51 protein-coding genes and 2 pseudogenes (1 of these 53 cut by a window edge) are annotated in these 55,997 nt (G+C 63.5%); 23 read left to right on the forward strand and 30 right to left on the reverse strand.

Annotation, left to right across the window (positions count from 1 at the left end; all coding sequences use genetic code 11):
• Positions 1–138: 138 nt before the first annotated feature.
• Positions 139–543 carry an HPF/RaiA family ribosome-associated protein gene (locus tag AC0SZ7_RS22390; RefSeq protein WP_475506412.1) on the reverse strand — a complete coding sequence of 135 codons (405 nt, stop codon included), beginning with the start codon at positions 541–543 and terminating at the stop codon, positions 139–141.
• A gap of 253 nt (positions 544–796) precedes the next feature.
• On the opposite strand from AC0SZ7_RS22390, the gene AC0SZ7_RS22395 reads away from it, so the two are divergent.
• Genes AC0SZ7_RS22395 through AC0SZ7_RS22405 form a run of 3 tightly spaced genes read left to right on the forward strand, consistent with a single transcriptional unit; the run spans position 797 to position 2,978 of the window.
• Positions 797–1,102 (forward strand): DUF3649 domain-containing protein, encoded by a 306-nt coding sequence (locus AC0SZ7_RS22395; RefSeq protein ID WP_475506413.1) that lies wholly within the window; start codon positions 797–799, stop codon positions 1,100–1,102.
• Positions 1,099–2,652: a PepSY-associated TM helix domain-containing protein gene (locus AC0SZ7_RS22400; RefSeq protein WP_475506414.1), complete on the forward strand. Its 1,554-nt coding sequence runs from the start codon at positions 1,099–1,101 to the stop codon at positions 2,650–2,652. The genes AC0SZ7_RS22395 and AC0SZ7_RS22400 overlap by 4 nt, the downstream gene beginning before the upstream one ends.
• Positions 2,652–2,978, forward strand: coding sequence for a DUF3325 domain-containing protein (locus AC0SZ7_RS22405; protein ID WP_475506523.1), 327 nt, complete (start codon positions 2,652–2,654; stop codon positions 2,976–2,978). The genes AC0SZ7_RS22400 and AC0SZ7_RS22405 overlap by 1 nt, the downstream gene beginning before the upstream one ends.
• On the opposite strand, the gene AC0SZ7_RS22410 is transcribed toward AC0SZ7_RS22405, so the two are convergent.
• A complete protein-coding gene (locus AC0SZ7_RS22410) occupies positions 2,975–3,850 on the reverse strand; it encodes a helix-turn-helix transcriptional regulator (RefSeq protein ID WP_475506415.1) in 876 nt (291 codons plus the stop codon). The two genes, AC0SZ7_RS22405 and AC0SZ7_RS22410, sit on opposite strands and share 4 nt — an antisense overlap.
• Positions 3,851–3,980: 130 nt before the next feature.
• On the opposite strand from AC0SZ7_RS22410, the gene AC0SZ7_RS22415 reads away from it, so the two are divergent.
• Positions 3,981–4,883, forward strand: coding sequence for a DMT family transporter (locus AC0SZ7_RS22415; RefSeq protein ID WP_475506416.1), 903 nt, complete (start codon positions 3,981–3,983; stop codon positions 4,881–4,883).
• Here the strand turns inward: AC0SZ7_RS22415 and AC0SZ7_RS22420 are convergent, their stop codons facing one another.
• Both AC0SZ7_RS22420 and AC0SZ7_RS22425 read right to left on the reverse strand, forming a co-directional pair.
• Positions 4,884–5,858, reverse strand: a complete 975-nt coding sequence (locus AC0SZ7_RS22420; RefSeq protein WP_475506417.1) for a 2-hydroxyacid dehydrogenase — start codon at positions 5,856–5,858, stop codon at positions 4,884–4,886.
• Between the two features lie 145 nt (positions 5,859–6,003).
• Positions 6,004–6,951 (reverse strand): LysR family transcriptional regulator, encoded by a 948-nt coding sequence (locus AC0SZ7_RS22425; RefSeq protein ID WP_475506418.1) that lies wholly within the window; start codon positions 6,949–6,951, stop codon positions 6,004–6,006.
• A gap of 187 nt (positions 6,952–7,138) precedes the next feature.
• Between AC0SZ7_RS22425 and AC0SZ7_RS22430 the strand changes: the two genes are divergently transcribed.
• The 5 genes from AC0SZ7_RS22430 to AC0SZ7_RS22450 all read left to right on the forward strand — a co-directional run bounded on the left by AC0SZ7_RS22430 (position 7,139) and on the right by AC0SZ7_RS22450 (position 12,494).
• On the forward strand, positions 7,139–8,650 hold the full coding sequence (locus AC0SZ7_RS22430) for an efflux transporter outer membrane subunit (protein WP_475506419.1): 1,512 nt from the start codon (positions 7,139–7,141) through the stop codon (positions 8,648–8,650).
• A gap of 10 nt (positions 8,651–8,660) precedes the next feature.
• Positions 8,661–10,841 carry an FUSC family protein gene (locus AC0SZ7_RS22435; protein WP_475506420.1) on the forward strand — a complete coding sequence of 727 codons (2,181 nt, stop codon included), beginning with the start codon at positions 8,661–8,663 and terminating at the stop codon, positions 10,839–10,841.
• Positions 10,842–10,844: 3 nt separating this feature from the next.
• Positions 10,845–11,045, forward strand: a complete 201-nt coding sequence (locus tag AC0SZ7_RS22440) for a DUF1656 domain-containing protein (RefSeq protein ID WP_475506421.1) — start codon at positions 10,845–10,847, stop codon at positions 11,043–11,045.
• Positions 11,046–11,055: 10 nt separating this feature from the next.
• Complete coding sequence (locus AC0SZ7_RS22445; protein ID WP_475506422.1) at positions 11,056–11,925, forward strand: efflux RND transporter periplasmic adaptor subunit; 870 nt, start codon at positions 11,056–11,058, stop codon at positions 11,923–11,925.
• A 320-nt stretch (positions 11,926–12,245) separates the two neighbouring features.
• A complete protein-coding gene (locus tag AC0SZ7_RS22450; RefSeq protein WP_416422599.1) occupies positions 12,246–12,494 on the forward strand; it encodes a hypothetical protein in 249 nt (82 codons plus the stop codon).
• Between the two features lie 277 nt (positions 12,495–12,771).
• Here AC0SZ7_RS22450 and AC0SZ7_RS22455 read toward each other — a convergent pair whose 3' ends face one another.
• From AC0SZ7_RS22455 to yaaA, 17 genes are all read right to left on the reverse strand, one after another.
• Positions 12,772–13,113, reverse strand: a complete 342-nt coding sequence (locus tag AC0SZ7_RS22455; RefSeq protein WP_475506423.1) for a type II toxin-antitoxin system HicB family antitoxin — start codon at positions 13,111–13,113, stop codon at positions 12,772–12,774.
• Between the two features lie 163 nt (positions 13,114–13,276).
• Positions 13,277–14,089: an SDR family oxidoreductase gene (locus AC0SZ7_RS22460; protein WP_475506424.1), complete on the reverse strand. Its 813-nt coding sequence runs from the start codon at positions 14,087–14,089 to the stop codon at positions 13,277–13,279.
• Positions 13,975–14,472: a TlpA family protein disulfide reductase gene (locus tag AC0SZ7_RS22465; RefSeq protein WP_475506425.1), complete on the reverse strand. Its 498-nt coding sequence runs from the start codon at positions 14,470–14,472 to the stop codon at positions 13,975–13,977. Before AC0SZ7_RS22465 ends, AC0SZ7_RS22460 begins: the two co-directional genes overlap by 115 nt.
• 100 nt (positions 14,473–14,572) lie before the next feature.
• The gene (locus AC0SZ7_RS22470; RefSeq protein WP_475506426.1) at positions 14,573–15,037 is read right to left on the reverse strand and encodes a multidrug transporter; all 465 of its coding nucleotides are present in this window, start codon (positions 15,035–15,037) and stop codon (positions 14,573–14,575) included.
• Between the two features lie 116 nt (positions 15,038–15,153).
• Positions 15,154–16,605 (reverse strand): mannose-1-phosphate guanylyltransferase/mannose-6-phosphate isomerase, encoded by a 1,452-nt coding sequence (locus tag AC0SZ7_RS22475; RefSeq protein ID WP_475506427.1) that lies wholly within the window; start codon positions 16,603–16,605, stop codon positions 15,154–15,156.
• Between the two features lie 107 nt (positions 16,606–16,712).
• Complete coding sequence (locus AC0SZ7_RS22480; protein WP_475506428.1) at positions 16,713–17,363, reverse strand: alginate O-acetyltransferase AlgF; 651 nt, start codon at positions 17,361–17,363, stop codon at positions 16,713–16,715.
• Positions 17,364–17,405: 42 nt separating this feature from the next.
• The gene (locus tag AC0SZ7_RS22485) at positions 17,406–18,554 is read right to left on the reverse strand and encodes an alginate O-acetyltransferase (RefSeq protein WP_475506429.1); all 1,149 of its coding nucleotides are present in this window, start codon (positions 18,552–18,554) and stop codon (positions 17,406–17,408) included.
• Between the two features lie 11 nt (positions 18,555–18,565).
• Positions 18,566–20,116, reverse strand: coding sequence for an MBOAT family O-acyltransferase (locus AC0SZ7_RS22490; RefSeq protein WP_475506430.1), 1,551 nt, complete (start codon positions 20,114–20,116; stop codon positions 18,566–18,568).
• Between the two features lie 198 nt (positions 20,117–20,314).
• Positions 20,315–21,442: a mannuronate-specific alginate lyase gene (locus AC0SZ7_RS22495; protein WP_475506431.1), complete on the reverse strand. Its 1,128-nt coding sequence runs from the start codon at positions 21,440–21,442 to the stop codon at positions 20,315–20,317.
• A gap of 8 nt (positions 21,443–21,450) precedes the next feature.
• A complete protein-coding gene (locus tag AC0SZ7_RS22500) occupies positions 21,451–22,902 on the reverse strand; it encodes an alginate O-acetyltransferase (RefSeq protein WP_475506432.1) in 1,452 nt (483 codons plus the stop codon).
• An 11-nt stretch (positions 22,903–22,913) separates the two neighbouring features.
• On the reverse strand, positions 22,914–24,506 hold the full coding sequence (algG, locus tag AC0SZ7_RS22505) for a mannuronan 5-epimerase AlgG (protein WP_475506433.1): 1,593 nt from the start codon (positions 24,504–24,506) through the stop codon (positions 22,914–22,916).
• Positions 24,507–24,532: 26 nt separating this feature from the next.
• Positions 24,533–26,011 (reverse strand): alginate export family protein, encoded by a 1,479-nt coding sequence (locus AC0SZ7_RS22510; protein WP_475506434.1) that lies wholly within the window; start codon positions 26,009–26,011, stop codon positions 24,533–24,535.
• Positions 26,008–27,426, reverse strand: coding sequence for an alginate biosynthesis TPR repeat lipoprotein AlgK (algK, locus tag AC0SZ7_RS22515; protein ID WP_475506435.1), 1,419 nt, complete (start codon positions 27,424–27,426; stop codon positions 26,008–26,010). The genes AC0SZ7_RS22510 and algK overlap by 4 nt, the downstream gene beginning before the upstream one ends.
• A 21-nt stretch (positions 27,427–27,447) precedes the next feature.
• The gene (locus tag AC0SZ7_RS22520; protein WP_475506436.1) at positions 27,448–28,614 is read right to left on the reverse strand and encodes a PilZ domain-containing protein; all 1,167 of its coding nucleotides are present in this window, start codon (positions 28,612–28,614) and stop codon (positions 27,448–27,450) included.
• A gap of 35 nt (positions 28,615–28,649) precedes the next feature.
• On the reverse strand, positions 28,650–30,131 hold the full coding sequence (gene alg8, locus AC0SZ7_RS22525; protein ID WP_475506437.1) for a mannuronan synthase: 1,482 nt from the start codon (positions 30,129–30,131) through the stop codon (positions 28,650–28,652).
• Positions 30,132–30,208: 77 nt separating this feature from the next.
• Complete coding sequence (locus tag AC0SZ7_RS22530) at positions 30,209–31,525, reverse strand: nucleotide sugar dehydrogenase (protein WP_475506438.1); 1,317 nt, start codon at positions 31,523–31,525, stop codon at positions 30,209–30,211.
• An 829-nt stretch (positions 31,526–32,354) separates the two neighbouring features.
• The gene (yaaA, locus tag AC0SZ7_RS22535) at positions 32,355–33,134 is read right to left on the reverse strand and encodes a peroxide stress protein YaaA (RefSeq protein ID WP_475506439.1); all 780 of its coding nucleotides are present in this window, start codon (positions 33,132–33,134) and stop codon (positions 32,355–32,357) included.
• 170 nt (positions 33,135–33,304) lie between these two features.
• Here yaaA and AC0SZ7_RS22540 point away from each other — a divergent pair, with 170 nt between their 5' ends.
• Together AC0SZ7_RS22540 and AC0SZ7_RS22545 are read left to right on the forward strand one after the other, a co-directional pair.
• Positions 33,305–34,429 (forward strand): polysaccharide deacetylase family protein, encoded by a 1,125-nt coding sequence (locus tag AC0SZ7_RS22540; protein WP_475506440.1) that lies wholly within the window; start codon positions 33,305–33,307, stop codon positions 34,427–34,429.
• Between the two features lie 360 nt (positions 34,430–34,789).
• Positions 34,790–36,184: a PhoH family protein gene (locus tag AC0SZ7_RS22545; RefSeq protein WP_475506441.1), complete on the forward strand. Its 1,395-nt coding sequence runs from the start codon at positions 34,790–34,792 to the stop codon at positions 36,182–36,184.
• Positions 36,185–36,237: 53 nt separating this feature from the next.
• Here AC0SZ7_RS22545 and AC0SZ7_RS22550 read toward each other — a convergent pair whose 3' ends face one another.
• On the reverse strand, positions 36,238–37,410 hold the full coding sequence (locus AC0SZ7_RS22550) for a hypothetical protein (RefSeq protein WP_475506442.1): 1,173 nt from the start codon (positions 37,408–37,410) through the stop codon (positions 36,238–36,240).
• Between the two features lie 164 nt (positions 37,411–37,574).
• Here AC0SZ7_RS22550 and moaC point away from each other — a divergent pair, with 164 nt between their 5' ends.
• From moaC to moaE, 3 genes are read left to right on the forward strand one after another with little or no spacing between them, the layout of a single operon-like run.
• Entirely contained in the window at positions 37,575–38,048 is a 474-nt protein-coding gene (gene moaC / locus AC0SZ7_RS22555) for a cyclic pyranopterin monophosphate synthase MoaC (RefSeq protein WP_475506443.1), read from the forward strand.
• Complete coding sequence (locus AC0SZ7_RS22560; protein ID WP_475506444.1) at positions 38,045–38,290, forward strand: MoaD/ThiS family protein; 246 nt, start codon at positions 38,045–38,047, stop codon at positions 38,288–38,290. Before moaC ends, AC0SZ7_RS22560 begins: the two co-directional genes overlap by 4 nt.
• Before the next feature lie 2 nt (positions 38,291–38,292).
• A complete protein-coding gene (gene moaE, locus AC0SZ7_RS22565; protein WP_475506445.1) occupies positions 38,293–38,742 on the forward strand; it encodes a molybdopterin synthase catalytic subunit MoaE in 450 nt (149 codons plus the stop codon).
• 70 nt (positions 38,743–38,812) lie between these two features.
• Here moaE and rhlB read toward each other — a convergent pair whose 3' ends face one another.
• Both rhlB and AC0SZ7_RS22575 read right to left on the reverse strand, forming a co-directional pair.
• Positions 38,813–40,276: an ATP-dependent RNA helicase RhlB gene (gene rhlB / locus AC0SZ7_RS22570; RefSeq protein WP_475506446.1), complete on the reverse strand. Its 1,464-nt coding sequence runs from the start codon at positions 40,274–40,276 to the stop codon at positions 38,813–38,815.
• Between the two features lie 86 nt (positions 40,277–40,362).
• Positions 40,363–41,019 (reverse strand): alpha/beta hydrolase, encoded by a 657-nt coding sequence (locus tag AC0SZ7_RS22575; RefSeq protein ID WP_475506447.1) that lies wholly within the window; start codon positions 41,017–41,019, stop codon positions 40,363–40,365.
• A 474-nt stretch (positions 41,020–41,493) separates the two neighbouring features.
• On the opposite strand from AC0SZ7_RS22575, the gene AC0SZ7_RS22580 reads away from it, so the two are divergent.
• The 8 genes from AC0SZ7_RS22580 (at position 41,494) to AC0SZ7_RS22615 (ending at position 48,898) form a co-directional block, all read left to right on the forward strand.
• Positions 41,494–42,522 (forward strand): amino acid ABC transporter substrate-binding protein, encoded by a 1,029-nt coding sequence (locus AC0SZ7_RS22580; RefSeq protein WP_475506448.1) that lies wholly within the window; start codon positions 41,494–41,496, stop codon positions 42,520–42,522.
• Positions 42,523–42,591: 69 nt separating this feature from the next.
• Positions 42,592–43,770 carry an amino acid ABC transporter permease gene (locus tag AC0SZ7_RS22585; protein WP_475506449.1) on the forward strand — a complete coding sequence of 393 codons (1,179 nt, stop codon included), beginning with the start codon at positions 42,592–42,594 and terminating at the stop codon, positions 43,768–43,770.
• 10 nt (positions 43,771–43,780) lie between these two features.
• Positions 43,781–44,878: an amino acid ABC transporter permease gene (locus AC0SZ7_RS22590; protein WP_475506450.1), complete on the forward strand. Its 1,098-nt coding sequence runs from the start codon at positions 43,781–43,783 to the stop codon at positions 44,876–44,878.
• A gap of 10 nt (positions 44,879–44,888) precedes the next feature.
• Positions 44,889–45,653, forward strand: a complete 765-nt coding sequence (locus AC0SZ7_RS22595; RefSeq protein WP_158157103.1) for an amino acid ABC transporter ATP-binding protein — start codon at positions 44,889–44,891, stop codon at positions 45,651–45,653.
• A 188-nt stretch (positions 45,654–45,841) separates the two neighbouring features.
• On the forward strand, positions 45,842–47,068 hold the full coding sequence (locus AC0SZ7_RS22600; RefSeq protein WP_475506451.1) for a CynX/NimT family MFS transporter: 1,227 nt from the start codon (positions 45,842–45,844) through the stop codon (positions 47,066–47,068).
• A 38-nt stretch (positions 47,069–47,106) separates the two neighbouring features.
• A complete protein-coding gene (locus tag AC0SZ7_RS22605; RefSeq protein WP_475506452.1) occupies positions 47,107–47,577 on the forward strand; it encodes a nuclear transport factor 2 family protein in 471 nt (156 codons plus the stop codon).
• A 12-nt stretch (positions 47,578–47,589) separates the two neighbouring features.
• Entirely contained in the window at positions 47,590–47,895 is a 306-nt protein-coding gene (locus AC0SZ7_RS22610; RefSeq protein ID WP_475506453.1) for a GIY-YIG nuclease family protein, read from the forward strand.
• A gap of 64 nt (positions 47,896–47,959) precedes the next feature.
• Positions 47,960–48,898: a glutathione S-transferase family protein gene (locus AC0SZ7_RS22615; protein WP_475506454.1), complete on the forward strand. Its 939-nt coding sequence runs from the start codon at positions 47,960–47,962 to the stop codon at positions 48,896–48,898.
• A gap of 62 nt (positions 48,899–48,960) precedes the next feature.
• Here AC0SZ7_RS22615 and AC0SZ7_RS22620 read toward each other — a convergent pair whose 3' ends face one another.
• Together AC0SZ7_RS22620 and yejK are read right to left on the reverse strand one after the other, a co-directional pair.
• Entirely contained in the window at positions 48,961–49,317 is a 357-nt protein-coding gene (locus AC0SZ7_RS22620) for a glutaredoxin family protein (RefSeq protein WP_475506455.1), read from the reverse strand.
• A gap of 4 nt (positions 49,318–49,321) precedes the next feature.
• A complete protein-coding gene (yejK, locus tag AC0SZ7_RS22625; RefSeq protein WP_473005469.1) occupies positions 49,322–50,329 on the reverse strand; it encodes a nucleoid-associated protein YejK in 1,008 nt (335 codons plus the stop codon).
• 410 nt (positions 50,330–50,739) lie between these two features.
• Here yejK and AC0SZ7_RS22630 point away from each other — a divergent pair, with 410 nt between their 5' ends.
• Positions 50,740–51,021, forward strand: coding sequence for an HU family DNA-binding protein (locus AC0SZ7_RS22630; RefSeq protein ID WP_416422635.1), 282 nt, complete (start codon positions 50,740–50,742; stop codon positions 51,019–51,021).
• Positions 51,022–51,159: 138 nt separating this feature from the next.
• Here AC0SZ7_RS22630 and rlmF read toward each other — a convergent pair whose 3' ends face one another.
• The 4 genes and pseudogenes from rlmF to AC0SZ7_RS22650 all read right to left on the reverse strand — a co-directional run.
• Complete coding sequence (gene rlmF / locus AC0SZ7_RS22635; protein ID WP_475506524.1) at positions 51,160–52,098, reverse strand: 23S rRNA (adenine(1618)-N(6))-methyltransferase RlmF; 939 nt, start codon at positions 52,096–52,098, stop codon at positions 51,160–51,162.
• Between the two features lie 91 nt (positions 52,099–52,189).
• Positions 52,190–55,033: pseudogene (locus AC0SZ7_RS22640) on the reverse strand (valine--tRNA ligase); the annotation flags it as partial.
• A 185-nt stretch (positions 55,034–55,218) separates the two neighbouring features.
• Positions 55,219–55,608, reverse strand: coding sequence for a DNA polymerase III subunit chi (locus tag AC0SZ7_RS22645; RefSeq protein ID WP_473005472.1), 390 nt, complete (start codon positions 55,606–55,608; stop codon positions 55,219–55,221).
• A gap of 7 nt (positions 55,609–55,615) precedes the next feature.
• Positions 55,616–55,997, reverse strand: a pseudogene (locus AC0SZ7_RS22650) (DNA polymerase III subunit chi) (it continues 46 nt past the right edge of the window).

A 55,997-nucleotide genomic window follows, 5' to 3' on the forward strand; every position in this document is an offset into this window, starting at 1 on the left:
TCGGCAGGGTGTGGGTGCTGGCATGCCAGCGAGCTGTTCAGGCGCCGGAAAACTCGCTGGCAAGCCAGCTCCCACAGGGTTGCAGGCACAAAAAAGGCGAGCCATGGTGGGCTCGCCTTTCTTCGTTACAGGTTGTGTCTAGCTGTTGAGTACCTGTTCGTTTTCCAGGAATTCTTCCTGTAACAGGGCATCGGTTTCACTGCCTGCACCATTCTGGCTATTCACCGCGCGTTTGCTGCGCAGCTTGCCGAACAGGTGTTCCAGGGCGTGGGAAAGTTTGGTGGCGGCGCCATCCACTGCCTGATCCAGCGTGGCGGCCTTGTGGGTCACGGAAATCGGTTGGTGGCCTTTTGGCCGCGCTTCCATCTGGCAGCGCTTGTCGTGCGGGCCGGGCTTGTCGCCGTTTTCATCGGCCAGGTGAACCTCGATGCGGGTGAGGTCTTCTTCGTAGCGGTCGAGCGTGCTTTCTACGGTACTGCGTACCCACTCCTCCAGTCGGATGCTGCTTTGAATATGGTTGTCGCTATTGACTTGGATTTGCATAGTTCATCCCTTATTCAGCTAGCTCGCAAGAGATGCGCCGAGGGTGGAAATCAGCGCCTCTTGATTACAAGGTCGGGCACTTGGCCGAACAATTCAACCCCCTGATGAAGATAAATATTCAGTAACGCCATTTCCATTGACCTGTAGCAGCTGCGGAAGCCTGCGTCACGGCGAGCGGATTTCTTTGCGCATGAGAATATTTATCATTAATATCGGAGTTTGACCTTTTTGTTACCTTGAGCCCGCCACTGCCATGAAAAGCCCCTCTGCCGGCCTGCCGGTTGCCTACCGCCTGGGCGTCTGCTCGCGCATTGTCGCAGCGGCGCTTGGTGGCTACGTGCTGGCCTCGCTGGCGGGCATCAGCCTGGCGGCGCTGATGCCGCTGGCGCGGGCCGAAGCCATGGTCAGCGGCATGATGCTGTCGTTCCTGGTGTATGTGGTGGCGGTGCTCTGGTGCTTTGCCTGCCGTACTGCCGCGCGGGCCTGGCTGGGCCTGCTGGTGCCAAGCCTGGTGCTGTTGGCGATCAATGGACTGTCGTACTGGATGCAGCACACATGAAAGAAGGTTTTCGCCAGGCCATGGCCTGGCTGCACACCTGGGCGGGCCTGGTGTTCGGCTGGCTGCTGTTCGCCATTTTCCTCACCGGCACATTGTCGTATTTCAAGGACGAGATCAGCCACTGGACCCACCCCGAAATCGCCGCCTACCCGCTGGACGCTGCAGCCAGCCTGGGCCATGCCCAGGCCTACCTGCAAGCCAATGCGCCGCAGGCGTCGGTGTGGTACATCACCGTGCCCGATGCCCGCCAGCCGGACATCGGCCTGATGTACCCGGACGCCACAGGCAAATTCCAGCAAGTGAGCCTCGATGCCCACAGCGGCCAGGCGGTCACCGCCCGCGAGTCAATGGGCGGCGAGTTCTTCTACCGTTTCCATTTCCAGCTGCAACTGCCGTACCCCTGGGGGCGCTGGCTGGCCAGCCTGTGCGCGCTGGTGATGCTGGCCACGCTGGTCAGCGGCATCATCACCCACAAGAAAATCTTCAAGGAGTTCTTCACTTTCCGCCCGCGCAAGGGCCAGCGTTCCTGGCTGGACGGGCACAACGCCGTGGGCGTGCTGGTGCTGCCGTTTCACCTGATGATCACCTACAGCAGCCTGGTGATTTTCATGACCATGCTGTTGCCGGCCAATATCCTGGCCCAGTACGGCTCGCAGACCGGTTCGGTGTTCGCCGAGCTGATGCCCACTTCGAACGTGCCGGCCGCTGCCAATCAACCCGCCGCGCTGGTGCCGTTGGCCGATCTGTATACGCGGTTTCGCCAGCACGCGCCCGGCAGTCAACTGGGCCTGGTGGAGGTTGACCACCCAGGCGACGCCAACGCCTCGGTGATATTCGGCCGCCATGGCGCTGACCGCATCGTCCATCAGATCGGCCAGGGCCTGGTGTTCGACGGCGTCAGCGGCACGCTGCGGTCCGACAGCCAGGTCAGCAGCCTGCCGCTGGTGATCGCTGGCGGCCTGTATGGCCTGCACATGGGCCACTTTGCCGGTGCAGGCCTGCGGTGGCTGTACTTCCTCGCCGGCATCGGCGGCACGGCCATGATCGGTACAGGGCTGGTGATGTGGCTGGGCAAGCGCCAGCTCAAGCACGCCAAAAGTGCGCGCCAGCCGTTTCACCTGCGGCTGGTGGCGGTGCTCAACATCATGAGCATGGCCGGCCTGCTGCTGGCCGTGGCCGGCTTTTTCTGGGCCAACCGCTTGCTGCCGGTGGACCTGGCGGGCCGCAGCGACCTGGAAGTGCGGTTGTTCTTCTGGGTCTGGGGCCTGTCGGCGTTGCACGCGGCGCTGCGCCCGGCACGCCAGGCATGGCTGGAGCAGCTGGGGCTGGGGGCGCTGCTGTTTGCCGGGGTGCCGCTGCTGAACGCGCTGACCACCGCCCACGGCTTGAATCACTCCCTGGCCGGCGGCGACTGGGCCATGGCCGGGGTCGACCTCGGCGCGCTGGGCTGGGGCCTGCTGATGGCCTGGGCGGTGCGCAAGCTATGGCGCCAGGCGCCGGTGAAAAGCGCGCGCAAGGTGGTACTCAAGGCCGAGGGCGAACCGTCATGATGCCGATGATCGCGCTGCTGTGTTATTCGGGCTTCACCAGCCTGTGCCTGGCCATGGACCGCCATTACCGCGACCTCACGGGCCGTGCGCTGCAAGCGCGGGTAGGGCTGGTGCTGCGCCTTGGCGGGGCGCTGCTGTTGGCCAGCGCCCTGGCGGCGGCAGTGCACGCCGATGGCGGCTGGAGCATGGGCCTGGTGCACTGGTGCGCAGGGCTGATGGGCAGCGCGATGCTGTTGGTGTTCCTGTTGCCATACCGTCCGCGCCTGGCCCTGGGCCTGGCTGCCGCCGGCGTGCCGTTGGCGCCGTTGCTGGGCATCGCCCTTTAACCCAGGAAGGCCGCCCGGTAGCTGACGGGGGAGGCGTTCAATGCCTGCCTGAAGCGATTGCTGAAATGGCTGGCGCTGGCGAATCCGCACGCCAGGGCAATATCACCCACCGCCAGCCGGCTGCCGCGCAACAACGCGCACGCCCGCGCCATGCGCCGCGCCAGCACGTACTGGTGCGGCGGCAGGCCGAAACTGGCGCGGAACATGCGCGCGAAATGGTATTCGGACAGGTTGCACAGGCCGGCCAGCTCGCCCAGGGTCAGCGGTTGGTCCAGCGCGCCGTCCACATGCGCCACCAACCGTCGCCGGTGGTGGCCGGCCAGACCGCCGTTTACCCGCACCCCGTCACGCAAACCGGCCTGGTTCAACAGCGTGTGGCTGAGCAGCTCATGGGCCAGGCTGGTGCCCAGCAGGCGCTCTGCCGGCTCCTGCCAGTCCAGCGCAATCAATTGGCGAAAACGCACGACCTGGTAGGGATCGTCGAGAAATGTCAGCTCGCGCAGCTGCATCTCCCGCGGCTCGCGGTCCAGCAGCGTCACGCAGCCCAGGGCGAACTGCTGCTCGGTGAAATACAGGTGCGCCAGGCGCAACTCGCCATTCACCACCCACGCCGAATCCTGCCCCGCGGGCAGCGTGCACAGCTTGTCCGGCGCACCCTTGCGCCCCGGTGCATCGGTGCGGAACGTGCCCGTGCCGCCAGCCACGTAGCAGGACAGCGTGTGATGGCTGGGCGCCTGGTAATGCTGCGAATCGTGGCGGTTGTTCCACAACGCCGCCACCAGCCCGTCGCCCAGCGCCGCGCTTTGCTCCAGGCGCGCGTGGGGGGAGCGGTGCAGGCATTGGAACACCTGGATGTGCGGGTTGGCGGTCATGGGGAATCCTCTGCGGGCATGGTACTCGCAGCGCAGGCGCGTGGCAGGGTGCGGGCGATGAAAAGCGCAAGAATTGGCAAGTGCCTGGTGCCGCCCGCTGGGACACTGGGCTGCCACAAGGAGCGCTGTCATGAACCTGTTTCTCTACCTGCTCACCGTCCTCATCTGGGGCACCACCTGGCTCGCCCTCAAGCTGCAACTGGGCGTGGTGGCCATCCCGGTGTCCATCGTCTACCGCTTTGCCCTGGCGGCGCTGGTGCTGTTCGCCATCCTGCTGCTCAGCCGGCGGCTGCAACCCATGAACCGTCGCGGCCACCTGATCTGCCTGGCCCAGGGGCTGTGCCTGTTCTGCATCAACTTCATGTGCTTCCTGACCGCCAGCCAGTGGGTGCCCAGCGGCCTGGTGGCGGTGTTGTTCTCCACGGCCACGCTGTGGAATGCGCTCAATGCCCGGGTATTCTTCGGCCAGCGTATCGCCACCAACGTGCTGGGCGGTGGCGCCTTGGGGTTGGCGGGGCTGGGGTTGCTGTTCTGGCCAGAGCTTGCCGGGCATTCGGCCAGCCGCGAAACCCTGATTGGCTTGGGGCTCGCCTTGCTTGGCACGCTGTGTTTTTCGGCGGGCAACATGCTGTCCAGCCTGCAGCAGAAAGGCGGCCTGAGGCCGCTGACCACCAACGCCTGGGGCATGCTCTATGGCTCGGTGATGCTGGCGGGCTATTGCCTGGTGCGCGGCGTGCCGTTCAGCGTCGACTGGAGCGTGCAATACATCGGCTCGCTGCTGTACCTGGTGATACCCGGCTCGGTGATCGGCTTTACTGCCTACCTCACCCTGGTGGGGCGCATGGGGCCGGAACGGGCGGCGTACTGCACGGTGCTGTTCCCGCTAGTGGCGTTGAACGTGTCGGCGTTTGCCGAAGGGTATCAATGGACGGCGCCGGCCCTGGCGGGGCTGGTGCTGGTGATGGCGGGGAATGTGCTGGTGTTTCGCAAGCCGAAGCCACCGGCCGTGTTGGCCGGCGGCAAATGGGCCTGATCAGCCCTTGAACACCTGCGGGTTCACCAGGTCCTGCGGGCGCTGGCCTTTCAGCGCTGCGGTCAGGTTATCCATGGCACGGTTGGCCATGGCTTCGCGGGTTTCCGAGGTGGCCGAGCCGATGTGCGGCAGGGTCACGGCGTTCTTCAGTTGGAACAGCGGCGATTCGCCCAGCGGTTCCTTCTCGTACACGTCCAGGCCGGCGCCACGGATGGTGCCTTTCTGCAACGCTTCGATCAGCGCCGGTTCGTCGACGATCGGCCCACGGGCGATGTTCACCAGAATGGCGGATGGCTTCATCAGCGCCAATTCGCGGTGGCTGATCAGGTGCTTGGTTTTCTCGCTCAGCGGTACCACCAGGCAGACGAAGTCGGCTTCGGCCAGCAGCTGGTCGAGGCTGCGGAACTGCGCGCCCAGCTCTTGTTCGAGGGCGGTCTTGCGGCTGTTGCCGCTGTACAGGATGGGCATGTTGAAGCCCAGGCGGCCGCGGCGGGCGATGGCTGCGCCAATGTTGCCCATGCCGACGATGCCCAGGGTCTTGCCGTACACATCAGTGCCGAACAGGTTGGGGCCAACGGTGGCTTTCCATTCGCCGGCCTTGGTCCAGGCATCCAGTTCGGCGACGCGGCGGGCGCTGCTCATGATCAGCGAGAAGCCCAGGTCGGCGGTGCTTTCGGTGAGCACGTCGGGGGTGTTGGTAAGCATGATGCCGCGTTCGTTGAAGTAGGCGACGTCGTAGTTGTCGTAGCCCACTGAAACGCTCGACACCACTTCCAGCTTGCTGGCGCTGGCCAGCTGCTTGGCGCCCAACGGGCGGCCGGCGCCGATCAGGCCATGGGCGTGGGGCAGGGCTTCGTCGAACTGTGCGGCGATGTCACCCTGCTTGGGGTTGGGCACTATCACGTCGAAATCTTGCTGCAGGCGCTCGACCATGGGCGGGGTGATGCGGCTGAAGGCAAGTACGGTCTTTTTCATTGGGCTTGTTCTCGACAGTCGGGTGAAGAATGTGAGCACGCTAACATTCCCGCCCTTGTCGACACAAACCTTGTGGGAGCTGGCTTGCCAGCGAGCTTTTGCGTTTTGAAAAGCTCGCTGGCAAGCCAGCTCCCACAGGTTTCGCTCAAATCGCCATATTCAACTCATGGGGCGTCAGGTGTGGCTCATGCGCCGCCAGAATGTCCGGCAACGAGCCGCGCAGGTACTCCACCCAGGTCTTGATCTTCGCATCCAGGTACTGGCGCGACGGGTAGATGGCGTACAGGTTCAGCTCCTGCAACCGGTAGTCGGGCAACATCCGCACCAGGGTGCCGTTGCGCAGGCCGTCGATAGCCGCGTAGATGGGCAGCACGCCCACGCCCATGCCGCTGATGATCGCGCTTTTCATCGCGTCGGCGGAATTGACCTGGAACGGTGCATTGCTGATGTTGACCATCTCCTGGCCTTCGGGGCCGTCGAACAGCCATTTCTCCAGCTGCACCACCGGGCTGATCAGCCGCAGGCAGGCGTGGGACATCAGGTCGCTGGGCTTGCGCGCGGCGCCGTGGGCCTTCACGTACTCGGGCGAGGCGCAGACGATGCTGTAGGTGATGCCCAGGCGCTGGGACACGAAGCCCGAGTCGGGCAGCTCGCTGGCCAGCACGATGGACACGTCGTAGCCCTCGTCCAGCAGGTCCGGTACGCGGTTTGCAAGGGTAAGGTCGAAGGTTACGTCCGGGTGGGTCTTGCGGTACCGGGCAATGGCGTCGATCACGAAGTGCATGCCGATACCGGTCATGGTGTGCACTTTCAGCTGGCCGGCTGGCCGGGCGTGGGCGTCGCTGGCTTCCGCCTCGGCTTCTTCGACGTAGGCCAGGATCTGCTCGCAGCGCAGCAGGTAGCGCTTGCCCGCTTCGGTCAGGGCAATGCGGCGCGTGGTGCGGTTGAGCAGACGGGTTTGCAGATGCGCTTCGAGATTGGAAACCGCCCGCGACACGTTGGCGGTGGTTGTATCGAGCTGCACGGCGGCGGCAGTGAAACTGCCTGCTTCGGCCACGCAACTGAAAGCACGCATGTTTTGCAGGGTGTCCATGGGTCACTCTCTAAATAGACGGCAAATTGTCGCATGAAGTAACAATTGTCGTCTCGCTGCTTTATACCGATTATCGCTTTTTCCGTAACAAAGATTCACACGAACACCTGCTTATCGGCGCCCGTTTCACCCCCTAGAATCGGCGTCTCAAGGCAATCCCCTCTCTTTCAGTCAGGAATTAGCAGCTGTGCCGCGTCGCATATTTGGAAAGCTGAATGCTTTCAGCGTTTTGGCCTTAACTTTGACCATCAGCGGCTGCATCGGCACAGGAGGCATCGCCCCGCAAGGCAAGGCCCTGTCCGCCAACACCCTGGCCACCGACGAAGCCATCCAGGCCGCCGCCAAGGACGCGCACTGGCCTGCCAGCCAATGGTGGCGTGCCTATGGTGACGTGCAGTTGAACCAGTGGCTGGACACCGCGCTGCAAGGCAGCCCGACCCTGGCCATGGCCGCCGCCCGCGTGCGCCAGGCCAAGGCCATGGCTGGCGTGGCCGAGTCGGCCGAGTCCGTGCAAATCAACGGCAAGGGTTCGATGACCCGGCACAAATGGCCGACCGACAACTTCTATGGCCCCGGCGAGCTTGCCGGCGTGACTGACTGGGACAACACCACCAGCCTGGGCTTCAGCTATGACCTGGACCTGTGGGGGCGCGACCGCAACGCCACCGAACAGGCCGTGGACATGGCCCACATGAGCGTGGCCCAGGCCCGCCAGGCGCAGCTGGAGCTGACCAACAACATCGTCAAGGCGTACATCGAGCTGTCGCTGCATTTCGCCCAGCGCGACATCGTCCAGGCCACCCTGGTGCAACAGCAGCAAATCTTGCAGCTGGCGCAAAAACGCCTCGACCATGGCATCGGCACCCAGTTCGAGGTCAGCCAGGCGCAGACGCCGCTGCCCGAAACCCAGCGCCAGATCGACGCCCTGGATGAAGAAATTGCCCTGAGCCGCAACCAGCTGGCCGCTTTGGCTGGCAAGGGCCCGGGTGACGGCGCACGCCTGCAACGGCCGACCCTGGCCCTGGGCGCGCCGCTGAAACTGCCGTCGGCGCTGCCGGCCGAACTGCTCGGCCAGCGCCCCGACGTGGTCGCCAGCCGCTGGCAAGTGGCGGCCCAGGCCCGTGGCATCGACGTGGCGCATGCCGGTTTCTACCCCAACGTCGACCTGACCGCCAGCCTTGGCTACATGGCTACTGGTGGCAGCATGCTCGGCTTCCTGAGCGCCTCCAAGCTCAGCTATACCGTGGGCCCGGCCGTCAGCCTGCCGATCTTCGACGGCGGCCGGCTGCGCTCGCAGTTGGGTGAAGCCTCGGCCGGCTATGACATTGCCGTGGCGCACTATAATCAGACCCTGGTCGATGCCCTGAAGAACATCTCCGACCAACTGATCCGCCGCGAGTCCATGGACAAGCAGCAAGCGTTCGCCGCCCAATCGGTGGCCTCGGCGCAGAAGACCTACGACATTGCCCAGGTGGCGTTCCAGCGCGGCCTGACCGACTTCCTCAACGTGCTCAACGCCCAGACCCAACTGTTCCACCAGCAGCAGGTGCAGCAGCAGGTGCAGGCCGCGCGGCTCACCGCCCAGGCTGAACTGGTGACGGCATTGGGCGGCGGGCTGCAGGCCGGCAACGACGTGCCGAGCGACGCCAAGACCGCGGCGCCGAAAACCCCGGCGGCCCTGGCCATCCTTAACCACTGACGGATCGATCATGACTTCTCTGTCTGCACCGCTGCGCCGGCTCGGCTCGCTGCAGTGGCGCCGTGGCTTCTTCGAGTGGGCGCGCAGCGACGGCGTTACCTGTGTGTATATCTTCAAGACCCTGTTGGCGGCGTTCCTCACCCTGTGGCTGGCCATGCGCCTGGAACTGCCGCAGCCGCGCACGGCGATGATCACCGTGTTCATCGTCATGCAGCTGCAAAGCGGCCATGTGTTCGCGAAAAGCTTCTACCGGTTCCTGGGCACCATCGCCGGCTCCGTGGTCACGGTGCTGTTGATTGCGCTGTTCGCGCAGAACACCGAGCTGTTCCTGCCTAGCCTGGTGATCTGGTTCGGTATCTGTTCGGCCGGCGCCGTGCGCCACCGCAACTTCAAGGGCTACGGCTTCGTGCTGGCTGGCTACACGGCGGCGTTCATCGGTCTGCCGGCCCTGGCGCACCCGGAAGGGGCGTTCATGGCCGCCATGTGGCGGGTGCTGGAAATTTCCCTGGGGCTGATTGTTTCCACGGCGGTCAGCGCGGCGATATTGCCGCAGTCGGCCAGTGCCTCCATGCGCAACGCCATGTACCAGCGCTTTGGCGTGTTCGCCGGTTTCGTCGCCGAAGGCCTGCGCGGCGCCAGCCAACGAACCACTTTTGAAAGCACCAACGTGCGCTTCATCTCCGAAGCCGTGGGCCTGGAAAGCCTGCGTGGCGTGGTGGCCTTCGAAGACCCGCACATGCGCCGCCGCAGTGGCCGGGTCAGCCGCCTGAACAGCGAGTTCATGGCCATCACCACGCGCTTCAACGCCTTGCACCAGTTGCTGGAACGCATTCGTGGCCGCGGCCATGCCGAGGTGGTCACCGCCATCGAGCCCGGCCTGCAGGCGCTGGCAGTGCTGCTGGACGGTTTTGCCGGCCGCGCGCTCACCGTGGACGATGCCAAGCGCCTCACCGAACAGCTGTCCACCTACAAGGCCGAGTTGCCGTCCCACGTGCGCCGCCTGCGGGCCATCTTCGTCGAGAGCGCGCCCAGCGAGCACGACCTGCTGGACTTCCACACCGCCTACGAGCTGCTGTACCGCTTCGTCGACGAGCTGCACAGCTACGCCCAGACCCACGCCTCGCTGGCTGACCATACTCACGTGCGCGAAAGCTGGGACGAGCCGTTCATGCCCCAGACCAGCTGGTGGGTGTCGGCGGCAGCGGCGGTGCGGGCCATGTCGGTGCTGGGCCTGCTGGGCAGTTATTGGGTGGCTACCGCCTGGCCCAGTGGCGCCACCATGACCCTGGTGGCTGCGGCCACCGTGGGCCTGTCGGCAGCGGCGCCGAACCCCAAGCGCATGTCTTTCCAGATGGCCTGCGGGACCATGCTGGGCGCGGTGGTGGGCTTTGCCGAAACCTTCTTCGTGTTCCCCTGGATCGACGGTTTCCCGCTGCTGTGCATGGTGCTGGCGCCGGTGCTGGTGTTCGGCGCCTTCCTGGCCTCGCGCCCGCAGTGGGCAGGGTACGGCCTGGGCCTGCTGATTTTCTTCTCGATCGGCTCGGTGCCCGACAACCTCACGGTGTACAACGCCTACGGTTTCATCAACGACTACATCGGCATGATCCTCGGCATGCTCGCCTGTGCCGCCGCCGGCGCCATCATCCTGCCGCCCAACAGCCGCTGGCTGTGGCAGCGCCTGGAGCACAACCTGCGCGAGCAGGTGGTGTTTGCCATCAGCGGCAAGCTGCGCGGCCTGGGCTCGGCGTTCGAAAGCCGCACCCGCGACGTGCTCAACCAGGCTTACGGCCTGGCCGCCGGCAAGCCCGAGGTGCAGCGCAATCTGCTGCGCTGGATGTTCGTGGTGCTGGAGATCGGCCACGCCATCATCGAGCTGCGCCGCGAGCAGGCGGTGCTGCCGGTGCACCCGGCCTACGCCGAGTCGCAGCCGTGGCGCCAGGCCATCCGCGTCATGGGCCGTTCGTTGATTCGCCTGTTCATCCAGCCCAGCCGCGCCAACCTCGAGCGCAGCCTGGCGGCGGTGGACCAGGCTATCTACTGCGTGCGCGACACGGACGAGCCGTTCGCCCGGCACTTCGATACCTCGGCGCTGCGCCGGGTGCAAAGCTACCTGCACTTCATCCGCAGCTCCCTGCTGGACCCGCAATCACCGCTTGCCGAGCTGGCGCCGCCGCGCCCGCCCAAGGACTGACCCATGCCTCGCGAAATAGCCTTTCATGGCGTGTACATGCCGACCATGACCCTGATGTTCCTGATTGCCCTGGGCGTGGGCTGGGTGCTGGACCGCTTTATCAGCGGCCTGGACCTGTACCGCTTCTTCTGGCACCCGGCGCTGCTGCGCCTGAGCCTGTTCGTCTGCCTGTTCGGCGCCATGGCGCTAACCGTTTACCGTTGAGACCGACTTGATGAAAAAGTTTTTCAGCCTGATTGCCACCCTGCTGATACTGGGCCTGGCCGTGTTCATCGGCCGCGAGCTGTGGGTGCACTACATGGAAACCCCCTGGACCCGCGATGGCCGGGTGCGTGCCGACATCATCAACGTCGCCCCGGACGTGTCCGGCTACGTGGTGGCGGTGCCGGTGCGTGACAACCAGCTGGTGAAGAAGGGCGACGTGCTGCTGCAGATCGACCCCGAGCACTACCAGATCGCGGTCAAGCAGGCCCAGGCGCTGGTTGCCTCGCGCAAGGCCACGTGGGAAATGCGCCAGGTCAACGCCAAGCGCCGCGCCGACATGGACAACCTGGTGGTGTCCAAGGAAAGCCGCGAAGACGCCGGCAACGTCGCCAGCTCCGCCGAGGCCGACTACCAGCAGGCCGTGGCCGCGCTGGACGCCGCCCAGCTGAACCTGGCCCGCACCAAGGTGCTGGCCACGGTGGACGGCTACGTCACTAACCTCAACGTGCACGTGGGCGACTACGCCCGCACCGGCGAGGCGAAAATGGCCGTGGTCGACAAGAACTCATTCTGGGTTTATGGCTTCTTCGAGGAAACCAAGCTGCCCCACGTGAAGGTGGGCGACAAGGCTGACCTGCAGATGATGAGCGGCGAAGTGCTCAAGGGCCACGTCGAGAGCATCTCGCGCGGCATCTACGACCGCGACAACCCCGAGAGCCGCGAGTTGGTGGCCGACGTCAACCCGACGTTCAACTGGGTGCGGTTGGCCCAGCGGGTGCCGGTGCGCATTCATATTGATGAAGTGCCGGATGGCTTCCTGCTGGCGGCGGGGACTACGTGTACGGTGATTGTGAAGGAAGGTTCGGCGGGGGCTGAATGATTTTTGCTGGGGAATAGCACCTGTAAGACCTTTCCGAAATTCTCGGATCGTCTTGCACCATCCTAACCGCAACGCTAACCTGCCCCCCGTCGCAGCACCCTGCGACCGGGTTTGGCGACCCGCTTGTTTTTTCAGCGCACCAGCGCAGCACGATCATCGTGGGTATTCTCGTACCCGCGATGTTGCGTTATGGCAGCTGTGCGCGGGAGACCTCCGGGTCTGCCGGGATTGAGAAAACACCGGTTCGCCAACCTGCGTACAGCTGCCACCCATCGTTTGGCGACGATGCAGGCAGCTCTGTTTTCTCAATGGAGTGACCTATGTCTTTAATTCCGCTTCCCCATTCCCCCGCGATCTTCCTCGACACCCAGGCTCCCGTAGCAACCCTCTACGCCCTGGCCATGCACCGCATTGGTACCGCCCGTGAATTGATGCAATCACTGAGCAGCCTGACGCTGAGCAACAGTGATGATCAGGACCTGAAAGCGGTGGTCAACACGGCAAATCTGTTGCTGGAGGAAGGCTGTGCGGTGCTGGACGTGATCGAGGCGCGCGGCGCCTTCGCGTGAAGATGTAGCCGCCGACGCGGTCCATCGGCCGGCCCTGCACAGCCTGGCGGCAGCGGCTAAACCGAACCCGCGTAGCAGCTGCCGCCAGGCTGCGTCCGGCCTCTGCGCGGTCTGCCCGCCAATGCGCGGCGCCTGCGGACGCGGCCTACGGCGGATGGCCGCCCCGCCGCTGCTACGGGGGGCTGTGTACCTCGGCGCGCGGCCAAGGCCGGCTCCTACCACGCACGGCGTAGGAGCCGACTTTAGTCGCGATGCAGACGACGCCGTTTCAAAGCGCCTATCCCAGTGAAAACCGTGCCTCTTTCGCCAGAACTTCGGCTACCCACTGGTTGATGCTTTTGTGCGCCAGCTCCGCTTTCACCGCAACGGTTGCATGAAGGCTGGGTTCCAGGCGCAGGCTCAATTTGCCGGAATAGGCTTTTTGCGGCTCCTTTCCCAGTTTCCGGCACGTATCGAGATAGTCCACTACGGCCTCCTCAAAGGCGGCGCGCAGTTCGGACACCGATTCGCCATGAAACCCGACCACATCCTTGATGCCAGCCAGGTGGCCAATCAGCAGGCCATCTTCGTCGCTGTATTCGATGCGGGCGGTATAGCCCATGTAACTCATCACGTTCATGGTGTGACTCCTGCTTGTTCGAGAAACACCCGGGCACGTTGATCTGGTACCAGATTATGATACCGTTTTGGCGCGGTCTACCGGAGCCGACCTGTTGACCCTGTGGGAAATCTCCGAAACTCTAGCGGTGGGCTGTAGGCCCAGCGCAGCCTGGCGGCAGCGGCTACAAATCCCGATTCAACCCGAACTTGCGCTTTAAAATCCCTTCGACGATGCCCTTCGGCACCCACCTCTCCAGCCACGGCAACGCCCGGCTGCCGTTGCCGATACGCACCAGGCGCGGTGGCACTGACTTCTGCACGGCCGCCAGCAGGCGGCTGGCGAACGCGTCGGCCGGTGTGGGCCGGTCTTGCGACGCCCGCGCCCGCGCGCGGATTTGTGCCTGCAACGGCCACCATGGTGAGCCCTCGGCAAGCACCTGCTCGGCTTCGCGGCTGGCATTGTTGGCAAACTGGGTGTCGATGGCGCCTGGTTGTACTTCCATGACGCGAATACCGAACGGCGCCAGTTCCATGCGCAGGGCATCGCTCAAGCCGTGCACGGCGGCCTTGGAGGCGCAGTAGGCGCCGGCGAACGGCGTTACCAGCACGCCGGAGACGCTGCCGATGTTCACCACCAGCCCGCGGCTGGCGCGCAGTAGCGGGAACAGCGCGCGGGTCACGCCCACCAGGGCGAAGACGTTGGTCTCGAACTGCTGGCGCATGCCGGCCACGCCGCCGTCCAGCAACGGGCCCATGGCGCCGTAGCCGGCGTTGTTGATGAGCATATCCAGCTGCGGCAGTTCGGCGGCCAGGGCTGCCAGCGCGGCCTCGTCGTTGACGTCGAGTTGGCGCGCCTGGAAGCCTTCGGCCGCCAGGCGTTCTACGTCTGCTGGTCGTCGTGCCGTTGCCCAGACGCTGTGGCCTGCCTGCTGAAAGGCGCGCGCGAGGGCGAGGCCGATGCCACTCGAGCAGCCGGTGATGAGGGTGACGGGCATACGGGGTCCTTGTTCGGCGAGTCAGGTGTTAGGTCGATAAGGGCGCAGTCTAGCTGCTCATCCTTGCCGCCAGTGATCAATAACCCGTGGCCATCGGCGTGCACCACGAATTGCGCCGGCACGCCGGTCACGCCCAGCGGTTGCCACAAGGCGCCATTGCCTTCGGTGGGCATGCTGAAAATGTCGACGTCCGGGTGCTGGCTGGCGATGGCCGTGAGGTGTTGCAGGCGCATGCTGCAACTGGGGCAGCCCGCCGAGTGCAACAGCAGCAGGCGGCCCCGGCTTGCCGGGGCAAAGGCATATTCATTGGCACCGGTCTGTTGGCCTTCGCCAAAGTGTTCGGCGAAGGCTGCAGCGTTTTCGAGCGGTTTGATGGCATTCATGTCGCTGTCCCCAGGATGAATAACGTGAACACGTATTCAACGCCTATGGGGCAGAGCGCGAAACTGTAAGAACTGACAGGTACCCCGTCAGCGCGTGCAGTTAATTGGCAAAACTGCCCTGCACCCGCTCGGCGCGCCATTCCAGGGTTTGCGCACGGTAGCCGGGGCGCAGCGGCGGCAGCGGCAGGCAGTCGCTCCAGCTGGCGCCAGGCTGCAATTGGCCCGGGCCGCGGTAGCGCGGGGCGTCGTAGTCGTCCTGCACCAGGTTCACCGTGTCGCCGGGGGCAAAGGCCGCCAGGCGCCATTGCAGCTCAACCATGGGCACGCTGTTGCCGTTCTTCATGCTCACCTGCAGCGGCTTGTCGGCGGGGCACTGCTCGGGCTCGTACTTGAAGTGCAGGCCCATGCGCGCCAGTTGCGCCAGCTCGCGATTGTCCTGCCACAGCACGCTGAGGCCGACCATGGCCAGGCCAGCCACCGCCACCAGGGAGATGGGCAGGGCCTTTTTCGGGTAGCGAATGAGCAGGAACAACCAGGAAATAATGAGGAGAGTGCCGATGAGCATGGCTTTGATCGCGTGTTGTGGGACAGGCCTGCCATCGTAACCCAATAAAAAAGCCCCTGCCTCACCGGCTGCGGATAGGGGACGCAGCGGATGAGGCAGGGGCTTTCGGGGCGACCTTACTGGGCGATGGTTTTCACCGACACGCCGCGCTCGATCGGGGTGGAACGGCCGTAGATGTCCTCGAAGCGCTCGATGTCGTCTTCACCCAGGTAGCTGCCCGACTGCACTTCGATGATTTCCAGCGGGATCTTGCCCGGGTTGCGCAGGCGGTGCACCGACGCAATCGGGATGTAGGTGGACTGGTTCTCGCACAGCAGGAACACGTTTTCGTCGCAGGTGACCTCGGCGGTGCCCGACACCACAATCCAGTGCTCGGCGCGGTGGTGGTGCATCTGCAGGCTCAGGCAGGCGCCCGGTTTCACCGAGATGTGCTTGACCTGGAAGCGGCCGCCCATGTCCACCGAGTCGTACGAGCCCCAGGGGCGGTACACTTCGCAGTGGTTCTGGGTTTCGCTGCGACCCTGCTCGTTGAGGGTGGCGACCATCTGTTTCACGCCCTGGACCTTGTCCTTGTGGGCAATCATCATCGCGTCCTTGGTTTCCACCACCACGATGTTTTCCAGGCCGATCACCGACACCAGCTTGCCGTTGCCGTGGATCATGCAGTTGCGGCTGTCCTGCACCACCACGTCGCCCTTGGTGACGTTGCCGTTGGCGTCTTTCTCGTGCACGTCCCACAGCGACGACCAGCAGCCCACGTCGCTCCAGCCTGCGGTCAGCGGCACCACGCAGGCGCGCTGGGTCTTTTCCATCACCGCGTAGTCGATGGAGTTGTCCGGGCAGCAGGCAAAGGTGGCTTCATCGATCTCGATGTTGTCGCCGTCCTTCACGCTGCGCTCAAGGGTGAGCATGCAGGTGTCGTAGATGTCCGGGTCGTGCTTTTTCAGCTCTTCCAGGAAGCGGCTGGCGCGGAACAGGAACATGCCGCTGTTCCAGAAGTAGCCACCGGCCTCGACGAATTCGCTGGCGCGTTTTTCGTCCGGCTTCTCGACGAACTGGGCCACGCGGCTGACGCCTTCGGGCAGCAGGGCATCGTTGCTGGACTTGATGTAGCCATAGCCGGTTTCAGGCTTGGTGGCCGGCACGCCGAACAGCACCATCTCGCCACGTTCAGCGGCCACGGTGGCCAGGGCCAGGGCGCGCTGCAGGGCTTTCTGGTCGTCGATGACGTGGTCGGCGGGCAGCACCAGCATCAGCTCGTCGCGGCCTTCATTCACCAGCTTCATGGCGGTCAGGGCCACGGCCGGCGCGGTGTTGCGGCCAAAGGGCTCCATCAGGATGCCCTGGGTTTCCAGTTTCAGGTTGCTCAACTGTTCGTTGACGATGAAGCGATGGTCCTTGTTGCAGACCACGATAGGGCTGTCCATGCCTTCGAACACCAGGCGCTCCAGGGTTTGCTGGAACAGCGTGTGCTCGCCGGTCAGGGCCAGGAATTGCTTGGGGAATTGCTTGCGCGAAAGCGGCCACAGACGAGAGCCACTACCACCTGACAAGATCACCGGAATCATGTTGTTTCTCCAATAAACAATGGTTTTAGACGTTTGCGTTGCCGTTTCTGTCTTGTTTTTGTTCCCTGTCAGCCGCCCGTTTCAGCGGGCGGCCAACTCGATACTGTTCAGCGGGTGGACACTGGGCGCTGTACCCAGACTGGCGACAGGCTGGTGCCTTCACCGGTCACGTAGAGCACGGCGGCTTCGCCACGCTCCAGGGCCACGGGCTTGAGGTCGCTGACTTTCTTGTCGCCTTCGTACAGCGCCAGGCTGACTTTCACCGGGTTGATCTCACGCTCGCCGGTGCCCTTGGCGGCCACGTCCTTGACCACGTCGGTCTTGCCGTCGGCGGTCTTCAGGGTCAGCGGCTTGTCACTCAGGTTCTGCACGCGCACCAGCGACTTCTGCTTGTTCTTGAACGGTGGCTCTTCCACCAGTTGCGGGTTGCCGTTGGTGTTGTTGACCACGGTGTAGTAGTGGTCCGAGGCCAGCTTCACCGGCAGGGTCTTGCTGCCCACCTTGGCGCTGTAGTCGCCCTGGGGCATGAAGCTGAAGTCGCTGCTGGCCAGCGGCGCGATCTCGTTGAGGTTGGTGTTGCCGACGCTGGCGCTGACTTCCTGGTTGCCGGCGTTGTAGACGCGGACGAACGCCGAGCCTTTTGGCGCGGTAGGGCCGTAGAGGGCGGCATCGCCACCGGCGAAGGCGTGTGCGGAGAGCAGGCCGGTGGCGGCAATCAGGGCAGCGGCCAGACGGTTCTTGGTAGTGAAAGCGGTCATGTGCATTTCCTCTTTGCTTGTAAGGTTCGAGCCTTCAACGGCTCAGTTGGATTGGCCCACAGCCAGGTTCTGGTTGGTATTCGGGTCTTTTTTCAGCTCGGCAATCCAGTTCGGATCGAAGTCGCCGAGGTCGTTCTTGATTGGCAGATATCGTTCGGGGAACTCCCAGATCAGCACCTGTGGCGGGCTGTTCTTGAAAGCGTCGGTTTGCAGGTACTTGAGCATCGGCAGAATCGGGCCATGGCCGTCTTCGGCGTAGTTGACGACGTCGCTGTTGAGCGACTGCTTCAGCGCGCCCAGGAAGTTCCAGTGCGGGTTGGCGCTGTAGCTGGTGCCCACCAGGGCCACCGGGATCTCGCTGCCGCCAAACAGCGCGTCGCCGCTGTCGGCCTGCTCGCCTGCCTGGGTGGTGGTGCGCTGGGCCAGCTCATCCGGCTTGGGCAGCAGGTTGCTGAACAGCGGGTCCAGGGGCAGGAAGTTGGTCAGGTCGCCCTTGTAGGGCTTGCTGCTGTCGCTGGCCGTGACGAAGGTCTGCGGCTGGCCGCTCAGCGGCATGTGCGCGCTGATGGCGGTGCCCAGGTTGTGGGCGACTACGTCAGCGCCCATCGGCGTCCAGTGGGTGTCGGTGCGCAGGAACACCTGGCCCTGGCCCTTGGCCTGCTCCAGCGGTGCCAGCAGGTCGGGGGCGAAGATGCCGGCAGCGGCGGCCTGGGCGTGGAACTGCTGGTACAGGTCCTTGTGCAGCGCGGCCGGGGCGGTGGCGCCAATGTGCTCGGGGTACAGGCGCGCCTTGGCCGGGACGATGGCCAGCACCAGTTGCACGCCGTGCTGCTTGAGCTGGGCCTGCACGCCCTTGATCAGGGCAAAGTTGTCGGCCTCCACCTGGGCGCCGTTGGCGACCGGGTCGAATTCCTCGTCGCTGTACAGCCACTGGTCGCGGCCCAGCACCACGCCGGGGCGGCCCTCATGGAACAGCTTGTAGTCCACCGCAGCCCACAGGTTGGTGCCCAGGCGCTTGATCGGGAACTGGTCGTCGTAGTGGGTTTCCACCGCCTTGGTGAACTTGCCGTTGAGCACGGTCATCTGTTGGGTGCGGTTGAAGCTGGCGAAGCTCCACAGCGACCAGATGCCCAGGCCCAGCAGCACGGCCAGGAACAGCAGAATGTAGAGGATGCGTAATGATCGGGTCATGGTCGGCTCGCTCAAAACTGGAAGTAGAGGAATGGCGAGAAACTCTGCGCCGACAGTTTCAGGATCGACGCCAGGAACAGCACCAGCACCAGCGTGCGCATCAGGTAGCGGCTCCAGTCCACGGTCCAGTACGAGGCTTGCACCTGGTGGCCGTGGGCGTGGGCAGCCAGCGCGGCCGGGTTGTCGCCCGGGGTGGCGCGGTACAGGCCGGGCTGCGCGGTGGCCGGGCCGTTGGCTTCGGCCATGGGCTTCTTGGCCTTGGGCTTGGGCTGGTTGGTGTACAGGTCACGCAGGCCGAAGAACGCCAGGGTGATGTAGGCGATCACCAGGGTTGCCACTTGCAGGCCGGTGAGGCTGGCGGCGTTGAGTTCCGACAGGTGCCAGTCGCCGAAGCTGAACATGGCGCCGTACATGCGATAGGCCACGTGCAGGTTTTCGGCACGGAAAATCACCCAACCCATGATCACCAGCAGGAAGGTCAGCGCCCAGCGGATGGGGTTCAGCGCGCGCGGGGTGGTGTTGATGCCCAGCAGGCGCTCGATGGCCAGCCACGCGCCGTGCCAGGCGCCCCAGATGATGTAGGTGAAGTTGGCGCCGTGCCACAGGCCGCCCAGCAGCATGGTCAGGAACAGGTTGCGGTAGGTGGCCAGGGTGCCTTTGCGGTTGCCGCCCAGGGTGATGTACAGGTAGTCGCGCAGCCAGGTCGACAGGCTGATGTGCCAGCGGCGCCAGAACTCGGTGATCGACTGGCTGATGTAGGGTTGCTTGAAGTTCTCCATGAAGCGGAAGCCCATCATCAGGCCCAGGCCGATGGCCATGTCGCTGTAGCCGGAGAAGTCGAAGTACAGCTGCGCGGTATAGGCCAGGGCGCCCAGCCAGGCGTCGCCGGTGGTCGGCGCGGCCAGGGCGAAGCAGTGGTCGGAGACGGTGGCCAGGGTGTCGGCGATGAACACCTTCTTGATGAAGCCCTGCATGAACCGCGTGGCGCCCTCGCTGAACTTGTCGAGGGTGTGGGTGCGGTTGTTGAACTGGTCCACCAGGTCGGCGAAGCGCAGCACCGGCCCGGCAATCAGGTGCGGGAAGATGGCCACGAAGGCGGCGAAGTCGATCAGGTTGCGCGTGGCCGGGGTGTCGCCGCGGTACACGTCGATGATGTAGCTGATCGATTCGAAGATGTAGAACGAGATGCCGATAGGCAGCAGCACATGCGTGAGGATGAACGGCTGCATGCCGAACGAGGTGATGAGGGCATTGATGCTGTCCACGCCGAAGTTGGCGTACTTGAAGTAGCCCAGCACGCACAGGTCCACGGCCACGCCCAGCAGCAGCCAGCGCTGCGCGGGTTTGGTACGCACGCCGGCGGCGCCTACGCGCAGGCCGATCCAGTAGTTCCACAGGGTGACCGCGGCGAACAGGGCCAGGAAGTCCACCCGCCACCAGGCGTAGAACACGTAGCTGGCGACCAGCAACAGCAGGTTGCGGTAACGGTTGCCGCACAGGTAGTACAAGCCGAGAAAGACCGGCAAGAACAGGAACAGGAACACGTTAGATGAGAAAACCATCCCGATCTCTCCTTGTTTTATCCATACACAAGGGCCAAAGCCCCCCCAAACCCCCCATTTATTCCAGGGGGTAAATACATCCTGCTGGCCTGATCGTTGATCAATGTGGGAGCTGGCTTGCCAGCGAGCTTTTCAGGGCCTCAACAGCTCGCTGGCAAGCCAGCTCCCACAGGTTCAGCAGTTCCAACGGTTAATCGTTCACGAACCCTTGTTGCCTTTTTCGTGCTCGGGGTCGTAGACCTTGGTCAGGTCGCCGCCCAGGCGGAACGTCTTGAACGGCTGGCCTTCGTGCTTGCGTTCAAGCGCGTCGGCCGGGCAGCTGTAGAGGCTGCACCAGGGCTCCAGCCAGGCGAATTTGCTGTCCACCTTGAGGTCGGTCATGTCCTGGTCCTTGCCGTTCCTGGCCTCGAACACGTCCGGGTCTTTCACCCCGGCCAGCACTTTGTCGCCCAGGCGTTTCAGGGCGCCGTTGTTTTCCTGGCGCAGGTCCACGCCGTTGGCCTGGGCGAAGCTGGCGATCATGGCCAGCGGCGGCAGGGCATAGTTGTGGTACGCCAAGGCGCGCTGCTGGCGCTTGAGCTCGTTGGGCAGGAAGCCGTCGGCATCAACCTGGTTGGCACCGATCCTGTATTCCTTCACCGACCAGTCGAACAGGTCGCGGCGGTCCAGGGCCACGGACGCGGCCATCACCGACCAGGCAGCCCAGTACGAGTGGTTGTTGGTCTTTTCCAGCGGCAGGTTGTTCCAGTCGCTCACTACCTGGTCGGCCAGGCGCCCGAACCAGGCTTCGATCACCTGGGTTTGCTGCTGGTGCGTGGCCAGCGGGTGCGAGTCGGAGAACTTCAGGCGTACATAGGCGGAGGCCATGCTGCCCAACGCCCATTTGCGCATGGACTTGCCGGTGTGGTTGAAGTCCTTGGACATCAGCGCGTCGGCCTGGGCCCAGGTGGTCAGCCAGTTCAGCGCGCAGTCCAGCTCCTGTGGGTTGCCGTCGCGCATGTACACCATCACCTGCTTGCTGATGCCGCGTTCCATGGTGGTGATGCTCTTGGTGGCATCACGGAAGGCTTTGTCAGAAGTGGCGTTGAAGGTTGAACGGGTCTTGTCCGAGCCTTCGTACTTGCTGCGGAACTGCAGGCTCTGGGTGTACGGCTGCGGCATGGCCGGGCAGCCCTGGTCGTTCGGGCTGGTCTTGAACTTGTCCACGGCGGCCAGGTAACCCTGTGGCGGGTGCAGCGGCGCGGCCGCCTGGGCGTTGGCGGCAAACATGGCCAGGCCCAGCAGGGTCGGGGCGAGCAGATGACGTAGTGCGTTGGTGCGGTTCATGAATAACCTCACAGTCCGGCTTGGGCGTTCTGTTTTTTCGGCGATTGCTGAACGCCAGGGAAGACGTTGCGCTTGCACACGGTGGCTTCGACTTTCTGGGCAGGTTGGCCGGCCTCGGGGCCTTCCACTTCCAGGGCCAGCAGGTTCTGCGCGGCCCAGTCCTCGTCGTTGCGCAACTCGAAGGCAAAGCGCCCGTCGGTGTCCGAGGTGGTCGGTTTCTCGATCTTCAGGTCCTCGTGGCGACCGTTCAGGTACCACAGGGTGGCGTGCAGGGTCTTGACCGAGGGGTCGGCGAACTTGATGTCGATCTGGTGGTTGCCGTTATGCAAGTCCTTGATGCCGTTGCGGCCGTTCACCAGCAATTCGTTCTTGCCGGTCTTCAGCGTGGTGCTGGCCGACAGCTCGGCGGTCTTGCCATCGCAACCGTTGTCCAGCAGCGACATCATCTGGCGGTAGATGGTCTCCTGGTCCAGGCGGTACAGCGGCGAGAATTCCCAGATGAGGATTTTCGGCGGGTGCTTCTGGAAGTCGTCGCTGCCCAGGTACTGCAGCATCGAGCCTTCCAGGCCACCGCCGGGGAAGGCGACGTTGAGGATGTCGGCGCCGATGTCCTGCTCCAGGAAGCCTGCGAAGTTGTAGTTCTTGCCGCTGTGGCTGGTACCCACCAGGGTGATCTGCGGCGTGCCGGCATCGCTGAACAGGTCGCCGTCCGAGGCCTCGCCCTTGGGCTCGGTAGTGAACTGGTCCATGTACTGGATGGCATAGCTGGTGCCGCACAGCTGGCCGGCCATGTTGTGCAGGGTGCCGGTCTTGCCCATGCGCCCGGACAGGTGGGTCTCGAACTCGCGCTTGGGCACGTCGGCGAAGGCCGGCATCTTCTTCACGGTCTCGGCCACGATCTTGGCGGTGCGCTGGGCGCCGTACGGGGTCCAGTGCTGGTCACCGCGGAAGTAGAAGTCGTGGGCCTGTTGCTCGTTGGTCAGCGGCGACAGGTCCGGCACGTTGAAGCCCATGTTGGCGAAGCGCTGCAGCATGGCCTGGTAGTTCTTCAGTGCCTTGTCGTACTGGAACTTGTCGCGGTCGGCAGGGAACAGCTTGTTGCGGTCCACCAGGCCACGGGTGGGCTGGTACACCACCACCAGCTCCACGCCCTTGCTCTTGAAGGCGTCGTGCAGCTGTTGCAGGCGGCGGTAGCCTTCGGGGGTGGTGTCGAACTCGGTGCGCAGGTCTTCCTGGGTACGGAACAGCCAGTCGCCCTGGGCTTGCACCAGGGTGGTGAAGTTCTGCTGGTAGCGAGTCACGTAGTTCTTCGAGTCATGGGCGGCCGGGCACAGGCTGCAGCAGGGCGCGGCCTCGTATTTGGGCGCGGCGAAGTCCTGGGCGCTGGCGCCGTTGGAGGCGGCCATCATGGCTGCGGCAAGACCGGACAGGCTGAGCAGCTTGATCAATGTGGGGTGCATGAAGTTCATCCTCAGTCCTGCATTTCGGTCTGGCGTTCGACGGGGTCGATCAGCACGGCTTTTTGTTGGCGCACCATCAGGTCCATGATCTCGGCCTGGCGGTCGCCCAGGATGCCGGTGAAGCTGATGCCGCTGGATTTGGTCGGGGCGAGCATCGACACGCGGTACATTTCAAGCGACAGCGGCGAGTCGATGGACAGCGGGCCGGTGCCGTTGCCGGCCAGTTCGCCACCCACCAGGATCAGCGAGACCTGGGCGTCGAACGGGTCGAGCTTGATGTTGCGGTCGGTGTTGCTCAGGTCCTTGATGTGGCCGTACACGCCGGTCAGGCCGTTGCCCAGGGCCTTGTTCTCGTAGAGGCGGATGTTGGTGCTGTTGCGCACGCGGATGCCGTGGCGCTTGTTGCCCAGCAGCATGTTGCCCCACAGCAGGTTGTCGGCGCTTTCGTACAGGGTGATGCCGTCGGTGTGGTTCTTGTAGATCTTGTTGTAGGCCACCAGGTTGCCCACGCTGTTACGGTCGATCACCACGCCCGAGAGGTGGTTGTCGTAGCTGCGGTTGTTGATGATGAAGCTGTTGTTCACCTCCCGCGAAACGATGATGCCGTGCTTCTTCTTCGTGCCGTACACGGTGTTGTCGGCGATGATCAGGCCGTGGGAACGGTCGTGCGGGTCGATGCCGTAGATGATGTTGTCGTGGTAGGTATTGCTCTTCACCACGAAGTCGCTGGTTTCATAGCAGTAGAAGCCGTACCACATGTCCGAGAAGGTGCTGCCGATGATCCAGCCGGTCGGCTCGCCACGGCCCATCTGCGCGGTCATGTTGGGGGTGTACTGGGAAATGCTCACGCCGTATGACTTGGACTGGTTGTAGCCCATGCTCGCCATCACCGTGTTGACCATGTAGGTCTCGGTGCCGCCCCAGGACAGCAGGAACGGGCGGAACTCCTTGGGGTCGCGGAAGGTGGCGGGGCCGTTCTCGGCCTCGCGCCAGCCGGTCACCTTGGTGTCACGCACGAACAGCTTGCCGTCGTTGACGATGAACGCGCCGCCTTCCTGGGACAGGCGCAGCTCCTTGGCCTGCTTGTCGATTTCGAGGATGCCGTTGTGGCCGACCACGATCGGCAGGCGGGCCAGGTACACGCCCGGCGCGGTTTCGCGGATGTACTGCTTGGGCAGCTTGCGCGTCAGCTCGGTGAGGTTGACGTAGCCGTCCTCGACGAAGATGGCCTGGGGAATGCCGTGCTGGCGGTTCACCCATTCGGCCATCTTGTTGTCGCCACCGATGAATTCCTTGAGCACGTCTTCCTGCAGCATGCGCTTGACCACGACCTTGCCGGCCTTGCGGCGGTCGATCTTGGCGGCCACGGCCTTGGCGGTGTAGCCGCTGAGGTCGGGCAGTTTTGGCGCGGCCAGCTCCAGCGACTCGGGGGCCGCGGTGGTGATGGTGTAGGTCTTCGCCTGCTGCAGGGTCTTGGCCTCGTCATCGCCCAGCGCCGGTGCCGGGTGGGCGGCCGGCGCCGCCGCCAGGGCAGCGCCGCTGGCCAGCAGCAGGGCGGTGGCCAGCAACGCCCTGGGCCATGGCAATCTGTCTGAATTCATCATTTCATCGCACTCCCTTCGCGGTCGCATCAGAAGCGCCAGATCACGTCGATAAAGGCGCGGTGCATGTAGCTGTCCACTTCGCTGCCATACGCCGAGCCGGGCTTGAACACACCGGCGCGCAGGCGCACCAGGGCCGAAGGCTCGTCAATGGACTGGCTCAGGGCGGCAGGCAGCAGGCCTTGCTTGAAGTACTTGCTGACCACCAGGTCCATCTCCTGGCCCAGGTCCTTGTCACCGTCAGCCAGCGGCAGCGAGCTGATGGAGGTGATGTCGGTAGGGTTTTCCGGGTCGACGGTGGTGTTCACCGCGTCCAGGGTGTTGGTGCCGATACCCTGGTTGCCGTCCACGCGCCAGAACTTGTGGTAGATCAGGCTGGCGTCGTATTCGTCGCGCAGTTGCCAGGAGGCAAACAGCGAGGCGGTCTGGGTGTTGGCCATCTCGGCCTGGTAGGCCTCGCCGAAGCGGGCCACGCGGGCACGGGTGCCGGTCCAGGTCGAGCGGTTGCTTTGCAGGCCGTTCTGTTCGTAGTCGCGGCTGGCGCGCGAATAGGCACCGCCCACTTGCCACTCGGGGTTCAGGTGCACGCGCAGGCCCAGGTCGGTGGCCCAGCCGTTGACGTGGCCGCTGCTCTTGTCGCCCGCCACGGTCTGGCCGTCCACCACGTTGCTGCCAATGCTGTCGCGGTTGCCGGACATGAACGTCAGGCTGCTCCAGTAATTGATGGTGTTCAGGTTGTCGTGGTTATAGGCGTCGCTGTCGGCCTCAAGGCCCAGCCAGGTCAGGTCGCCGGTGCTGCTCTTGTCCGAATCGTCGATGGCCTCGCCGGTGCTCGGCAGGCTGCCGCTGTCATGGGTGTGGTGGGCGCGCACGCCAACCCACTGGCCGGGCGTCCACTGGTACGAGACGTCGCCGTAGGCGTGCAGCACGTCCTTGTCGCTGGCCGACAGCTCGGTGAGGTCGGTGCGGTACTCGCTGAACCGCTCGGCCACGCCGGCGTGGGCGCGCAGCAGGGTGGTGTCGAAGTCCCAGTTCAGGGCCTCGATGTTGGTGTCTTTCCATTCGCCGTCGTCATTGCGCAGGCGCTGGCGGCCGAACTTGAGGATCTCGCCGGGGTAGGGCGTGAAGCCGCTGTAGCCGACCCAGAATTCACGCATGGCCAGGTAGTTCTTTTTCTGCTCGCGGCCGCTGGCAGTGCTGTCGCTGCTGACGTTGGACTCTTGCAGGGTGTCGGTCTGGATGGTGTCGGTGGCGGTCACCAACTGGCCCATCGCATAGGCGCTCCAGTTGCCCCATTGGCCGTACGCCCAAGGGCGCAGGTCCAGGCCCAGGCCGTTGACGTCGCCGCCGGAACGGGTGCCCAGGTCGCGGTCGTCTTCAGACTGCAGCGTGCCCTTGATCTCGATGCCGAAGTTCTGGTCGGCGGTCAGCGCGGCCAGTGTCGGGCAGGACCAGAGCGCGGCGAAGCCCAGGCCAATGCCGGCTTTCATCCATTGGTTCAAAGTCATAGCGATTTGTCCTCAGCGTCTTCGTCTTCCAGCGTCTGCAGGGCAATGCTGCTGTTCTGGTTCATGGCACCGCGCACGTGCTGCTCCTGTTGCAGCAGTTGCTGGGCCTGGGCGCGTTGGTCTGGCGACAGCGTGGTTTCCAGTTGGGTGGCCAGGTCCAGCACCGGCTGTGCCGGCTCTGGCTGGGCCTTGGCCAGTTGCACGAACATGTAGGCGTACACCGGGTTGGGCTGGGTGCCACGGCCGCCCGAGTACAATTGGGCCAAGGCGAAGTCGGCGCTGGCCTGGCCACCACGGGCGGCCATCAGCAGGTTGTCCACGGCCTTTTGCGGCTCGGGCTTGCCCAGGTAGCCGCGGCGGTAGATCTGGCCCAGGTAGTAGTGGGCGCTGATCTGGGTAGGGGCGGCGGCCTGCAGGTGCTGCTCGGCCTTTTTCGCGTCCGGGATCACCAGCTTGCCTTCGTAGTACACCTTGCCCAGCAGCAGCTCGGCGCGCGGCTGGTCGGCGTTGCGGCCCTTGTCCAGGTATTCCATCATCTTGTCGACGTCACCCAGTTCCGGGAAGTCGTAGAGCAATTGCGCCAGGCTGACCCACGAGGCGGGGTACACCGGGGCGATCTTTTCCAGCATGGCCTGGGCGGTTTTCTCGTCGGTCTGGCCCAGGGTGGCGTCACCCAGCACACGGGCCACGGCGTCCACGCGCATGGCCGGCACGGCGCCGCGGGCGTAGGCGGCCTGCAGCTGCGCCAACAGCGCTTGCTGGCGGTCGGTCTGCTGGCGTTTCTGGTACACGGTGGCCAACTCCACGTAGCACACGTCGGCCACGTTCAGCGCCTTGCGGCACAGGTTCTCGACGTCGTCCAGGTGCTGGTCGTAGGTTCCCTGGATGCGGTACACCAGTACCTGGGCCAGGTTGGCCTCGGCGTAACCGGCGGCCTGCCATTCGTTGATCTTTGCCTGGGCGTTAACGCCCGGGAAAGTGTTGGGGTATTGCAGGTACAGCATGGCCAGCGGCGTCAGGGTGTTGCCCTCGCCGTTGGCGAACGCTTTCTTCAGCAAACCTTCGGCTTCGCGCTGCTCGGCCTCGGTTGGGTGCGGCTTGAGCGCCAGCAGCCGGCCCAGGCGGGCCTGGGCCCGCGGCGAGGTATCGGCCGCGGCGCGGTAAGTCGCCTCGGCCTGGCGCAGTTGCTCGGGGTCACGGGTGCCCACCTGGATATCGGCCAGGCCCACCTGGGCTTCGGTGTAGCCCAGGTCTGCCAGTTGCTGATAATTCTGCTGGGCCAGCGCGGTGTCGCCACGCTTCAAGGCTTCGTTGGCCAGGCGTTGGTCCGGCAGGCCGCTGCAACCGGCCAGGCCGATGGCAACGGCCAGGCCCAGCAGTGCAGATCCTGGCAATATTCTTAGAGTGCTAGCCACAGGTGTTCTCCTCGATCCCACTTACTGGCCGGCGGCCATGGCTTTGTCCATCAGCCAGTTCAGCGACGGACCACGGTCGCTGCTGACGTCCACGGCGCGGCCGGTGAGGTTGCTGTTCAGTGGCTCGTCGGGCTGGATCTGCACGCGCAGGTCCGAGGACAGGTCCAGCGGGTTGATGCTGGTGGCGTTGATGATCTTGCCCTGGCGCACGGTGCTGTCGCCGGCCACCTGGAAGTTCACTGCGGTGCCCGGGGTCACTTCGCCGAACTGGCGGTAGGCGAAGCGCGCCTCGACGTTGGCGGTGGTGTTGCGCGGTACCAGGGTGAAGATCACGTCGCCCTTGCTGGCGTACTGGCCGTCGGCAACCAGCTGCTGGCCCACGGTGCAGTCACACGGCGAGGTCAGGGTGCCGGTCATTTGCTTGCCGAACAGTTCGGTGATCTTGTCGGGTTGCAGTTGGTCGGGGTCCAGGTTGCCTTTCAGCACGTCGAGCATGCTGGTGCTGAAGCTGGCCAGCGGTGCGCCCTTGGGGGCCACGCCGTCAGCGCCTACCAGGCTTTGCACGGTGCCGTCGCGTGGCATGGTGATGTTCATCGATGGCGCGGCGACCAAGCCCGCCTGGGCGTGGGTCACGAAGTACAGGCCGTACACCGATTTCAGCACGAAACCGAAGGCTGCCAGGCCCACCACGAACACGCCGGCGCTGAAGGTCACGGCTTTCAGGCGGGCGAACGCCGACTGGCCACCGCCCAGTTTCTTGTCCTTGCGCGCCTTGGTGAAGTTGTCGCGCTGCAGGGTGCCCAGCACGTCGCCGACGCTGATGATCTCGCCGCTCAGGTGCGAGGTGATCAGGTGGCGCATGGTGGCGATGTCCTGCTGTTCCAGGTTCTGGAACTGGCAACCCACGCGGCCGGTGCTGTCGTTGAACGAGCGCACCTGGAACTCGATGTCCATGCCCAGGCCCAGGGTGTCGATGACGAACATCAGGCGGCCACGGTGCACTTCACCTTCTTTCAGCGGCTTGGGCGCGTGGAAGGCCAGGCCACCGGCCGACAGGTCCTCGATGCGCACCTCGATGTTTTCCCGGTTGGGCCCCTGGTAGCGCAGCTTGGCGGGCAGCTTGACCCGGGCGTGCTGGCGCTGGGCTTCGGATTCATGCACGACATTCACGTTCACGGCGTTATTCATGGCGGTAATTCCTGGTTAATCCATTAGTGTCCGGTTCACACCATCACGAACAGCACAGCCACGAAGATGCTGGCGGCCGAGAACGTCATGGTCCGTGAAGACCAGGTGTTGAACCATTGTTGAAAGCTCGCGAGATCGCGTTTGAGCACGGTGGGCTGGCGGGTCCAGGACTGCTTGTCGAGGCGGAAGAACACGTAGATCTTCATGATCGCGCCGACGATCTGGTTGTAATACAGGATCACCGGATAGGCAGGCCCTACCGAGTGGCCCGAGCACATCAGCATGATGGTCAGGATCAATCGGGTGATGCCGATCCACAGCAGGTAACCCAGCAGGAACGCGATGTTGAACTTGAGCGTGGCGATAATGGCCGCGGTCAGGCCCAGCAGGCTGGTCCACATGGACACTCGCTGGTCGAACAGCACGATGCTGGTGAACACCCCCAGGCGGCGCACGCCCAGGCCCAGCGCGCGGGAGTTCTGGCGCAGGTTGTTGCCGTACCAGCGGTACATCAGCTTGCGGCTGGCCTTGAGGAAGCTCTTCTCGGGCGGGTGCTCCACGGTGTTGATCGCGGCATCGGGCACGTAGAAGGTGTCATAGCCAAGGCGCATCAGGCTGAACCAGCTGGACTTGTCGTCACCGGTGAGGAACTTGAAGCGGCCCAGGCGCCAGTGCTCCAGGGAGTCGCTTTCCACGTCGGCGATGAACTCGGGGTTGGTGACCACGGTGGCGCGGAACACCGACATGCGCCCGGTCATGGTCAGCACGCGCTTGGACAGGGCCATGGAGCACATGTTGATGTGGCGCTGGGCGAAGCGCAGCTTGTGCCATTCGCTCATGATGTAGCCGCCGCGCACTTCGCAGAATTCGTTGGTGGTCAGGCCACCGACGTTTTCGTACAGCTTGAACCAGGGCACGGTCTTGCGTACGCAGCCATCGGCCAGCACGGTGTCGCCGTCGATCACCGCCACTACCGCGTTGTCGTCGGGCAGGTGGCGGGAGATGGCGCGGAAGCCGAACGCCAGGCCGTCGCGCTTGCCGGTGCCGGCAATGCGCACGAAGTCGAGGGAGACGCGGTCAGGGGGAGCCATCTTGGCCCACAGCGCCTTGACCAGCAGTTCATCGGACATTTCCACCAGCGAGCACACCACGGTGGTGGGGTAGCCGCAGTTGATGGCTTCGCGGATCACCGAGCTGTACACCTGGGCGGTGGTCAGCGCGTCGATGCGGAAGCTGGTGACCATCAGGAATACATGGCTGGGGTCGGCGGCGGCGCCCAGTTTCTGCACCTTGCGGCGCAGGTGCGGGTACACCACGTACAGGAACAGCATGCCGCGCACGAAGTGCGTGGCGCCCATCGAATAGCGCCAGATACCCACGGCGCCAATCAGGAAAATGAAGTCTTTCGACTGCGAGTCGAAAAGAGTCGTCGGCAACGCCAGGGCGAGTGCCATCAGCAATGTCAGGTAGAACAACCATCCGGCGGCCTGGAGTAGACCGTGTTTTAGCCTGTGCATGATCTGCGTCCGTATCGATTGTCGGTCATTGCGGGGAAGGGGAGCGGGCCTGCCGGCGAACCGGCAGGCCCCAGGCCTTACCAGCAGATCCCTTCAGTGCGGGCTTCCGGGCAGGTGGTGTTGGGCATGAAGCCCACCAGGTCGATGACCTGCTTGCCGTGTGGCACCGATTGCACCAGCGAACGGAATTTCTCGTCGCGGTTGCCCAGGATGATCACGTCCGAGTTGTCGATGACGCCCTCGAAGTCCGAGTCCAGCAGCGACGACACGTGCGGGATCTTCGACTCGATGTAGTCCTTGTTCGCACCGTGGACACGGGCGTACTCGACGTTGCTGTCGTAGATCTTCAGGTCGAAGCCCTTGCCGATCAGCATCTCGGCCAGTTCCACCAGCGGGCTTTCGCGCAGGTCGTCGGTGCCGGCCTTGAAGCTCAGGCCCAGCAGGGCGACCTTGCGCTTGTCGTGGCTGGAGATGATGTCGAAGGCGTTCTGCACTTGGGACACGTTGCTGCGCATCAGCGAGTTCAGCAGCGGCGCGTCCACGTCCAGCGAGCTTGCGCGGTAGGTCAGGGCGCGCACGTCCTTGGGCAGGCACGAGCCGCCGAAGGCGAAGCCTGGGCGCATGTAGTACTGGGACAGGTTCAGGGCCTTGTCCTGGCACACCACGTCCATCACTTCGCGGCCGTCGACGCCGACTGCCTTGGCGATGTTGCCGATCTCGTTGGCGAAGGTGACCTTGGTGGCGTGCCACACGTTGCAGGTGTACTTGATCATCTCGGCCACTTCGATGTCCTTGCGGATGATCGGTGCGTCGAGCTCTTCGTACAGGGACTGCAGGGCATCGCCGGAGGCTGCGTCGAACTCGCCGATGACGGTCATCGGTGGGTGGTCGTAGTCCTTGATCGCGGTGGATTCACGCAGGAACTCGGGGTTCACCGCCACGCCGAAGTCGACGCCGGCTTTCTTGCCCGAGCAGTCTTCCAGAATCGGGATCACCACGTTCTTGACGGTGCCCGGCAGCACGGTGCTGCGGACCACGATGGTGTGGCGGGTGGTTTTGTCACGCAGGACGAAACCGATTTCACGGCACACCGATTCGATGTAGTTGAGTTCCAGGTCGCCGTTCTTTTTGCTCGGGGTACCGACGCAAAGCATCGACAGGTCCGTGTCACGAATGGCTTCGGAGAAATCGGTGGTGCCACGCAGGCGGCCGCTTTGAATTCCCTGTGCCAGAAGTTCTTCTAGGCCCGGTTCGACGATAGGCGATTTGCCGTTGTTGATTAGGTCAATCTTGGCCTTGGAAATATCCACGCCAACCACGTCGTGACCGCGTGCAGACAGGCAACCGGCACAGACTGCACCGACATAACCCAAACCGAAGATGCTGATACGCATCGCATTCACCTCATGTGTTATCGCGCCGACTCAAATAAGTAAGAGCCAGACCGGGTTTAATTAACCAGCAGTATTCGCGCACTCGGAAGTGTGACAATTGAATGTCATGCTCCCGCTTGCAGGCATGTATTTAAAAGTGAGTGCGTAACAATGCACTCAAGTAGCGCAGCACTTGGCCGTGTCGTGGGCTTGTGCCCTGGTGTGTAGCCAGCCTGTATTACAAAGACGACTTCCTTGCTGGCAGTGCTGACTGCGATCTTGGCTAGCCGCCAATGAAATCAAGCACTAAGACGCTTTGCAGGAGCTCGGTAAACGGGGCTCTGGCGTGGCCGTGTCAACGTTTGCTTTTGGTGCGTTCTCTCCTGAGATCAACTTCCGGTCGTGGTAATAACCGTCGTTTGAAAGTTATTCGAACGATAAGGCTCGAATCGTTCCCTGTTTCGCTGTAGGTCATCTCTCACATAGCGCTCGAGAATCGTTACGGGTGGTATGAGCTATTGGATTTGGAATTAGTTCCTGATGCCATCGGGCCCTGATGACAAAATCTTCAAGAAATTCACGGTTACAAATGCTTTCATATTGATAGCACTGTACGGTTTTGTCCTGCGGGGCTGGGGACTTGCGACGGCGTCATATTTTTGTGCCAGCATTCAAAAAAAAGTCGTCAAAAAAATCGAAGTTTCCTGAACGGGAGCTGAATGAAGTACGGCAATCATCTAATTTGACGTGTATTTGACGCCAAAGGCTTGGCGTGTGGTGGCACTCTGCACTTTTACGCAGGGGTAGCGGTGCCCGTTTTGTAGGACAAAACGGTGCACCGAAAAGAGGCTCAGTCGGCGGGGTGGTCGCGCAGGAAAACCAGGTTGTCGGGTTTCGACTGTTCGGCGCTGTAGTAGTAACCCTGCGCATCGAACTGCTTGAGCTGCTGCGGGTCGTTGATGCGTTCCTGGATGACGAAGCGGCTCATCATGCCCCGGGCCTTCTTGGCGTAGAAGCTGATGATCTTGTACTGGCCGTTCTTCAGGTCCTTGAACTCGGTGTTGATGATGCGGGCCTTCAAGGCCGTGCGCTTGACCGCCGAGAAGTACTCGGTGGAGGCCAGGTTCAGCAGCAGGTCGTCGCCCTGTTCGGCCAGGGTTTCGTTCAGCCATTCGCTGATGCGCGTACCCCAGAAGGCGTACAGGTCCTTGCCGCGGGCGTTGGCCAGTTTGGTGCCCATTTCCAGGCGGTAGGGCTGCATCAGGTCCAGCGGGCGCAGCAGGCCGTACAGCCCGGACAGCATGCGCAAGTGGTCCTGGGCGTAGCTGAAATCGGCGTCGGTGAGGCTGTTGGCATCAAGGCCGGTGTACACGTCACCCTTGAAGGCCAGCAGCGCCTGCTTGGCGTTGTCGGGGGTGAAGGCCGGGTTCCAGCTGCCGAAGCGCGCGGCGTTCAGGCCCGCCAGTTTGTCGGACAGGTGCATCAGCTCGCTGATCTGCGCCGGCGCCAGCTCGCGCAGGATCTGGATCAGTTCCTGGCTGTGGTCAAGGTACTGCGGCTGGGTGAAGCGATCGGTTACGGGGGGCGTTTCGTAATCCAGGGTCTTGGCGGGGGAAATCACCGTCAGCATGAAATCGTCTCCATTTATCGTGGCCGCGATTTTAGGGGCTGGGGGCGGGGAACTCCATCTATTAGGGCGATAGAGGATCGGCGGTGCTGCCGGACGCGGCCTGTGGCCGCTGCTACGGGTGGCTGCCTGATGGTTTATGATTCCGGCACCCCGCCCATGGAGATCCGCCCTTGCGCCTTGCCTGCCTGCTATTTGCCGCCCTTGCCAGCCTTGGCGCCCAGGCCGCCGTGCCGCCGCCGGTGGCCACCATCGAGCGCAGTTCCTGGCCCGAGACGCTGACCACGCCGGCGCTGTTCGATGTGGCCTCGCGCGCGGAAATCCTCATGTTCGCCCATGTGCTGCTGCAGTCAGAGGCCCTGGACGAAGCCGACCTGGCCGACCGCCTGGACCTGCGCACGGTGAACATGGTGGCCATCAATACGCTGCGCCAGCAGCTGTGGCAGCGCCTGTGGAAAAACTATGACGCGGCCCAGCAAAGCTGCGATCAGGACGCCTCGTTCTGCTTCGCCATCGACAGCCTCGACGACCTGCGCACCCAGGCGAACAATTTCGCCGTGGCGCCGGACTCTTTCTATGCCAACTGGGGCGCACCGGCGCGGGTGTTCGACCTGATCTACGTGGACGAGCTGCTGCGCAAGGCCGCACTGTCGCCACAAATCAGCAGTGAAGTGCTGAAAATCTCCGAAAACGAGCTGAACGGCGCCGATTTCAATGATCGGGTGTTTTTGCTGACGTTCGACAGTGGCCCCAGTATTGCGGTGGGCAGCACCGAGTGGGTCACCGACTACCTGCGCAAGCAGAGCATCAACGCCACCTTCTTCGTGCTGGGGCAAAATTTCAGCAACCGCCGCGACAAGGGCGAGCCCGGCAGCCTGCTGGCCTTATATAAAGGCCAGTGCGTGGGCGTGCAGGGGTGGCAGTACCGCTCCCATGCCGACTGGAACGACTGGCAGGGCTCCATCACGCGCAGCACCAACCTGGTGGAAAGCGAGTTGCCGGACAACTATGTGCCGTTGTTCCGCCCGCCCTACGGCACCCGCCGGGCCGATGCCGACAGTTTCCTGAGCACCCAGCAAGTGAAAGTGGCGCTGTGGGACATCGACTCCCAGGACAGCAATGGCCAGCTGACCGCCGAGCAGAGCGCCCAGCGCGTGTTGACGCTGATGCTGCTGTGGCGCCACGGGGTTATCGCGTTCCACGATACCCAGGCAAAAGTGCAGGTAGCGTTGCCCTGGTTGGTCACGCAAACGGCGCAGGCGGGGATCGGTTGGCAGGACTGCCGGCAGTTTCAGTAACCGGGCGTCATAGCCAATGATTACGGGCACGGCAAGGCTGGAAAGGCAAAATTTCCAAGGGCGAAGTTGGGGGGTGGACTTCTGACTTTACCGGTGCTTTTCCCCTGCGCCAAGCGTTATTCGTCATGCAGAAAAATAAACTTCAAAAAAGCGTCAAAGTGCTTTTTAACGTCATGGGTTTTGCGGTATTACGAAGCTAGATCGCCGAACCCTGCAGCACAGGTGGCGTCGTCACCCGGCCCATCGCAGTTGCAGTTCCACACGCCCACAGCCCTCTGGGGTGTGCGGAAACGGCGGTCACTTCGCGGCGCAGCACCGTTCAGGTATTGCGTCGAACGGCTCTCTCAAAGGTGACCGAGTATGGATGATCAAGGACGCACCATTTCTTCCGACAAGCCAATCCTTTATGTGCTCGATACCAATGTACTGATCCACGATCCAAACGCGTTGCTGAACTTTGAAGAACACCACGTCGCCATCCCCATGACGGTTCTGGAAGAACTGGACAAGCTGAAAAGCGGCAAGCAGTCAGTGGCCGCCGAATGCCGGCAAGCCATCCGCCTGATCGACCAGACCCTGGGCGACGCCTGCCCTGCGGATGTGGAGCTGGGCGTGCCGATTCAGCGGGGCAAGGGTGCGCCGAAGGGCTTCCTGTCCATCCTCATGACCAAGGGCGGCCCGCCCACCACCGTGCTGCCGGGCAACCTCAACGACAACATCATCATCAACCAGCTGGTTGACCTGCACCAACGCAAGAAAGACTGGGACGTGGTCCTGGTTACCAAAGACATCAACATGCGCCTCAAGGCCCGTGCCTGCGGTATCGCGGCCGAGGACTACAGCACCGACCAGCTGGTGGACGACGTCTCCCTGCTGTCACAGGGCTACCACGAAATGACCGGCTCGTTCTGGGACCGTGTCAGCAAGGTGGAAACCCGCCAGGACCATGGCCGCACCTGGCACCGCGTGCAGCTGCAGGAACAGCTGCCGGCCGTGCACATCAATGAGTTCGTCATTGATGAGCAAGGCTTCGTGGGCTGGATCAAGGGTGTGAAGGACGATGAGCTGCTGCTGCTCGACCTGCACCAGGAGCCGCTGCTGCACCAGGAAGCCTGGGGCCTGAAGCCGCGCGACATTCACCAGGCACTGGCGCTGTTCGCGCTGCTGGACCCGGACATCCACCTGGTCAACCTGACCGGCGCCGCCGGTTCGGGCAAGACCATCCTGGCCCTGGCCGCGGCCATCGAGCAGACCATGGTGACCAAGCGTTACCGCCGTATCATCGCCACGCGCAGCGTGCAGGGGCTGGACCAGGAGATCGGCTTCCTGCCGGGCACCGAGGCGGAGAAGATGGAACCTTGGCTGGGGGCCATCACCGACAACCTCGAAGCGCTGCACATGGACGATGAAAACACCCACGGCAGTGTCGATTACATCCTCAGCAAGGTACCGCTGCAGTTCAAGTCACTGAACTACATCCGTGGCCGCAGCTTCCAGCAGAGCCTTATCCTGATCGACGAGTGCCAGAACCTGACCCCGCACCAGATGAAGACCATCATCACCCGTGCCGGTGCGGGTTCCAAGGTGATCTGCCTGGGTAACCTGGCGCAGATCGACACCCCGTACCTGTCGGCGCCAAGCTCTGGCCTGACCTACCTGACCGAGCGTTTCAAGGACTTCCCCAATGGGGTGCACATCACCCTGCAAGGGGTACCGCGCTCGATTCTGGCGGAGTATGCCGAGTCGCATCTGTAAACCTGACGGCTGATGCCCAGACGCCGCCATTGCTCCGGCAATGGCGGCGTTTTTCATGGGTTGGCGTCAAACACCAATGTTACGTTGCCTTGATAGCTGGCTCCCCGGAAGTGGCTGAGCATGTGTTTGACGTCGGCCTGCTGCACATCGAAATGCACCTGGCCTGGTTGGCTTGAAACGTTGCCTGCGGGGGTCAACAGCTTGGCATTTGCGGCACCCACGCCCAATGGCAGGCGGGTCACCGGCTGGCCGTTGAAGTTGAAGGTGGCAGGCAAGGTAAGAGCCGTGTACACGGGCGTCACGTCGTTGGAAGGCCGGGTGACCATATTGCAGAACTCCGCGCTGGCGCCGTATTGGCACGTCACATATACAGCGAACGGGCTAGAGGCCCATACCTTCAACGGGGTGTCGTGGAATAGTCGGGGCGGTACCGCGTTGGTGGTTTCCCATGGCTTCCATCCCCCTGGTGGCAGCACTTCAACCCGGCTGCCGCTGGCGGGCATTTCAACCTGCATATCATGCTTGACCTCCAGTTCGATGCGAAAACGGATGGAGTTGGCGCTCATGCGCGTGAGGTTGCCGAAGTCGAAGCCGTTGCCAGGCCCGATGGGGTAGTCGATGTGGCCTTCCCACAGCCCTGGGGTCAAGGATGTCAACGCAGGGAAGTCCGCGATGTAGGAAACCATCATTTCACTGACGTCGGACTCTTCAATGGCCTCGCGGCGGGCCACATCGGCAACGCAAGGACGTTGAGCGTCAGCGTGGAATCCAAACCACAGAAATTTGACGTAACCCGGCCCCCCAAGGAGTCCGCCGGGAGCCTCGCAGGTCGTAATGCCCGGGGTGACGACGCGATGGGTCTGGTAAGTCGCCTTTTGGCTGATATAACCGAATGCCAACTTTGCGGTTGCTGTCTCCTGTGTGGAGCGGTTCACCAAGGTGACTGGTTGGCGTGATGGCAGCTGCACATAGATCTTGTCGCGGTTATCCGATGAGGCGAGGTCCACCTGCTTACTGAAGTTAAACGGAACGTCGATGGTTCTTGCGAATTTGCACATGTTTCCCCACATGCCGCAGTATCGGGAGGGGGTGGTGGTATCGACGATTTTCTGGTTTTCCATCCTTGCGGTAATCACTACTTCCGCAGCATGAGTGTGCTCTATGCCCAGGCACAGCAGCCCGAGCAGCAGGGCGCAGGCGCGCGCCGTCAACGTTAGGTCTGGCATGGCTATGCTCCAGAGGGATGATGGGGCGTGATTATTGGGGGGTAGCGCTGCGTGGAAAATCGGATAATTCCCGATTGGGGCAGGAAATATCCGAGGGCCGCGGTGCCGTGCAATGGCAGTGCCCCGGGTTTACAATCCCCCCTCTGCCCCCAGGAGCTGCGCAAGTGCTGACCCATCTCGATTCCCAAGGCCATGCCAACATGGTCGATGTCACCGAAAAAGCCGTGACGTCCCGCGAAGCCGTGGCCCAGGCGCGGGTGCGCATGCTGCCCGCTACCTTGCAGATGATTGTCGACGGCGACCACCCCAAGGGTGACGTGTTTGCCGTGGCGCGCATCGCCGGCATCCAGGCGGCGAAGAAGACCAGCGACCTGATTCCGCTGTGCCACCCGTTGATGCTCACCAGCGTCAAGGTGCAGCTGAGCGCCGACGGTGACGATGCGGTGCTGATCGTGGCGCGCTGCAAGCTGGCCGGGCAGACCGGGGTGGAAATGGAGGCGCTGACCGCCGCCAGCGTCGCCGCGCTGACCATCTATGACATGTGCAAGGCCGTGGACAAGGGCATGACCATCGAGAGCGTGCGCCTGCTGGAGAAAATCGGCGGCAAGAGCGGCCACTACCAGGCGGATCAGGCATGAAGGTCGACATCGTTTATTTCGCCCGTTACCGGGAAGCCATGGGCATGGATGGCGAAGAGCTGGTGGGCACCTTCAGCACCCTGGAAGACGTGCGCCAGGAGCTGCTGGAGCGCGGTGGCAACTGGAGCGTGCTGGGTGAAGCCAACCTGATGTGCGCGCGCAACCAGGACCTGTGCAAGCTGGACGAGCCGGTGGCCGACGGCGACGAAGTGGCGTTCTTCCCGCCCGTGACCGGGGGCTGAACATGACCGTTCGTGTGCAGCCCGAGCCGTTCGACCCAGGTGCTGAAGTGAATGCCATGCACGCCGCCAATGTGGGCGTGGGGGCGGTGGTGAGTTTCGTGGGGTACGTGCGGGACTTCAACGACGGCCTGGAGGTGGCCGGCATGTTCCTGGAGCATTACCCGGGCATGACCGAGAAGGCCCTGGGCAAGATCGTGGTGGAAGCCGAGCAGCGCTGGCCGTTGCTGAAGGTCGAGGTGCTGCACCGCATCGGCGCCTTGGCGCCGGGCGAGCCCATCGTCTTCGTTGGCGTGGCCAGCGCCCACCGGCAGGCGGCGTTCGACGCCTGCAACTTCATCATGGACTACCTGAAGACCCGCGCGCCGTTCTGGAAGAAGGAGCAGACCGGGGCAGGGGAGCGCTGGGTAGAGGGCAAGGCCAGCGACAACCAGGCGGCTGACCGCTGGCGGTAACCGCGGCCGCGGCTGCTACAAGTCCGCGTAGCAGCTGCCGCCAGGCGGCGTCCGGAAACGCCGCGGTGTATCAGGAATGCTTGCGCGGCACGGCGCGCAGCAGCTCGGTCGGCGGCATCTCGCAGCTGATCTTGCGGCCCAGCAGCGCCTCGATCGATGGCAACTGGTAGGAGTCATCCTCGCCGGCAAAGCTGATCGACACGCCGCTCATGCCCGCACGGCCAGTCCGGCCGATACGGTGCACGTAGTCGTCCGGGTCTTCGGGCAGGGTGAAGTTGATCACGTGGCTGATGCCATCGATGTGAATGCCACGCCCGGCCACGTCGGTGGCCACCAGCACGCGGATCTTGCCTTCGCGGAAGCCTTCCAGGGTCTTGATGCGCTTGTGCTGCGGCACGTCGCCCGACAGTTGCGCGGCGTTGACGCCGTCACGCACCAGTTTTTCCTCGATGCGCCGCACTTCGTCCTTGCGGTTGGCAAACACCATCACCCGCTCCCAGCCGTTGTCGTTGACCAGGTTGTACAGCAGCTTGTACTTGTCGCTGCCCGCTACGGCGTAAACGTGCTGTTCCACGGTTTCGCTGGCGACGTTTTCCGGCTCGATCTCGACGATGGCAGGGTCGGTGGTCCACTGCTTGGCCAGGTTCATCACGTCTTCGGTGAAGGTGGCGGAGAACAGCAGGGTCTGACGCTCGCTTTTCGGCGGGGTCTGGCGAATGATCTGGCGCACCTGGGGAATGAAGCCCATGTCGAGCATGCGGTCGGCTTCGTCCAGCACCATCACCTCGACCATGTCCAGGTGCACTTCACCGCGCTGGTTGAAGTCGAGCAGGCGGCCCGGGGTGGCCACCAGGATGTCGCAGTAACGGGCTTCCAGCTGCTTGAGCTGCTTGTCGAAGTCCATGCCGCCGACGAACGTCATCACGTTCAGGCCGGTGTACTTGGTCAGGTTGGCCGCGTCCTTGGCGATCTGTACCACCAGTTCGCGGGTGGGGGCGATGATCAGCGCCCGTGGCTCGCCCATGTAGCGCTCTTTGGGCGGCGGGGTCTGCTGCAATTGGGTGATGATCGAAATCAGGAAGGCCGCGGTCTTGCCGGTGCCGGTCTGGGCCCGGCCAATCGCATCCTTGCCCTTCAGGGTGTAGCCCAGCACTTGCGCCTGGATGGGCGTGCAGTAGGGGAAACCGAGGTCGTGGATGGCGTGCATCAGCTCGCTGGAGAGCTTGAAGTCGTGGAAGCGGGTCTTGCCTTCCTGGGGTTCGACCTTGAAGTCTTCCAGTTTCCACAGTGCGGCGGCCGGCTTGGGCTTGCGTTCGCGGGGGGAGGGCTTGACCAGGTCGGCTTCGGCTTGGCTAACAGGGGTGGGGGCGGGTACGGGCGTTGGGGCTGACAGGGTCACGGGTTCCTTCAAGGTTTCCACGGGCGTGGGGTTGGCCGCTTGCCGAGACGGGCTCGGTGCTTCAGGAGCAGTCACTGCGGCTGCGAGCGGCTCAGCCTCGCTTTTTCCGAACAGGTTCTTGAGTGCTTTGAGCACGGTCTTCTCATTTTTTTGGTTAAGGAGTATACGCCGGGCAGTGTAATGCAAGAATCGGGCGCGTAGTAGCAGCTCCCACACGTGGGTCAGGCCAGCTTCTGGCCCAGCCACGCGGCAATGTCGCGAATCTCTTCAATCACCACTTCATGCCCCATCGGGTATTCGCGCCATTCCACGGCCACGCCCCACTGCTTGAGGTGGTCGTGGGCGCTGCGGCCCATGGCATTGAACACCACCTCGTCCTGGTCGCCGTGCAGGCACAGCACCGGCGTGGCGCGCTGGGTGGCGCTCAGCTGCACCTGTTCATTGAAGGTCGGTGCGTAAGTGGAAAGCGCCAGTACCCCACCCAGCGTGCCCTGGTAGCGCAGGAACGCGGTGTGCAACACCACGGCGCCACCCTGGGAGAACCCGGCAATGAAGATGCGCTGTTCTGGCACACCTGCGGCCACTTGCGCATCGATCAAGCCCTTGACCATATCGGCGGACTCGTCCAGCTGGGCCTCGTCGATGGCGCGGGCCGGGGTCATGGCCTTGATGTCATACCAGCTCGGCATTTCATAGCCGCCATTGATGGTCACCGGGCGGGTGGGCGCCTGGGGCAGGATGAATCGGGTGCCTGGCTGGCTGGCCTGCAGGGCTTCAGCTACCGGCAGGAAATCGTACCGGTCGGCGCCCAGGCCGTGCAACCAGATCACACAGGCGTCGGCTGGCTGGGTAGGTTCGAGGATCATCGGGTTGCTCATGACTGCTCCAAAAAAGGGCGAACGCTCTCATAAAGTGCATTGCAAAGGGGCGTATCGGGGCGATACGAGAAAAAGATGTCGCAAGGCTACACGTTTTCCTATTGACGGGCGCTGAAACGCTTGCGCTCTGTAACGTGGTACGCGCTTTGCTATGTATCCGCCAAGTGGAAGGAAAGACGCAGGCGGTAACACTATCAGGCTGTACGGCCTCAGGCCAAAGCGCGATCGTGTTCGGCCGCAGGCACCCTTCCACGGGTCATGCGAAACGACAGGGGCGAACCATAACGCCTCATCTATTCGACCGATCAAGGAGCCGTGAGTTTGCAGGAAACCTGAAGGTGGACTGCACTTGCACAATCAAAAATGAGTTCTGTACCGCTTGACCCAAAAACAAGCCAGCAACGGGTCGAAATCGCCTCAAAAGGGTGCGGCAGAACACAGCTCGACACAACAAGAGCAATTCTGGAGGTTTGAATGAAAATGCTGAAATCCACCCTGGCTGTCCTGACCGCCGCCACCGTTCTGGGGGTAAGCGGCTTTGCCCAGGCAGGCGCCACTCTGGACGCGATTCAGAAGAAAGGTTTCATTCAGTGCGGCGTCAGTGATGGCCTGCCTGGCTTCTCCGTTCCGGACTCCACCGGCAAGATCCAGGGTATCGACGCCGACGTCTGCCGCGCCGTGGCCGCTGCCGTGTTCGGCGACGCCACCAAGGTCAAGTTCAGCCAGCTGAACGCCAAAGAGCGCTTCACCGCCCTGCAGTCCGGTGAAATCGACGTGCTGTCGCGCAACACCACCTGGACCAGCTCCCGTGACGCGGGCATGGGCCTGATGTTCACCGGTGTCACCTACTATGACGGCGTGGGCTTCCTGGCCAACAAGAAGCTGGGCGTGAAATCGGCCAAGGAACTGGACGGTGCAACCATCTGCATCCAGGCCGGTACCACCACCGAGCTGAACGTCTCGGACTACTTCCGCGCCAACGGCCTGAAGTACACCCCGATCACCTTCGACACCTCCGACGAAAGCGCCAAGTCCCTGGAAAGCGGCCGTTGCGACGTGCTGACCTCCGACAAGTCGCAGCTGTACGCACAGCGCTCCAAGCTGGCCGCGCCTGGCGACTACGTGGTACTGCCGGAAACCATCTCCAAGGAGCCACTGGGCCCGGTCGTGCGTAAAGGCGACGAAGAGTGGTTCAGCATCGTCAAGTGGACCCTGTTCGCCATGCTCAACGCCGAAGAGGCTGGCGTTACCTCCAAGAACGTCGTGGAAGAAGCCAAGTCCACCAAGAACCCTGACGTGGCACGCCTGCTGGGCGGCGACGGCGAGTACGGCAAGGACCTGAAGCTGCCAAAGGATTGGGTAGTGAAGATCGTCTCGCAGGTCGGCAACTACGGCGAAGTGTTCGAGAAGAACCTGGGCAAGGGCACCCCGCTGGCCATTGACCGCGGCCTGAACGCGCTGTGGAACAACGGCGGCATCCAGTACGCCCCACCAGTACGCTAAGCAAGCCCCGCGCCTGGCGGCCCGTATGCCGCCAGGCGCTGTTACATTCCCTTTCTTCCGGGGCACTTCATGCAAAATCAAATCGGCGCACCCAAAGGGTTTTCCCTGACCGATCCACGTGTGCGTGCGTGGCTGTTCCAGATCATCACCATCGTGGCGGTGGTCTCCCTGGGCTGGTACCTGTTCCACAACACCCAGACCAACCTGCAACACCGCGGCATCACTTCCGGCTTCGACTTCCTTGAACGCAGTGCCGGCTTCGGCATCGCCCAGCACCTGATCGACTACACCGAGTCGGACACCTACGCGCGGGTGTTTGTGATCGGGCTGCTGAACACCCTGCTGGTGACCTTCATCGGCGTGATCCTGGCGACCTTGCTGGGTTTTGTCATCGGCGTGGCACGCCTGTCATCCAACTGGATGGTCAACAAGCTCGCCACCGTGTATGTCGAGACCTTCCGCAACATTCCGCCACTGCTGCAAATCCTGTTCTGGTATTTCGCCGTGTTCCTGACCATGCCTGGCCCGCGCGGCAGCCATAACCTGTGGAACACCTTCTACCTGAGCAACCGTGGCCTGAACATGCCGGCGGCCCTCAAGGCCGATGGCCTGTACCCGTTCCTGATTGCCGTGGTGGTGGCCATTGTCGCCATCGTCGCGATGGTCAAGTGGGCCAACAAGCGCTTTGAAGCCACCGGCGAGCCATTCCACAAGTTCTGGGCCGGCGTGGCCCTGCTGGTGGTGATCCCGGCGCTGAGCGCGCTGGCGTTCGGCGCCCCGGTGCATTGGGAAATGCCCGAGCTGCGCGGCTTCAACTTCGTTGGCGGCTGGGTGATGATCCCTGAACTGCTGGCCTTGACCCTGGCGCTCACGGTGTACACCGCAGCGTTCATCGCCGAGATCGTGCGTTCGGGCATCAAGTCGGTCAGCCACGGCCAGACCGAGGCCGCGCGTTCCCTGGGCCTGCGCCCCGGGCCCACGCTGCGCAAGGTGATCATTCCCCAGGCGCTGCGGGTGATCATTCCGCCGCTGACCAGCCAATACCTGAACCTGGCGAAGAACTCGTCGCTGGCCGCCGGTATCGGTTACCCGGAAATGGTTTCGCTGTTTGCCGGCACGGTGCTCAACCAGACCGGGCAGGCGATCGAAGTCATCGCCATTACCATGAGCGTGTACCTGGCGATCAGCATCAGCATTTCCCTGCTGATGAACTGGTACAACAAGCGCATTGCGCTGATCGAGCGGTGAGGAAACGGCCATGACGTCGCATGTATTCAAACCCAACATGCCACCGCCCAACCTGGCGGTCGGCCCTGTCGCATGGATGCGCGCCAACCTGTTTTCCAGCTGGTTCAACACCCTGCTGACCCTGCTGGCCGTGTACCTGATCTGGCTGGTGGTGCCACCGCTGCTGAGCTGGGCGTTCCTGGACGCCAACTGGACCGGCACCACCCGTGAAGACTGCACCAAGGCCGGTGCCTGCTGGGTGTTCATCGAGCAGCGCTTCGGCCAGTTCATGTACGGCTACTACCCGGCGGAACTGCGCTGGCGCGTCGACCTCACCGTATGGCTGGCCGTGCTGGGGGCAGCGCCGCTGTTCATCCCGCGCGTGCCACGCAAGGCGGTGTATGGCCTGAGCTTCCTGGTGATCTTCCCGATCGTGGCCTACACCCTGCTGCACGGTGGCTACTTCGGCCTGGAAAACGTGGCCACCAGCCAATGGGGCGGCCTGATGCTGACCCTGGTCATCGCCACGGTAGGTATTGCCGGCGCCTTGCCGCTGGGCATTTTGCTGGCCCTGGGCCGGCGTTCGAAGATGCCGGCGGTGAAGGTGGTATGCGTGACCTTCATCGAGTTCTGGCGCGGCGTGCCGCTGATCACCGTGCTGTTCATGTCGTCGGTAATGCTGCCGCTGTTCCTGCCTGAAGGCATGAGCTTCGACAAGCTGCTGCGCGCGCTGATCGGCGTGATCATGTTCCAGTCCGCCTACGTGGCCGAAGTGGTGCGCGGGGGCCTGCAGGCCATTCCCAAGGGCCAGTACGAAGCCGCCGCAGCCATGGGCCTGGGCTACTGGCGCAGCATGGGCCTGGTGGTGCTGCCGCAGGCACTCAAGCTGGTGATTCCCGGCATCGTCAACACCTTGATCGCGTTGTTCAAGGACACCAGCCTTGTGATCATCATCGGCCTGTTCGACCTGCTCAACAGCGTCAAGCAAGCCGGTGCCGACCCCAAATGGCTGGGCATGGCCACCGAAGGCTATGTGTTTGCCGCCGCCGTTTTCTGGATTTTCTGTTTCAGTATGTCCCGCTACTCCGTGCATTTGGAGCGCAAGCTGGACACTGGCCACAAGCGTTAGGAGTGTCATCATGAGCGAAGCAATCAAACAGCCTGTGGGCGCCGATGGCATTATCCAGATGCAGGGCGTGAACAAGTGGTACGGCCAGTTCCACGTACTGAAAGACATCAACCTGAACGTCAAGCAGGGCGAGCGCATCGTGCTGTGCGGGCCGTCGGGCTCGGGCAAGTCCACCACCATCCGCTGCCTCAACCGCCTGGAAGAACACCAGCAGGGGCGCATCGTGGTTGACGGCGTGGAGCTGACCAACGACCTCAAGCAGATCGAGGCCATCCGCCGCGAAGTGGGCATGGTGTTCCAGCACTTCAACCTGTTCCCGCACCTGACCATCCTGCAGAACTGCACCCTGGCGCCGATGTGGGTGCGCAAGATGCCCAAGCGCAAGGCCGAGGAAATTGCCATGCATTACCTGGAGCGCGTGCGCATCCCGGAGCAGGCCAACAAATTCCCCGGCCAGCTTTCAGGCGGCCAGCAGCAGCGCGTGGCCATCGCCCGCGCCCTGTGCATGAAACCCAAGATCATGCTGTTCGACGAACCGACCTCGGCGCTCGACCCGGAAATGGTGAAAGAGGTACTGGACACCATGATCGGCCTGGCGGAAGACGGCATGACCATGCTCTGCGTGACCCACGAGATGGGCTTCGCCCGCACCGTGGCCAACCGGGTGATCTTCATGGACAAGGGCGAGATCGTCGAGCAGGCGGCGCCGAACGACTTCTTCGACAACCCGCAGAACGAGCGGACGAAGTTGTTCCTGAGCCAGATTCTGCATTGATGGATTGATGCGTGATCAAGAAAACCCGGCCTAGGTGCCGGGTTTTTTTATGGTTCCAATCCGACCGCTCAACAGATAGCTAGCAATTTACCTTGCTACACCTTTCCTCAAACTTTACCCTTCTGTCTTGCCCGCGATTACCTATAGATATCCAAAGCGGGGCCTCAGCAACTCCAGGAACCTGCCTTATGCCCAGCCAAACCACCGAGACGCTCAGCGCCTCCGCCGACCAACCCGCCGCCCTGCCCAAACCCTGGCTCCTGCTGCTGGGCCTGGTGCTGGTGGCCCTGAACCTGCGCCCGGCGCTGTCGAGCATGGCGCCGCTGCTGGACCAGGTGTCCGCCAGCCTGGGCCTGAGCGCCGCCACCGCCGGCCTGCTGACCACGCTGCCGGTGCTGTGCCTGGGCCTGTTCGCGCCCTTGGCGCCGGTGCTGTCGCGGCGCTTTGGCGCCGAGCGGGTGGTGCTGGGCGTGCTGTTGCTGCTGGCCGCGGGCATTGCCCTGCGCAGCCAGTTCGCGGTGGCCGGGCTGTTCGCCGGCAGCGTGCTGTCGGGGGCCAGCATTGGCATCATCGGCGTGCTGCTGCCGGGTATCGTCAAGCGTGACTTCCCGCAAAACGCCGGCACCATGACCGGCGTCTACACCATGGCCCTGTGCCTGGGCGCTGCGCTGGCGGCGGGTAGTAGCGTGCCGCTGGCCGAGGTGTTCGACAACCGCTGGACCGTGGGCCTGGGCTTCTGGGTGCTGCCGGCGCTGGCGGCCGCGGTATTCTGGCTGCCCCAGGCACGGCAGAAACACGGTGCCCATCACGCCGCCTACCGCGTGCGCGGCCTGTTCCGTGACCGCCTGGCCTGGCAGGTGACCCTGTTCATGGGCTTGCAGTCATCGCTGGCCTATATCGTCTTCGGCTGGCTGCCGTCGATGCTCATGGGCCGCGGGTTGGGCGCTGCGGAAGCGGGGCTGGTGATGTCGTTCTCGATCATCATCCAGCTCGGCAGCTCGCTGATCGCGCCGTGGCTGGCCACCCGTGGCAAGGACCAGCGCATCGCCATCGTCACGGTGATGGGCCTGACCCTGGCCGGGCTGTTCGGCTGCCTGTACGCACCGCTGGGTGGCCTGTGGGCCTGGGCGGTGGTGCTGGGCCTGGGGCAGGGCGCCATGTTCGCCGTGGCGCTGACCCTGATCGTGTTGCGCGCCAGTGACTCCCACGTGGCCGCCAACCTGTCGAGCATGGCCCAGGGCGTGGGCTACACCCTGGCATCCATGGGCCCGTTGGCAGTGGGGCTGGTGCACGACTGGACCGGTGGCTGGAGCGCCGTGGGCTGGATTTTCGCGGTAATTGGCAGCCTGGCGATCATCGCCGGCATGGGTGCCGGGCGTTCGTTGCACGTGCAGGTCACCAGCGAGAAGATCTGACCTGCTAGGATGGCGCTCTACCAAGGAGAGTGCCGCCCATGAGCGAAGCCAACGCAGCCCTGATCACCCGTTTCTACCTGGCCTTCCAGCGCCTGGACGCCGAGGCCATGGCGGCCTGCTACACCGACGACGTGGTGTTCAGCGACCCGGCTTTCGGCACGCTGCGCGGCAAGGACGCCGGCGACATGTGGCGCATGCTGGCTGCGCGCGCCAAGGACTTCTCCCTGACCTTCGACCACGTGCACGCCGGCGACAGCACCGGCGCGGCACGCTGGGTGGCGACCTACCTGTTCAGCCAGACCGGCCGCACCGTGGTCAACCACATCCACGCCCGCTTCGTGTTCCGCGACGGCAAGATCTGCGAACACCACGACCACTTCGACTTCTGGCGCTGGTCGCGCCAGGCCCTGGGCACCCCGGGCCTGCTGCTGGGCTGGTCGCCATTGCTCAAGGGCAAGGTGCGGCAGCAGGCGCTGAAGGGGCTGCAGGCATTCCAGGCCGGGCGTTGAGCGCAAGAACCGATGACTGACGGGCAAAAAATCTGCAAACCCTGGTACGTCTACCTGGTGCGCGCCGCCAATGGCGCGCTGTACTGCGGCATCAGCGACAACCCCCAGCGCCGCTTCGCCCAGCACCAGAGCGGCAAGGGCGCGCGCTTCTTCGCCTCAAGCCCGGCCACCGCGCTGGTGTACGTGGAGTGCTGGCCCGACAAGGGCGAGGCCCTGCGCCAGGAGCGGCTGATCAAGCGCCTGCGCAAGAGCGCGAAGGAGCGCTTGGTGGCGTCTTATGTGCCGATTGATCGGGTTGATGAGCCGCTATCAGCCTGACCAGGTAGGCCGCCTTCCCCGGCACAGGTAAGCTTGGGGTTTACCCTTCGTGGCGGAGCCGACGATGACCGAGCTGATCCTGCATCACTATCCCACTTCCCCGTTTGCCGAGAAGACCCGCCTGATGCTGGGCTTCAAGGGGCTGTCCTGGCGCTCGGTGCTGATTTCGCCGGTGATGCCCAAGCCTGACCTGGTGGCGCTGACCGGCGGCTACCGCAAGACCCCGGTGCTGCAGGTGGGCGCGGATATCTATTGCGACACGGCGCTGATCGCCCGCCGCCTGGACCAGGAGAAGGCGCTGCCGGCGTTCTTCCCCGAAGGCCAGGAGTTCACGGTGGCTACCTTTGCCGCCTGGGCCGACTCGGTGTTGTTCCAGCACGCCGTCAGCCTGGTGTTCCAGCCCGAGTCGGTAGCGGTGCGTTTCGCCCGCCTGCCGCCGGAAGCGATCAAGGCGTTCATCGCCGACCGTGCCCAGCTGTTCAGCGGCGGCACCGCCAGCAAGCTGCCGTTGGAGCAGGCCAAGCATCAGTGGCCGGTATTCATGGCGCGCCTGGAAGAGCAGTTGCAGCGTGAAGACAGCGATTATCTATTTGGTGAACCGTCGATTGCCGACTTCGCCGTGGCCCACCCGCTGTGGTTCCTCAAGGGCACGCCAGTGACCTCGCCGTTGGTGGATGAGTACCCGGCCGTGCATGCCTGGCTGGGCCGGGTGCTGGGCTTCGGGCACGGTGCCTACAGTGAGCTGAGTGCCGAAGAGGCCTTGGACATTGCGCGCTCCACTACACCGGCGCCGTTGCCGGAAGACGGCTTTATTGACCCGAACGGTTTCAAGGTGGGCGACCAGGTGAGCGTTGCGGCCATCGACTATGGCGTCGACCCGGTGGTGGGCGAGTTGCTGTACGCCGGCGTCGAGGAGCTGATAGTGCGCCGCGAGGACCCCAAGGCGGGCGTGGTGCATGTGCACTTCCCGCGCCTGGGCTTCAAGCTGGCGCACAACCTGTAGCAGCGGCCACAGGCCGCGTCATGGGCAACCACGTGGGCCCCTGACGCAGCCTGCGGCAGCTGCTACGGGTGCTGGAGGGCTTGCAGGATCTGAGCTTCGTCGTATTGGCGCAGTAGCGTGCCATTTACGTCCAGCATCGGTATGCCGCGCCCCCCCAGCGCCTCATAGCGCTTGCGCGCCTGCGCATCCTTGTCGATGTCGAACTCCTTGTAGGCCACCCCCTGGCGGTCCAGCAGGCGCCTGAAGTCCTTGCAGTAACCACACCAGTCGGTGGCGTACAGGGTGACCTGGGCGTTGGCGCGCGCCTGGGCCGAGAGCTGCGCGGTGGGGTTGAAGAAGGCCTCGATCTTGCCCCACTGCTGGAAAATCACCACCACCAGCAGGATGGGCAGCACGCGCTTGAGGGTCTTGTTCAGCACCCGCTCAGTCCTTGCGGCGCTTGAGCTGGTCGGTGAGCTGGGTGGGCAGGCCCTTGATGATCAGGGTGCCGGCTTCTTCGTCGTATTCGATCTTGGAGCCCAGCAGGTGCGCCTCGAAGCTGATGGACAGGCCTTCGGCGCGGCCGGTGAAGCGGCGGAACTGGTTGAGGGTGCGCTTGTCCGCCGGGATCTCCGGTGACAGGCCGTAGTCCTTGTTGCGGATGTGGTCGTAGAAGGCGCGCGGGCGGTCTTCGTCGATCAGCCCGGAGAGCTCTTCCAGGGCCACGGGCTCGCCGTGCTTGGTCTGGGTGGTGGCGTAGTCCACCAGCGCCTGGGTTTTCTCGCGGGCGGCTTCCTCGGGCAGGTCCTCGCTTTCCACGAAGTCACTGAAGGCCTTGAGCAGGGTGCGGGTCTCGCCTGGGCCGTCGACGCCTTCCTGGCAGCCGATGAAGTCGCGGAAGTACTCCGAGACCTTCTTGCCGTTCTTGCCCTTGATGAACGAGATGTACTGCTTGGAGTTCTTGTTGTTCTGCCACTCGGAAATGTTGATGCGCGCCGCCAGGTGCAGCTGGCCCAGATCGAGGTGGCGCGAGGGCGTCACGTCCAGCTCGGCGTTCACCGCCACGCCTTCGCTGTGGTGCAGCAGGGCGATGGCCAGGTAGTCGGTCATGCCTTGCTGGTAATGGGCGAACAGCACGTGGCCGCCGGTGGACAGGTTGGACTCTTCCATCAGCTTCTGCAGGTGTTCCACCGCCGTGCGGCTGAACGCGGTGAAGTCCTGCTCGGCGTCCATGTACTGCTTCAGCCAGCCGCTGAACGGGTGGGCGCCGGACTCGGCGTGGAAGAAGCCCCACGCTTTGCCCTGCTTGGCGTTGTAGCTGTCGTTGAGGTCGGCCAGCAGGTTTTCGATGGCCTGGGATTCGGCCAGTTCCGAGTCGCGGGCGTGGAGCACGGCAGGGGTGCCGTCGGGTTTCTTTTCGATCAGGTGGACAATGCAGTGACGGATCGGCATGGGGCTTCTCGGTTCGTCGAAAGGGGCAAGGCAGGGGCGAGCGGGTCGGCCGTGCGCAAAGGCGCCAAGTGTAACGCAACTGGGGGTTTGGCGGCCCGGCTGGTCCGTTTCAGCCAGTGATTTAGAGACTTTTGTCTATTTTTCAGCCAAACCAGTGATAAACCTGAACAAATGGCCAGGTAGAGGCGGATATTTCTGTTTCTGTGTGCTAGTTTTGCCCGGTCTTGCGCTCCACAAGGGCGCATCGCCCGCAGATAGCTGCCGTCAGGTCGAACCAAATACCGATTTGTGCATCTACATTCGCGATTGGCGTGACTGTAGACCGATTGCCGAACCCCAGGGGTTACGGCGTTTTTGACTGATGTTGCACTCTGCAATCCAACTGAATTTGATAGGGAAGGAACACCACCATGGCATTGACCAAAGACCAACTGATCGCCGACATCGCTGAAGCCATCGACGCGCCGAAAACCACCGCGCGCAATGCTCTCGAGCAACTGGGCCAGATCGTTGCCGACCAGCTGGAAAATGGCAGCGAAATCACCCTGCCAGGCATTGGCAAGCTGAAAATCTCCGAGCGCCCAGCTCGCACTGGCCGTAACCCTTCGACTGGCGCACCGATCGAAATCGCTGCCAAGAAAGTCGTCAAGTTCGTTCCAGCCAAAGTGCTGACTGATTCGGTTAACAAGTAATCTTGTAACCAGTCGTGAAAAAGCCGTGACCGGGGCGACCCGGTCACGGTTTTTTTGTGCCTGCGATTCCCTGTAGCAGCGGCCGCAAGGTCGCGTCCCAGGCACCACGGTGGCGCAGGACGCAGCCTTCGGCAGCTGCTACGGGTACCAGGCTTGCTGCTGGGCGTCGGTCTGGAAGGTCCAGGCCACGAAGCGGCTCTGCTTCTGCCCCTGGCCCATTTCAACCACCCGCACCTGCAACGCGCCGGCCTTTTTCAGCGCCGACTGGATCGGCGGCAGGTTCGAGGCCTTGGACACCAGCGTGCTGAACCACAACACCTGTTGGCCCACCGCCACGCTCTCGTTGATCAGCTGGGTGACGAAACGAATCTCGCCGCCCTCGCACCACAACTCGTTGCTCTGGCCGCCAAAGTTCAGCACCGGCAGCTTGCGCTTCGGGTCGGCCTTGCCCAGGGCGCGCCATTTGCGTTGGCTGCCGCGGGTGGCTTCTTCCAGCGAGGCGTGGAAGGGTGGGTTGCACAGGGTCAGGTCGAAGCGCTCGTCGGGCTTCAGCAGCCCGGTGAGGATGTGCTTCGGGTTGCCCTGTTGGCGCAGGCTGATGCCCTTGTCCAGCTTGTTGGCCTGGACGATGGCCTTGGCCGAGGCCAGGGCCACGGTGTCGATGTCGGAGCCGGTGAACTGCCAGCGGTAGTCGCTGTGGCCCAGCAGCGGGTAGATGCAGTTGGCACCCGTGCCGATGTCCAGCGCGCGCACCGAGCTGCCACGGGGGATCTCGCCGCCATTGGTTTCGGCCAGCAGGTCGGCTGCGGCGTGGATGTAGTCGGCGCGCCCGGGAATGGGCGGGCACAGGTAGCCTTCCGGGATCGTCCAGTGCTGGATGCCGTACAGGGCCTTGAGCAGGGCACGGTTGAACACCTTGACCGCCGCCGGGTTGGCGAAGTCGATGCTTTCCTTGCCGTAGGGGTTGAGGATCACGTACTGGCCAAGCTCGGGGCTGCTCTTGATCAGTTGCGGGAAGTCGTAACGGCCTTGATGACGGTTGCGGGGGTGGAAGGTGGGCTTGCTGGGGGCGGACATGGTTGCGGTGCTCCAAAGAGCTCGCCGGGCAGCCCGCGCCCCCCAAAAAGGGGGGGCCGGCGGGGGCGCGCGGGTTTTTATGATGGGGGTACAGGCTGGCGATGCGCGCGTGCTGCTCGGCCAGCTTGCTCAGGGCTTGCTCGGCCTCGGCCATCTTCGCGCGCTCCTTGTCGATCACCGCAGGCGGTGCCTTGTCGACGAAGGCGGCGTTGGACAGCTTGCCGCCCACGCGGGCCACTTCACCCTGCAGGCGCTGGATTTCCTTGTCCAGGCGCGCAAGTTCAGCGTCCTTGTCGATCAGGCCGGCCATGGGCACCAGCACTTCCAGCTCGCCCACCAGCGCGGTGGCGCTCAGGGGTGCTTCGGCGCCGGCTTCCAGCACGGTGATGGCTTCGAGCTTGGCCAGCTTCTTCAGCAGGGCTTCGTTCTCGACCAGGCGGCGCTTGTCTTCGGCACTGGCGTTCTTCAGGAACAGCGACAGGGGCTTGCCCGGGCCGATGTTCATTTCGCCACGGATGTTGCGCACGCCCAGCATCAGGCCCTTCAGCCACTCGATGTCCTGCTCTGCGGCCTCGTCGATGCGTGCTTCGTTGGCCACTGGCCAGGGTTGCAGCATGATGGTCTTGCCCTCGGCACCGACCAGCGGCGCCAGGCGCTGCCAGATTTCCTCGGTGATGAACGGCATGAACGGGTGCGCCAGGCGCATGGCCACTTCCAGCACGCGCACCAGGGTGCGACGGGTGCCACGCTGGCGCTCCACCGGGGCGTTCTCGTCCCACAGCACAGGCTTGGACAGCTCCAGATACCAGTCGCAGTACTGGTTCCAGATGAACTCGTACAGGGCCTGGGCGGCCAGGTCGAAGCGGAACTGGTCCAGCTGGCGGGTCACTTCGGCTTCGGTGCGCTGCAGCTGCGAGATGATCCAGCGGTCAGCCAGGGACAGCTCGTAGGCTTCGCCGTTCTGGCCGCAGTCCTCGCCCTTGTCCAGCACGTAGCGGGTGGCGTTCCAGATCTTGTTGCAGAAGTTGCGGTAGCCTTCCACGCGGCCCATGTCGAACTTGATGTCGCGGCCGGTGGACGCCAGCGAGCAGAAGGTGAAGCGCAGGGCGTCGGTACCGTAGCTGGCGATGCCATCGGCGAACTCGTCGCGGGTCTGCTTCTCGATCTTCTTCGCCAGTTTTGGCTGCATCAGGCCGTTGGTGCGTTTCTGCACCAGGGCTTCCAGTTCGATGCCGTCGATGATGTCCAGCGGGTCGAGCACGTTGCCCTTGGACTTGGACATCTTCTGGCCCTGGCCATCACGCACCAGGCCATGTACGTAGACGGTCTTGAACGGTACCTGCGGGGTGCCGTCCGGGTCTTTCACCAGGTGCATGGTCAGCATGATCATCCGGGCGACCCAGAAGAAAATGATGTCGAAGCCGGTGACCAGCACGTCGGTGGAGTGGAATTTCTTCAGGAACTCGGTCTGTTCCGGCCAGCCCAGGGTGGAGAAGGTCCACAGGCCCGAGCTGAACCAGGTGTCGAGCACGTCGTTGTCCTGGTTCAGGACCACGTCGGCGCCCAGGCCGTGCTTGGCGCGCACTTCTTCTTCGCTGCGGCCGACGTAGACCTTGCCGGACTCGTCGTACCAGGCTGGAATGCGGTGGCCCCACCACAGCTGACGGCTGATGCACCAGTCCTGGATGTCGCGCATCCACGAGAAGTACATGTTTTCGTACTGCTTGGGCACGAACTGGATGCGGCCGTCTTCAACGGCGGCGATCGCAGGCTCGGCCAGCGGCTTGGTGGACACGTACCACTGGTCGGTCAGCCACGGCTCGATGATGGTGCCCGAGCGGTCGCCCTTCGGCACTTTCAGCGCGTGGTCGTCGACGCTCACCAGCAGGCCGGCGGCGTCGAAGGCGGCAACGATCTGCTTGCGCGCCTCGAAACGGTCCAGGCCGGCGTATTCGGCCGGCAGGGTGCCGTCGACGCTGGCGTTCAGCGTGCCGTCCAGGTTGAACACCTGGGCAGTTGGCAGCACGTTGGCGTTCTTGTCGAAGATGTTCAGCAGCGGCAGGTTGTGGCGCTTGCCGACTTCGTAGTCGTTGAAATCGTGGGCCGGGGTGATCTTCACGCAGCCGGTGCCGAATTCTGGGTCGCAGTAGTCGTCGGCGATGATCGGGATGCGGCGGCCGACCAGCGGCAGCTCGACGAACTTGCCGATCAGGGCCTGGTAGCGCGCATCGTTCGGGTTCACGGCCACGGCCGCGTCACCCAGCATGGTTTCCGGACGAGTGGTGGCGACGATCAGGTAATCCAGGCCCTCGGCGGTCTTGGCGCCATCGGCCAGCGGGTAGCGCAGGTTCCACAGCGAGCCTTTCTCGTCGTGGTTCTCCACTTCCAGGTCGGAAATGGCCGTGTGCAGCTTGGTGTCCCAGTTGACCAGGCGCTTGCCGCGGTAGATCAGGCCGTCTTCGTGCAGGCGCACGAAGGCTTCCTTCACCGCTTCCGACAGGCCGTCGTCCATGGTGAAACGCTCGCGGCTCCAGTCCACGGACGAGCCCAGGCGGCGGATCTGGCGGCTGATGTTGCCGCCCGACTGGTCCTTCCATTCCCAGACTTTCTCCAGGAACTTCTCGCGGCCCAGGTCATGACGGTTCTGGCCTTGCGCTTCCAGCTGGCGCTCTACCAGCATCTGGGTGGCGATACCGGCGTGGTCGGTACCCGGCTGCCACAGGGTGTTGCGGCCCTGCATGCGGCGGAAACGGATCAGGGCGTCCATGATCGCGTTGTTGAAACCATGGCCCATGTGCAGGCTGCCGGTGACGTTCGGCGGCGGGATCATGATGGTGTACGAGTCGCCCGCGCCTTGCGGAGCGAAATAGTTCTCGGACTCCCAGGTCTGGTACCAGGAAGTTTCAATGGCGTGCGGCTGGTAGGTCTTATCCATGCTCGGCGGGACCCTAATAGGCATTTATTCAGGAAAGCCGATTAGTATAACGGGGATGGGGCGGGATCGGTAGGCAGGCTGCTGGAATGCCTGGCAGGGGAGAGGATGGTGGGAGCTGGCTTGCCAGCGAGCTTTTCAGCAGCCAACAGCTCGCTGGCAAGCCAGCTCCCACAGGTATGGCAGCGTTACGGGTTGAGCAGCCGTTCCATGCGCGCTTCCAGGCGGCGCTTGATCTCGGTCTCGATGTGCGGCGCAAAGTCGTCGATCACGTCCTGCATGATCAATTGCGCGGCGGCGCGCAGTTCGGCGTCCAGGTGCAGCAGGGTGTCCTGGCGGTTCTGCGCGGGGGTGGCCGGCTCGGGGGCGGGCGGCGGCTCGGGTGGTGCGGCCTGGGCCTGGGCCTCGGCGCGTTGCTGGGCTTCGAGCTGGTCGAAGAGCAGCGGGATCTGTTCGGCACTGACCACGGTGTCGGTCAGCAGCGGCGGTTGCAGGGTGTCATCGCCGAGCAGCTTGCGGATCGACTCTAGGTCGTCCAGCAGGTGCACGGACTTGGGCAGCTTGTTTGCAGTGTCCATCGTTGGCTCAGAGTCGCTGTAAGCGGTGATCTTGCAGAGGATAGCCCTGTTCACGGTAGAAACGGAAACTCTCCCGTGCGGCCTGACGAATAGCAGGGTCTTCTACCACCACTTCGGCCACGCGGGCGAAGCGGCCGACGAAGGCCGGTACCTTGAGGTCCAGGTTCACCAGCAGGTCCTGGTGGCTGGCTGGCGCGTCGGCAAGGCCCAGGGCGATGACGGCGTCCGGGTCTTGTTCTGCCAGGCTGTGGGGCACGAAGCTTTCGCCTTGAACGCCCACAGGCGCGCGTCGAGTTGCTCGCGCTGTTCGCTGTCGCTGCAGTGCACATAGATGCGGTGGCCCAGGCGCCAGGCCTTTTCCACCAGTTTGCAGGCGAAATCCAGCCGCG

The organism is Pseudomonas sp. JC1203, from assembly GCF_056175065.1.

Excerpts from the sequence above, each read along its gene's own strand:
- AC0SZ7_RS22420 (WP_475506417.1), bottom strand. The coding sequence starts at position 5,858 with ATGAAAAAGACCGTACTTGCCTTCAGCCGCATCACCCCGCCCATGGTC.
- AC0SZ7_RS22495 (WP_475506431.1), bottom strand. The coding sequence starts at position 21,442 with ATGAACCGCACCAACGCACTACGTCATCTGCTCGCCCCGACCCTGCTG.
- AC0SZ7_RS22485 (WP_475506429.1), bottom strand. The coding sequence starts at position 18,554 with ATGACCCGATCATTACGCATCCTCTACATTCTGCTGTTCCTGGCCGTG.
- AC0SZ7_RS22550 (WP_475506442.1), bottom strand. The coding sequence starts at position 37,410 with ATGCCAGACCTAACGTTGACGGCGCGCGCCTGCGCCCTGCTGCTCGGG.
- AC0SZ7_RS22410 (WP_475506415.1), bottom strand. The coding sequence starts at position 3,850 with ATGACCGCCAACCCGCACATCCAGGTGTTCCAATGCCTGCACCGCTCC.
- yejK (WP_473005469.1), bottom strand. The coding sequence starts at position 50,329 with ATGCCGATCCGTCACTGCATTGTCCACCTGATCGAAAAGAAACCCGAC.
- AC0SZ7_RS22415 (WP_475506416.1), top strand. The coding sequence starts at position 3,981 with ATGAACCTGTTTCTCTACCTGCTCACCGTCCTCATCTGGGGCACCACC.
- AC0SZ7_RS22450 (WP_416422599.1), top strand. The coding sequence starts at position 12,246 with ATGTCTTTAATTCCGCTTCCCCATTCCCCCGCGATCTTCCTCGACACC.
- AC0SZ7_RS22610 (WP_475506453.1), top strand. The coding sequence starts at position 47,590 with ATGACTGACGGGCAAAAAATCTGCAAACCCTGGTACGTCTACCTGGTG.
- AC0SZ7_RS22520 (WP_475506436.1), bottom strand. The coding sequence starts at position 28,614 with ATGAATAACGCCGTGAACGTGAATGTCGTGCATGAATCCGAAGCCCAG.
- AC0SZ7_RS22475 (WP_475506427.1), bottom strand. The coding sequence starts at position 16,605 with ATGATTCCGGTGATCTTGTCAGGTGGTAGTGGCTCTCGTCTGTGGCCG.
- alg8 (WP_475506437.1), bottom strand. The coding sequence starts at position 30,131 with ATGCACAGGCTAAAACACGGTCTACTCCAGGCCGCCGGATGGTTGTTC.
- AC0SZ7_RS22615 (WP_475506454.1), top strand. The coding sequence starts at position 47,960 with ATGACCGAGCTGATCCTGCATCACTATCCCACTTCCCCGTTTGCCGAG.
- AC0SZ7_RS22500 (WP_475506432.1), bottom strand. The coding sequence starts at position 22,902 with ATGCACCCCACATTGATCAAGCTGCTCAGCCTGTCCGGTCTTGCCGCA.
- AC0SZ7_RS22470 (WP_475506426.1), bottom strand. The coding sequence starts at position 15,037 with ATGCTCATCGGCACTCTCCTCATTATTTCCTGGTTGTTCCTGCTCATT.
- AC0SZ7_RS22630 (WP_416422635.1), top strand. The coding sequence starts at position 50,740 with ATGGCATTGACCAAAGACCAACTGATCGCCGACATCGCTGAAGCCATC.
- moaE (WP_475506445.1), top strand. The coding sequence starts at position 38,293 with ATGACCGTTCGTGTGCAGCCCGAGCCGTTCGACCCAGGTGCTGAAGTG.
- AC0SZ7_RS22425 (WP_475506418.1), bottom strand. The coding sequence starts at position 6,951 with ATGGACACCCTGCAAAACATGCGTGCTTTCAGTTGCGTGGCCGAAGCA.
- AC0SZ7_RS22445 (WP_475506422.1), top strand. The coding sequence starts at position 11,056 with ATGAAAAAGTTTTTCAGCCTGATTGCCACCCTGCTGATACTGGGCCTG.
- AC0SZ7_RS22395 (WP_475506413.1), top strand. The coding sequence starts at position 797 with ATGAAAAGCCCCTCTGCCGGCCTGCCGGTTGCCTACCGCCTGGGCGTC.
- AC0SZ7_RS22440 (WP_475506421.1), top strand. The coding sequence starts at position 10,845 with ATGCCTCGCGAAATAGCCTTTCATGGCGTGTACATGCCGACCATGACC.
- AC0SZ7_RS22605 (WP_475506452.1), top strand. The coding sequence starts at position 47,107 with ATGAGCGAAGCCAACGCAGCCCTGATCACCCGTTTCTACCTGGCCTTC.
- AC0SZ7_RS22455 (WP_475506423.1), bottom strand. The coding sequence starts at position 13,113 with ATGAACGTGATGAGTTACATGGGCTATACCGCCCGCATCGAATACAGC.
- AC0SZ7_RS22400 (WP_475506414.1), top strand. The coding sequence starts at position 1,099 with ATGAAAGAAGGTTTTCGCCAGGCCATGGCCTGGCTGCACACCTGGGCG.
- rlmF (WP_475506524.1), bottom strand. The coding sequence starts at position 52,098 with ATGTCCGCCCCCAGCAAGCCCACCTTCCACCCCCGCAACCGTCATCAA.
- AC0SZ7_RS22435 (WP_475506420.1), top strand. The coding sequence starts at position 8,661 with ATGACTTCTCTGTCTGCACCGCTGCGCCGGCTCGGCTCGCTGCAGTGG.
- AC0SZ7_RS22645 (WP_473005472.1), bottom strand. The coding sequence starts at position 55,608 with ATGGACACTGCAAACAAGCTGCCCAAGTCCGTGCACCTGCTGGACGAC.
- AC0SZ7_RS22545 (WP_475506441.1), top strand. The coding sequence starts at position 34,790 with ATGGATGATCAAGGACGCACCATTTCTTCCGACAAGCCAATCCTTTAT.
- AC0SZ7_RS22390 (WP_475506412.1), bottom strand. The coding sequence starts at position 543 with ATGCAAATCCAAGTCAATAGCGACAACCATATTCAAAGCAGCATCCGA.
- AC0SZ7_RS22560 (WP_475506444.1), top strand. The coding sequence starts at position 38,045 with ATGAAGGTCGACATCGTTTATTTCGCCCGTTACCGGGAAGCCATGGGC.
- AC0SZ7_RS22490 (WP_475506430.1), bottom strand. The coding sequence starts at position 20,116 with ATGGTTTTCTCATCTAACGTGTTCCTGTTCCTGTTCTTGCCGGTCTTT.
- AC0SZ7_RS22405 (WP_475506523.1), top strand. The coding sequence starts at position 2,652 with ATGCCGATGATCGCGCTGCTGTGTTATTCGGGCTTCACCAGCCTGTGC.
- AC0SZ7_RS22600 (WP_475506451.1), top strand. The coding sequence starts at position 45,842 with ATGCCCAGCCAAACCACCGAGACGCTCAGCGCCTCCGCCGACCAACCC.
- AC0SZ7_RS22465 (WP_475506425.1), bottom strand. The coding sequence starts at position 14,472 with ATGAATGCCATCAAACCGCTCGAAAACGCTGCAGCCTTCGCCGAACAC.
- AC0SZ7_RS22590 (WP_475506450.1), top strand. The coding sequence starts at position 43,781 with ATGACGTCGCATGTATTCAAACCCAACATGCCACCGCCCAACCTGGCG.
- AC0SZ7_RS22460 (WP_475506424.1), bottom strand. The coding sequence starts at position 14,089 with ATGCCCGTCACCCTCATCACCGGCTGCTCGAGTGGCATCGGCCTCGCC.
- yaaA (WP_475506439.1), bottom strand. The coding sequence starts at position 33,134 with ATGCTGACGGTGATTTCCCCCGCCAAGACCCTGGATTACGAAACGCCC.
- AC0SZ7_RS22585 (WP_475506449.1), top strand. The coding sequence starts at position 42,592 with ATGCAAAATCAAATCGGCGCACCCAAAGGGTTTTCCCTGACCGATCCA.
- AC0SZ7_RS22580 (WP_475506448.1), top strand. The coding sequence starts at position 41,494 with ATGAAAATGCTGAAATCCACCCTGGCTGTCCTGACCGCCGCCACCGTT.
- algG (WP_475506433.1), bottom strand. The coding sequence starts at position 24,506 with ATGATGAATTCAGACAGATTGCCATGGCCCAGGGCGTTGCTGGCCACC.
- AC0SZ7_RS22510 (WP_475506434.1), bottom strand. The coding sequence starts at position 26,011 with ATGACTTTGAACCAATGGATGAAAGCCGGCATTGGCCTGGGCTTCGCC.
- AC0SZ7_RS22575 (WP_475506447.1), bottom strand. The coding sequence starts at position 41,019 with ATGAGCAACCCGATGATCCTCGAACCTACCCAGCCAGCCGACGCCTGT.
- AC0SZ7_RS22530 (WP_475506438.1), bottom strand. The coding sequence starts at position 31,525 with ATGCGTATCAGCATCTTCGGTTTGGGTTATGTCGGTGCAGTCTGTGCC.
- AC0SZ7_RS22480 (WP_475506428.1), bottom strand. The coding sequence starts at position 17,363 with ATGACCGCTTTCACTACCAAGAACCGTCTGGCCGCTGCCCTGATTGCC.
- AC0SZ7_RS22595 (WP_158157103.1), top strand. The coding sequence starts at position 44,889 with ATGAGCGAAGCAATCAAACAGCCTGTGGGCGCCGATGGCATTATCCAG.